Source organism: Brevibacterium sp. FME37, assembly GCF_014897485.1.
In the GTDB taxonomy this organism is placed as follows: Bacteria; Actinomycetota; Actinomycetes; order Actinomycetales; family Brevibacteriaceae; genus Brevibacterium.
Genome location: NZ_JABUYE010000015.1, coordinates 56,809 through 113,344 on the forward strand (window position 1 = coordinate 56,809; position 56,536 = coordinate 113,344).

General features: G+C 62.5%; 52 protein-coding genes (2 of these 52 running past the window's edge). 25 read left to right on the plus strand and 27 right to left on the minus strand.

All coding sequences use genetic code 11. The features are described from left to right. The 11 genes from INT29_RS15845 to INT29_RS15890 form a co-directional block, all read right to left on the minus strand. Positions 1-342: the 5' portion of a polyphosphate polymerase domain-containing protein gene (locus INT29_RS15845; protein ID WP_193072329.1), read on the minus strand. 519 nt of this gene lie to the left of the window's left edge; the window shows 342 of its 861 coding nt (coding positions 1-342); its start codon is at positions 340-342; its stop codon lies beyond the left edge, outside the window. Further along, entirely contained in the window at positions 342-983 is a 642-nt protein-coding gene (locus INT29_RS15850; RefSeq protein ID WP_193072330.1) for a DUF4956 domain-containing protein, read from the minus strand. The genes INT29_RS15845 and INT29_RS15850 overlap by 1 nt, the downstream gene beginning before the upstream one ends. A 106-nt stretch (positions 984-1,089) precedes the next feature. Then, positions 1,090-1,755 carry a response regulator transcription factor gene (locus INT29_RS15855; protein ID WP_101572747.1) on the minus strand — a complete coding sequence of 222 codons (666 nt, stop codon included), beginning with the start codon at positions 1,753-1,755 and terminating at the stop codon, positions 1,090-1,092. Then, positions 1,752-3,173: a sensor histidine kinase gene (locus INT29_RS20680; protein WP_193072331.1), complete on the minus strand. Its 1,422-nt coding sequence runs from the start codon at positions 3,171-3,173 to the stop codon at positions 1,752-1,754. The genes INT29_RS15855 and INT29_RS20680 overlap by 4 nt, the downstream gene beginning before the upstream one ends. Before the next feature lie 17 nt (positions 3,174-3,190). Further along, the gene (locus INT29_RS15865) at positions 3,191-3,595 is read right to left on the minus strand and encodes a hypothetical protein (RefSeq protein WP_193072332.1); all 405 of its coding nucleotides are present in this window, start codon (positions 3,593-3,595) and stop codon (positions 3,191-3,193) included. Continuing rightward, positions 3,568-3,693 carry a hypothetical protein gene (locus INT29_RS20475; protein ID WP_264298590.1) on the minus strand — a complete coding sequence of 42 codons (126 nt, stop codon included), beginning with the start codon at positions 3,691-3,693 and terminating at the stop codon, positions 3,568-3,570. The genes INT29_RS15865 and INT29_RS20475 overlap by 28 nt, the downstream gene beginning before the upstream one ends. Before the next feature lie 13 nt (positions 3,694-3,706). Then, complete coding sequence (gene crcB / locus INT29_RS15870; protein WP_193072333.1) at positions 3,707-4,084, minus strand: fluoride efflux transporter CrcB; 378 nt, start codon at positions 4,082-4,084, stop codon at positions 3,707-3,709. Then, the gene (locus tag INT29_RS15875) at positions 4,081-4,533 is read right to left on the minus strand and encodes a fluoride efflux transporter FluC (protein ID WP_193072334.1); all 453 of its coding nucleotides are present in this window, start codon (positions 4,531-4,533) and stop codon (positions 4,081-4,083) included. Before INT29_RS15875 ends, crcB begins: the two co-directional genes overlap by 4 nt. Beyond that, on the minus strand, positions 4,530-4,799 hold the full coding sequence (locus tag INT29_RS15880; protein ID WP_193072335.1) for a hypothetical protein: 270 nt from the start codon (positions 4,797-4,799) through the stop codon (positions 4,530-4,532). Before INT29_RS15880 ends, INT29_RS15875 begins: the two co-directional genes overlap by 4 nt. A gap of 202 nt (positions 4,800-5,001) precedes the next feature. Further along, positions 5,002-5,331: a nuclear transport factor 2 family protein gene (locus tag INT29_RS15885; protein ID WP_101572758.1), complete on the minus strand. Its 330-nt coding sequence runs from the start codon at positions 5,329-5,331 to the stop codon at positions 5,002-5,004. Between the two features lie 27 nt (positions 5,332-5,358). After that, positions 5,359-6,114: an SDR family oxidoreductase gene (locus INT29_RS15890; RefSeq protein ID WP_193072336.1), complete on the minus strand. Its 756-nt coding sequence runs from the start codon at positions 6,112-6,114 to the stop codon at positions 5,359-5,361. 63 nt (positions 6,115-6,177) lie between these two features. Between INT29_RS15890 and INT29_RS15895 the strand changes: the two genes are divergently transcribed. After that, positions 6,178-6,876 (plus strand): TetR/AcrR family transcriptional regulator, encoded by a 699-nt coding sequence (locus INT29_RS15895; protein ID WP_193072338.1) that lies wholly within the window; start codon positions 6,178-6,180, stop codon positions 6,874-6,876. 84 nt (positions 6,877-6,960) lie between these two features. Here INT29_RS15895 and INT29_RS15900 read toward each other — a convergent pair whose 3' ends face one another. From INT29_RS15900 to INT29_RS15910, 3 genes are all read right to left on the minus strand, one after another. Beyond that, entirely contained in the window at positions 6,961-8,235 is a 1,275-nt protein-coding gene (locus tag INT29_RS15900) for a PLP-dependent aminotransferase family protein (RefSeq protein WP_193072339.1), read from the minus strand. 136 nt (positions 8,236-8,371) lie between these two features. Beyond that, positions 8,372-8,977, minus strand: coding sequence for a copper resistance protein CopC (locus tag INT29_RS15905; protein ID WP_193072340.1), 606 nt, complete (start codon positions 8,975-8,977; stop codon positions 8,372-8,374). Between the two features lie 6 nt (positions 8,978-8,983). Continuing rightward, positions 8,984-9,697, minus strand: a complete 714-nt coding sequence (locus INT29_RS15910; RefSeq protein ID WP_101572767.1) for a YcnI family protein — start codon at positions 9,695-9,697, stop codon at positions 8,984-8,986. Between the two features lie 275 nt (positions 9,698-9,972). Between INT29_RS15910 and INT29_RS15915 the strand changes: the two genes are divergently transcribed. From INT29_RS15915 to INT29_RS15930, 4 genes are all read left to right on the plus strand, one after another. Then, complete coding sequence (locus INT29_RS15915; protein ID WP_193072342.1) at positions 9,973-11,259, plus strand: adenylosuccinate synthase; 1,287 nt, start codon at positions 9,973-9,975, stop codon at positions 11,257-11,259. Between the two features lie 232 nt (positions 11,260-11,491). Continuing rightward, on the plus strand, positions 11,492-12,559 hold the full coding sequence (locus INT29_RS15920) for a Bug family tripartite tricarboxylate transporter substrate binding protein (RefSeq protein ID WP_193072343.1): 1,068 nt from the start codon (positions 11,492-11,494) through the stop codon (positions 12,557-12,559). Next, positions 12,556-13,110 (plus strand): tripartite tricarboxylate transporter TctB family protein, encoded by a 555-nt coding sequence (locus INT29_RS15925; RefSeq protein WP_180958985.1) that lies wholly within the window; start codon positions 12,556-12,558, stop codon positions 13,108-13,110. The genes INT29_RS15920 and INT29_RS15925 overlap by 4 nt, the downstream gene beginning before the upstream one ends. Then, positions 13,107-14,618 carry a tripartite tricarboxylate transporter permease gene (locus INT29_RS15930; RefSeq protein ID WP_193072345.1) on the plus strand — a complete coding sequence of 504 codons (1,512 nt, stop codon included), beginning with the start codon at positions 13,107-13,109 and terminating at the stop codon, positions 14,616-14,618. Before INT29_RS15925 ends, INT29_RS15930 begins: the two co-directional genes overlap by 4 nt. A 74-nt stretch (positions 14,619-14,692) precedes the next feature. Here the strand turns inward: INT29_RS15930 and INT29_RS15935 are convergent, their stop codons facing one another. Further along, on the minus strand, positions 14,693-14,971 hold the full coding sequence (locus INT29_RS15935; protein WP_193072347.1) for a hypothetical protein: 279 nt from the start codon (positions 14,969-14,971) through the stop codon (positions 14,693-14,695). 93 nt (positions 14,972-15,064) lie between these two features. On the opposite strand from INT29_RS15935, the gene INT29_RS15940 reads away from it, so the two are divergent. After that, positions 15,065-15,973, plus strand: coding sequence for an urea carboxylase-associated family protein (locus INT29_RS15940; protein WP_319020925.1), 909 nt, complete (start codon positions 15,065-15,067; stop codon positions 15,971-15,973). 2 nt (positions 15,974-15,975) lie between these two features. Here INT29_RS15940 and INT29_RS15945 read toward each other — a convergent pair whose 3' ends face one another. Continuing rightward, entirely contained in the window at positions 15,976-17,256 is a 1,281-nt protein-coding gene (locus INT29_RS15945; protein ID WP_226831345.1) for an MFS transporter, read from the minus strand. Positions 17,257-17,304: 48 nt separating this feature from the next. Here INT29_RS15945 and INT29_RS15950 point away from each other — a divergent pair, with 48 nt between their 5' ends. Together INT29_RS15950 and INT29_RS15955 are read left to right on the plus strand one after the other, a co-directional pair. Further along, positions 17,305-17,616: an ArsR/SmtB family transcription factor gene (locus tag INT29_RS15950; RefSeq protein WP_193072349.1), complete on the plus strand. Its 312-nt coding sequence runs from the start codon at positions 17,305-17,307 to the stop codon at positions 17,614-17,616. 90 nt (positions 17,617-17,706) lie between these two features. After that, positions 17,707-18,639: an arylamine N-acetyltransferase family protein gene (locus INT29_RS15955; protein ID WP_193072350.1), complete on the plus strand. Its 933-nt coding sequence runs from the start codon at positions 17,707-17,709 to the stop codon at positions 18,637-18,639. 485 nt (positions 18,640-19,124) lie between these two features. Here the strand turns inward: INT29_RS15955 and INT29_RS15960 are convergent, their stop codons facing one another. Then, positions 19,125-19,910 carry an ArsR/SmtB family transcription factor gene (locus INT29_RS15960; RefSeq protein ID WP_193072351.1) on the minus strand — a complete coding sequence of 262 codons (786 nt, stop codon included), beginning with the start codon at positions 19,908-19,910 and terminating at the stop codon, positions 19,125-19,127. Between the two features lie 140 nt (positions 19,911-20,050). On the opposite strand from INT29_RS15960, the gene INT29_RS15965 reads away from it, so the two are divergent. Then, on the plus strand, positions 20,051-20,911 hold the full coding sequence (locus INT29_RS15965) for a helix-turn-helix domain-containing protein (protein WP_193072353.1): 861 nt from the start codon (positions 20,051-20,053) through the stop codon (positions 20,909-20,911). Positions 20,912-20,988: 77 nt separating this feature from the next. Beyond that, positions 20,989-21,420, plus strand: a complete 432-nt coding sequence (locus INT29_RS15970; protein WP_101572803.1) for a VOC family protein — start codon at positions 20,989-20,991, stop codon at positions 21,418-21,420. Between the two features lie 61 nt (positions 21,421-21,481). Here the strand turns inward: INT29_RS15970 and INT29_RS15975 are convergent, their stop codons facing one another. Further along, a complete protein-coding gene (locus INT29_RS15975; protein WP_101572804.1) occupies positions 21,482-22,237 on the minus strand; it encodes a helix-turn-helix domain-containing protein in 756 nt (251 codons plus the stop codon). 68 nt (positions 22,238-22,305) lie between these two features. On the opposite strand from INT29_RS15975, the gene INT29_RS15980 reads away from it, so the two are divergent. Both INT29_RS15980 and ftsW read left to right on the plus strand, forming a co-directional pair. Further along, positions 22,306-23,670, plus strand: a complete 1,365-nt coding sequence (locus INT29_RS15980; protein WP_193072354.1) for a CynX/NimT family MFS transporter — start codon at positions 22,306-22,308, stop codon at positions 23,668-23,670. Beyond that, positions 23,663-24,943 carry a putative lipid II flippase FtsW gene (gene ftsW, locus INT29_RS15985; RefSeq protein ID WP_193072355.1) on the plus strand — a complete coding sequence of 427 codons (1,281 nt, stop codon included), beginning with the start codon at positions 23,663-23,665 and terminating at the stop codon, positions 24,941-24,943. The genes INT29_RS15980 and ftsW overlap by 8 nt, the downstream gene beginning before the upstream one ends. Here the strand turns inward: ftsW and INT29_RS15990 are convergent. After that, a complete protein-coding gene (locus INT29_RS15990; protein ID WP_193072360.1) occupies positions 24,883-26,073 on the minus strand; it encodes a GAF domain-containing protein in 1,191 nt (396 codons plus the stop codon). The two genes, ftsW and INT29_RS15990, sit on opposite strands and share 61 nt — an antisense overlap. 114 nt (positions 26,074-26,187) lie before the next feature. Here INT29_RS15990 and INT29_RS15995 point away from each other — a divergent pair, with 114 nt between their 5' ends. After that, the gene (locus INT29_RS15995) at positions 26,188-28,008 is read left to right on the plus strand and encodes an NAD(P)/FAD-dependent oxidoreductase (protein WP_193072361.1); all 1,821 of its coding nucleotides are present in this window, start codon (positions 26,188-26,190) and stop codon (positions 28,006-28,008) included. Positions 28,009-28,256: 248 nt separating this feature from the next. Here INT29_RS15995 and INT29_RS20245 read toward each other — a convergent pair whose 3' ends face one another. Beyond that, positions 28,257-29,162, minus strand: coding sequence for a hypothetical protein (locus tag INT29_RS20245; RefSeq protein WP_226842096.1), 906 nt, complete (start codon positions 29,160-29,162; stop codon positions 28,257-28,259). Positions 29,163-29,526: 364 nt separating this feature from the next. Beyond that, positions 29,527-30,048 carry a TetR/AcrR family transcriptional regulator gene (locus INT29_RS16005; protein ID WP_101572814.1) on the minus strand — a complete coding sequence of 174 codons (522 nt, stop codon included), beginning with the start codon at positions 30,046-30,048 and terminating at the stop codon, positions 29,527-29,529. A 134-nt stretch (positions 30,049-30,182) separates the two neighbouring features. Here INT29_RS16005 and INT29_RS16010 point away from each other — a divergent pair, with 134 nt between their 5' ends. The 4 genes from INT29_RS16010 to INT29_RS16025 all read left to right on the plus strand — a co-directional run bounded on the left by INT29_RS16010 (position 30,183) and on the right by INT29_RS16025 (position 37,643). Further along, positions 30,183-30,836: a TetR/AcrR family transcriptional regulator gene (locus INT29_RS16010; protein WP_193072362.1), complete on the plus strand. Its 654-nt coding sequence runs from the start codon at positions 30,183-30,185 to the stop codon at positions 30,834-30,836. Positions 30,837-31,002: 166 nt separating this feature from the next. Beyond that, positions 31,003-32,745, plus strand: a complete 1,743-nt coding sequence (locus tag INT29_RS16015) for an AMP-binding protein (RefSeq protein WP_193072364.1) — start codon at positions 31,003-31,005, stop codon at positions 32,743-32,745. Next, positions 32,742-36,005 carry an acetyl-CoA carboxylase family protein gene (locus INT29_RS16020; RefSeq protein ID WP_193072365.1) on the plus strand — a complete coding sequence of 1,088 codons (3,264 nt, stop codon included), beginning with the start codon at positions 32,742-32,744 and terminating at the stop codon, positions 36,003-36,005. The genes INT29_RS16015 and INT29_RS16020 overlap by 4 nt, the downstream gene beginning before the upstream one ends. 84 nt (positions 36,006-36,089) lie before the next feature. Next, positions 36,090-37,643 carry an MFS transporter gene (locus INT29_RS16025; protein WP_193072366.1) on the plus strand — a complete coding sequence of 518 codons (1,554 nt, stop codon included), beginning with the start codon at positions 36,090-36,092 and terminating at the stop codon, positions 37,641-37,643. 125 nt (positions 37,644-37,768) lie between these two features. Here INT29_RS16025 and INT29_RS16030 read toward each other — a convergent pair whose 3' ends face one another. From INT29_RS16030 to INT29_RS16040, 3 genes are read right to left on the minus strand one after another with little or no spacing between them, the layout of a single operon-like run. After that, entirely contained in the window at positions 37,769-39,319 is a 1,551-nt protein-coding gene (locus tag INT29_RS16030; protein ID WP_101572834.1) for a tripartite tricarboxylate transporter permease, read from the minus strand. Position 39,320: 1 nt separating this feature from the next. Then, the gene (locus tag INT29_RS16035) at positions 39,321-39,998 is read right to left on the minus strand and encodes a tripartite tricarboxylate transporter TctB family protein (RefSeq protein ID WP_193072367.1); all 678 of its coding nucleotides are present in this window, start codon (positions 39,996-39,998) and stop codon (positions 39,321-39,323) included. After that, complete coding sequence (locus tag INT29_RS16040) at positions 39,995-41,041, minus strand: Bug family tripartite tricarboxylate transporter substrate binding protein (RefSeq protein ID WP_193072368.1); 1,047 nt, start codon at positions 41,039-41,041, stop codon at positions 39,995-39,997. Before INT29_RS16040 ends, INT29_RS16035 begins: the two co-directional genes overlap by 4 nt. A gap of 241 nt (positions 41,042-41,282) precedes the next feature. On the opposite strand from INT29_RS16040, the gene INT29_RS16045 reads away from it, so the two are divergent. The 4 genes from INT29_RS16045 (at position 41,283) to INT29_RS16060 (ending at position 46,907) form a co-directional block, all read left to right on the plus strand. Continuing rightward, on the plus strand, positions 41,283-43,607 hold the full coding sequence (locus tag INT29_RS16045; RefSeq protein ID WP_193072369.1) for a S9 family peptidase: 2,325 nt from the start codon (positions 41,283-41,285) through the stop codon (positions 43,605-43,607). 334 nt (positions 43,608-43,941) lie between these two features. Next, positions 43,942-44,928 carry an ABC transporter substrate-binding protein gene (locus INT29_RS16050; protein ID WP_193072371.1) on the plus strand — a complete coding sequence of 329 codons (987 nt, stop codon included), beginning with the start codon at positions 43,942-43,944 and terminating at the stop codon, positions 44,926-44,928. Between the two features lie 141 nt (positions 44,929-45,069). Continuing rightward, on the plus strand, positions 45,070-46,110 hold the full coding sequence (locus INT29_RS16055) for an ABC transporter permease (RefSeq protein ID WP_193072372.1): 1,041 nt from the start codon (positions 45,070-45,072) through the stop codon (positions 46,108-46,110). A gap of 5 nt (positions 46,111-46,115) precedes the next feature. After that, entirely contained in the window at positions 46,116-46,907 is a 792-nt protein-coding gene (locus INT29_RS16060) for an ABC transporter ATP-binding protein (RefSeq protein WP_101572842.1), read from the plus strand. Positions 46,908-46,984: 77 nt separating this feature from the next. Here INT29_RS16060 and INT29_RS16065 read toward each other — a convergent pair whose 3' ends face one another. Continuing rightward, the gene (locus INT29_RS16065) at positions 46,985-47,974 is read right to left on the minus strand and encodes an alpha/beta hydrolase (protein ID WP_319020926.1); all 990 of its coding nucleotides are present in this window, start codon (positions 47,972-47,974) and stop codon (positions 46,985-46,987) included. Positions 47,975-48,069: 95 nt separating this feature from the next. On the opposite strand from INT29_RS16065, the gene INT29_RS16070 reads away from it, so the two are divergent. Together INT29_RS16070 and INT29_RS16075 are read left to right on the plus strand one after the other, a co-directional pair. Further along, a complete protein-coding gene (locus INT29_RS16070; RefSeq protein WP_226842098.1) occupies positions 48,070-48,633 on the plus strand; it encodes a TetR/AcrR family transcriptional regulator in 564 nt (187 codons plus the stop codon). Positions 48,634-48,909: 276 nt separating this feature from the next. Continuing rightward, on the plus strand, positions 48,910-51,054 hold the full coding sequence (locus INT29_RS16075; RefSeq protein WP_101572846.1) for a BCCT family transporter: 2,145 nt from the start codon (positions 48,910-48,912) through the stop codon (positions 51,052-51,054). Here the strand turns inward: INT29_RS16075 and INT29_RS16080 are convergent. After that, positions 51,013-52,050, minus strand: a complete 1,038-nt coding sequence (locus INT29_RS16080; protein WP_257930177.1) for a formylglycine-generating enzyme family protein — start codon at positions 52,048-52,050, stop codon at positions 51,013-51,015. The genes INT29_RS16075 and INT29_RS16080 overlap by 42 nt on opposite strands. Before the next feature lie 140 nt (positions 52,051-52,190). On the opposite strand from INT29_RS16080, the gene betC reads away from it, so the two are divergent. Both betC and INT29_RS16090 read left to right on the plus strand, forming a co-directional pair. Further along, the gene (gene betC, locus INT29_RS16085) at positions 52,191-53,720 is read left to right on the plus strand and encodes a choline-sulfatase (protein WP_193072373.1); all 1,530 of its coding nucleotides are present in this window, start codon (positions 52,191-52,193) and stop codon (positions 53,718-53,720) included. Positions 53,721-54,007: 287 nt separating this feature from the next. Beyond that, positions 54,008-55,408 carry a TIGR01777 family oxidoreductase gene (locus INT29_RS16090; protein ID WP_193072374.1) on the plus strand — a complete coding sequence of 467 codons (1,401 nt, stop codon included), beginning with the start codon at positions 54,008-54,010 and terminating at the stop codon, positions 55,406-55,408. 25 nt (positions 55,409-55,433) lie between these two features. Here the strand turns inward: INT29_RS16090 and INT29_RS16095 are convergent, their stop codons facing one another. Further along, positions 55,434-56,536 carry the 3' portion of a cobalamin-independent methionine synthase II family protein gene (locus INT29_RS16095; RefSeq protein WP_101572851.1) on the minus strand. Its footprint extends 127 nt past the window's final position, so 1,103 of the gene's 1,230 nt are visible here — the last part of the coding sequence; its start codon lies beyond the right edge, outside the window — the gene reads right to left on this strand; the stop codon is at positions 55,434-55,436.

Here is a 56,536-nt window from a genome sequence, read left to right on the forward strand (position 1 = left end):
TCGGAAGAACCGGAAATCTGGGGAGTCGAAGTAGACGGTTCGGTACTCGAAGCATCTCTTCTGCCCGATCTCCAGCACGCTGAAGTCGTCCTCTGTGGCCTTGAGCAGTTCCACGAACAGGGCCCTCGGCAGGAAGTACTTCCGATCGACACGAGTCATGAGACGGGCCTGCGAATTGAGCTCGCCCAATGAGATGGAGTTCATGCGCAGCAGCTGCGCATCCAACTCGTTGGCCGCGGTGAGTTCGGCAGCCTGATCGAGTTCGTCCAGGTCAGCGAGGTCCAGGTGGGGCGAGGCCATCGCTGGGACCGCCTCGGCAATGGGGGTTCTGGTCATTGTCATTACAGGTCCACCGGATGCTCAGGCCGCGTGCCCAACGCGATGTGATTGTCAGCCAGGTGGTCTGTCTGAGATGTCTGAGGCGCTTGTGACCTGCGGTGGGGCTTAGTCTTGTATCGCACATCGACCAGCGTCGTGTCTCGCACCAGATCGATGTCGAGGACCTCTGCTCGTACGGTATCGGCGGCGAACATGTCGGCCAGGTGAGCGATGAGCTCGTCCTGATCGGTGATCGCGCGATCGAGTGTCAGCGTGTGACGGTGCGTCGAGGACGCGATCATGGGGCTGTCGAGCACAGCGATGGCGACCAGGACCAGCGCGGAGAGCGTCGGTGTCAGCCAGGCAGGATCGGGATGCAGTCCAGCCAGGAGACCCAAAGCCAGTGCGGTGAAGTAGTAGGCGATCTCCTGCTGGGTGATCTGATCCGAGCGCAGCCGGATGATCGAGAGGATGCCGAAGAGGCCCATGCCCAACCCGACACCCACCTCCACCGAGCCCAGCGCCAGCGTCACGGCAACGACTCCGATATTCAGTGCCACATAGGACAGCAGCAGATCACGGCGACGGTGCCTGCGGAAGTACAGGACGTAGGCCAGGATGACAATGGCGACCAGGTCAGTGCCCAGTGCGAGAACAAGCGACATTTTTTCCTCCTTGATGACGTTCACCATCAAGACTGTCGTCCCCATCTAAGGCGACGATGAGGTGAAGATGAGAGCTTTCACATCTCTGCGGCGCTCACCTCGATGATCAGTCGATGACTCGCAGACGATACCCCGCCCCGCGGACAGTCTCGATCGTGTCGTGGCCCAGCTTCTCCCGCAGATACCTGACATAGACGTCGACGACATTCGAGCCGGGGTCGAAATCGAGTCCCCACACTCTGCTCAGCAGCTGGGCTCGGCTGAGCACCTGGTCAGGGTGCTGGAGGAAGACCTCAAGCAGCGTGAACTCGCGTGAGCTGAGTTCAATGGCACGCTCCCCGACCAGTGCCCGGCGGGTGCGGATGTCGAGGGCCAGACTGCCAACCCTGAGCACACTCGGGTCCTGCGGGGTGGAGGGACGCAGCCGCAGTCGGACACGAGCCAGCAGCTCGTCGAAGGCGAAGGGCTTGCTCATATAGTCGTCGGCACCGCCGGACAGTCCTGCCACGGTGTCCTCGGTCGATTCGCGGGCGGTGAGGATGATGACCGGGAGATCGTGGCGTTCGCCTCTGATCAGGCGCAGCACGCTGAAGCCGTCCAGCCCAGGCAGGCCCAGGTCCAGGATGACGAGGTCGAATTGTCCGGTGCGCACGAGGTCGATCGCGGTGTAACCGTCGTCGGCGATCTCGGTTGCGTACCCTTCTGCCTTCAGCCCCTTGTTCACGAAGGACGCGATTCGGTCCTCGTCTTCGACGATGAGAATGCGGGTCACTGGTCCTCCATTTCCGGATGGTGCCATGGCAATTCGATGAGGAATGTCGCTCCCTCTCCTTCAACTGAGCTGACTGAGACGCTACCACCGTGAGCCCTGGCGATGCGGTCGACGATCGTCAGGCCAAGCCCCGTCCCGCGTCTGCCGGGTTTGGCCTTCTTGCTGCGGGCGAAGCGTTGGAAGATGCGTTCGCGGTCTTCTTCGGCCACACCGGATCCGGTGTCTCGGACCCACAGTTCGATGGTGTCGGCTGTGGTGCGGCCGCCGAAGGCGATGGTGTCACCGGTGTCGGTATGATCGACGCTGTTGGCGGCCAGTTGCAGCAGTGCCTGGGTCAGCCGCTGCTCGTCGACGATGCCGAACGCTTCAGGGGTGGCATCGATGACCCAGTTGCGCGTACCCAGGGCAGTTGCTTTGGAGAAGCTTTCGAAGACCAGATCGGTGATATCCGTCGGTGCGAGCATGAGGAAGTCAGGACCTTCGCTGCCGGCGAGCATGATGAGCTCGTCGACAAGTCGGGACATGCGTCGCAGCTCATCTCCGACGAGGTCGAGCGTGTACTCCCGGTCTTCGGGGTCATCGCCCATGACGTCGAGATGGCCGCGGACGACGGTGATCGGGGTGCGCAGTTCGTGCCCAGCATCATCAAGGAATTGCCGTTGGCCGGCGAACGCGGCTTCGAGCCGGTCGAGCATCCGGTTGAAGGTCACGCCGAGGTGGGCCACATCGTCATTGCCCGTGACCTCGATCCGCCGGCTGAGATCCTCTTCGCCGATCCGCGACGCAGTTTCGCTCAACTGCCTGATCGGGGACAGTACCCGTCCGGCGACCAGCCAGCCGAAGATTCCCGCCATGGCCAGAGCGATGACGGCGATGATCGTCATGGTCCAGATCGTCGCCCATGCCTCGTCGTATTCGGGGGTGAGGTATTCGACGATGACCAGCTGCCCCGTCTGCGAGCTGCCCTGCATCTGGATGGGAACGATCGCATAGGTCACCGGGCCGGCGGGAGTGGAACGTTCGTTGATTTCGGGAGTAGTCACCTTGGCAGCCTCAGCGACGAACTCGGCATCTTGGTCGAGCCGGAAGGGCGGATTGTCGACGCTGCGCTGGTCTTCTTTCCCATCCACGATGCTGAAGAACGTTTCTGTGTGTTCGGGCAGGTTGTTCTGCAGATGGCTGGTCATCAGTGCTTGAACGGAGTTGAAGCCTCCGCCGTCGCCAGAGCTCGGGCTGCTCGCGAAGTCGCGGAACTTCTCCACCTCGTGCTGCAATTCAGTGTGGGCCTGGACCTTGACACGGGAGAGCTCTGCCCGGGCAGTGGTGACGACGATGATCGACACGGCGATGGTGAGGATGAGCAGAATCCACCCGAGGATGCGCGTGCGGGCGGTCACGCCTCGGCGGATCTCAGACATTCACGTCCTCGCCCAGCTCAGTCATCGTCGTATCGGTCGTCGTCATCGTCGTCATCGTCATCGTCTGAGTCGTCGTGGTCGTCATCGTCATCGTCTGCGTCGTCGATATCGTCGTCGTCATCGTCATCGTAATCGTCATCGTCGCCAGCAGTCCTGGGCGGACCTGGTTTGATTCGGTCTGCGCCATGGGCGGTTCCGGTGGAATTACTCGAATCAGAGGGCTGTGGTGCCGGGCTCTGGGACGTGTCGAGGGTCGGCTCATCCGTAGGCGTGGGGGGCGATGGGGGTGCTGTCGGCGTCGGGACGACTACCGGCGGGCCGAGGTGAGTGTCGTCCTCGGCCAGCGTCTTGCCGGCGCCGAACCAGCCCAAAGCGCCGAGGAGGACGACCCCGATCACCAGAAGCCATCCGTAGCGTCCCATACGACAAGTATGGACGAAGCGGCGCCGAGGTTGGGCGCCGCAGCGATGAGAATGCTCTCATGATGTGCCGGTGAGTTGGGCTGGGGTGAGGTGGGCATACGGCTCCAGCAGCTACAGCTGTCCGCCGACCCACAGTCCCAGCCCTGCCGCAGTGGTCGCAAGGACCAGCGTCCCGAGACCACTGATGAGGCCGGCCGTCCACCTGCGCTCCTGAACGAGGAGTACAGTCTCGAAGCTGGCCGTCGAGAACGTCGTGTACCCGCCGAGGAATCCCGTGCCGATCACAAGCTGCCAGGCCTCGGGCAGGATGTGGGACGTGGCCAGTCCGGTGAGCAGGCCCAATGCGAGGGATCCGCTGACATTGATGATGATCGTCCCCCACGGGATCGCCCCATTCACACGTGACTTGATGAGGCCGTCGAGGAGCATCCGTGCCGCTGCGCCGATGCCGCCGGCCAGGGCCAAAGCGATGAAGAGGAACGGAGTCATTGCGCACCTCGGCGATCATGGGCTGCGCTCGCCGCTGCGATTCCCGCCCAGGTGGCAATCGCGCCGATGAGGAGGGTGGCCAGGCCATAGGCGATGCCGGTGCCGGGAGAGCCGCTGCCGATGAGCGTTGCAGCATCGGTGGCCAGCGCACTGTACGTGGTGAAACCGCCCATGAAGCCGGTGCCCACCATGATGCGCACTGTGCGTCGGCGTCCCTCGTCGGGACCTAGGCGGGCCAGCGCATCGAGAAGGAGACCGAGCAGGAACGCGCCGAGGATGTTGACGGCGAAGATCGCCACCGGAATCCCAGCCAGTGGTGGAAAAGCCAGTGACACCGTCTCGCGTGCGGCCGTGCCCAGGGTGCCGCCGACTACGGCGAGGCCGAGATAGGGGAGCCGGAGGTGCGCCGGTCGCCGGTGCGGCGCTCGCCAGGAATTCGGCCGGCTCATCGATCGCCTCCCTTGGAGCCTTCGGGATTCGACGGTGCTGGTTCGTGACTCGACGCGAGTGGGACGACGATCATCTGTGCGTCGACTTCCTCGGCGATGCGGGTCAGTTCCTGTGCAGGGCAGCCGGCGAGCCGCCGGGTCGTCCAATCCACGGTCGAACCGCGCAGGATCTCGGAGATCGCGGAGTGCAGGTCCGGGTCGAACTCAGGGGCCACCTCGGCGGGCTGGCCGGGGGCGACGCCGACGACGATGGGTGCACTGTGCATGGGATCTCCTACCTTTCGGGCATGCTGACGCCGGTTGAGGTAGGGACTGTTGTCGGAGAACCGAGGTTGGGTACGGCGAGCCCCACCGCCGCGACGCTGGTGTGCGTCCCCTTCATTCTGCCACAGGGGGCATGCGAAGGAACCGCCGGATGACAGGCATCCGGCGGTTCCTTGACACTGAATATGACGGAGAGGGGAGGTTTCAGCCCTCGCGGATGGTCATTCTGCTCAGCTTGTCGCCGGCGACGACGAAGGCGAACGACGACCGGCCATTTGCGTGTGTTGAGCGCCAGTCACCGATGACGGTGATCTCATCGCCGTCGGTACTGACCTCTTCGGGGGTGAGTGTGCCGGTCGCGCCGATGAATTCCTTGTCGCTCCAGGCCCTGATCGCCTCACGTCCGGTGAATTCGCGGCCCCAGTCATCGACCGTGCCATCGGTGGTGAATGCGTCCAAGAATCCCTGGTCATCGTGGGCATTGACGGTGTCGATGAAGCCGGCGACGGGTTCGGGAATCTGCAGATCTGACATGGTGTCTCCTTAAGTTCTGTGGTCGACTCAGCGGGTGGTGTATCCGCCGTTGGCGAAGATCGTCTGGCCGGTGATCCACCAGCCATCGGTGGCGAGGAAACGCACGATCGGTGCGATGTCCTCGATCCGCGTGAGCTGATTGCCCATGGCCTGCGATTTGTGGAACTCTACCCGCTCAGGTGTTTCCTGGCCGTAGAAGAAAGGGGTGTCCATGGGGCCGGGTGCGATCGCCGTGACCGATATTCCGCGCTCTGCGTACTCTTTTGCCGCCGCCCTGGTGAAGTGCTCGACCGGGCTCTTGCCTCCGGCGTAGGTCGAGTAGCCGTCGGTGAACGCCGCGAGCAGCGCCGTGACGATCGTGACGATCTTCCCGTTGTCGGCCAGGTGATTCCCGGCCTCCTTGATGAAGAAGTATGCGGCCTTGGAGTTGATGTCGAACATCGAGTCGTACTCGTCTTCCGTGGTGTCCGCGATGGGTTTGCGCAGCACCTTGCCGGTCGTGTTGATCGCAATGTCGATCGTCCCCAGCGCCGAGGTGGCATCGGCGAACAGCGTCTCGACGTTGGCGGGCTGGGTGAGGTCTCCGGTCAGGAGCACGCCCTTCGCCCCGCTGGCTTCGACCGCGGCGAGCGTCTCTTCGGCCTCGGAGCGGGAGGACTCGGAGTTGTAGTGGATGGCGATATCGGCACCTGCCTCGGCGGCCTGTCGGGCGATGAGCCCGCCCAGATTCTTGCCGCCGCCGGCGATGAGAAGTGTCTTGCCCTGAAGCGAATGGTTGGTCATGTCGTCTCCATCTATATCGGTGGTATATCGTGTTATATCGACAATACACGATAATATAGCGATATGACAGACATGGCCTCAATCGATACACGGACCCGGTTGCTCAATGCGGCTGCGGACCTTATTGCTGCGGCTCCCGGTGAGGATTTCTCGCTGCGTGCGGTCTGTGATGCGGTGGGCGTGAAGATGCCGACTCTGTATCACTTTTTCGGCAATAAGCAGGGGCTCATCGAGGCCGTCATCGAACGTGGCTTCGACATGTACCTGTCGGCCAAGTCCGCCTCTGAATCCAGCGGGGACCCGATTCAGGACCTGCGGATGGGTTGGGATGCGCATGTGTCCTTCGGGTTGGAGAACCCGGGCTTCTACACGCTCATGTACGGCAAGGTGCGGCCTGGGTATTCGCCGGAGGCGCAGTCGAAGCCCAGTGAGATCCTGCGTTCGCTGACACGGCAGGCCGAGGGGCAGGGGCGGTTGGTGGTCGGTTACGAGCAGGCAGCCGCCCACATCTTGGCGACGAACATCGGAGTCACCCTGCGCCTGATCATCCAGGGCAAGGACGACCCGGACCTTTCAGCAGGAGTGCGCGAAGGTGTGCTCGCGGCGATCACCGGAACAGCGCAGGCCGGCGACGATGAGAGGCGTTTGGGGCATTCGGTCATCGAGCGCGCGGCGGCGCACCCGGAGATTCTCGGCACGACCGAGACCGCGCTGCTCATCCAATGGATCAGCCGCCTCGGCGAGGGTGACGGGAAGCTCTAGAGCGCGAGTGCCGCGCTTAAGGGCACGAACGCGGCGCTCGAGTGATCGAACGCCGCGCTCGAGGGAAACCTCGTCAGCGCTGAGTCAGTGGCAGGCGTGGGAGCGAGCCGAGTTGTACTTGTCGACGGCTCGGCGCAGACGCTGCAGACCCTCCTCGATACGCTGCGGTTCCGCCGAGGCGAAGCACAGCCGCAGCGCGTTCGTGAAGTCACCGGTCTGGGAGAACGCCGTGCCGGGAATATAGGCCACGCCTTCCTCCAGAGCCACTGACATGAGGTCCTCGGTGTTGACGGTCTCGTCGTTGAACGTCACCCACAGGAAGAAGCCCCCGTCGGGATCCGTCGAGCGTACCTCCTGGCCGAAGAGCCGTTCGAGACCGGACGTCATGGTCTGCTTGCGCTCGCCGTAGGAGCGGCGCAGATGGGCGACGTGCGTTTCCGCGTTGCCGTCGTTGAGCCATTTCGCGACCATGTGCTGAGTCGGCAGGCTCGTGCACGAGTCCATGACCTGCTTGGCATTGATGATGAGGCCGCGCAGTTCCGGGTCGGCGTCGAGCCAGCCGACGCGCAACCCGGGGGCGACGAACTTGGAGAAGGTGCGCACGCCGAAGATCAGCGGATCGTTGGGACTGAGCTGGCTCAGTGAAGGGAGGTCCTCCCCGGAGAAGCGCAGCGTGCTGTACGGATTGTCTTCGAGGATGACCGAGTTGTGGCGGTGGGCGAATTCCAGGAGCTTCTCGCGCCGGGCCAGTGACATCGTCACTCCGGCTGGGTTCTGGAATGTCGGGACCGTATAGATCACAGACGGCGCCCGCCCGGCCCGCGCCACGATGTCTTCGAGCAGGTCCACCTGCATGCCCTCTTCGTCGACGGGCACCTCGGCGATCTCGGCCTCATAGCTCAGTGCTGTGGCCGAGCCGTTCGTGTACGTGGGAGCCTCGCAGAGGACGAGGTCTCCGGGGCTGACGAAGAGTTTGAACCCGAGGTCGATTCCCTGCATGCCGCCGGTGGTGATGACCAGACGGTCACGGTTGCCGAAATGCTCGGCAGGGATCTGACCGGTCTCCTGCAGGTAGTTCAGCAGCGCGTCGATGAGGACCGGTTCGCCCTCCGTTGCCCCATAGGTGAAGCTCTCGGGGGTGAACACGCTGTTCGCGATCCGGGCGAAATCCTCGGACGGCAGCATGTCTGGGGCAGGTGCGCCCATGCCGAATTTGACGATGTCGTGATCGTAGGTGGCAAGCATCGCCACGGAGGAATCGATGACGGAGCCGACGAGGTGCTCAGCCCGGCTGGCGAAGGGAAGTGAGGCACTCGCAGATGCGGTTGACGATGGTGTTGACGAACTCGTGATGGACATGAGCAGGCCTTCCACGGGCGCCTGTGCCCTGAAGTCGACTCTGTCTCCGACGAGGTTCAGGAGCAACGTGCCCGAACGACGGAACTAGTGGTGGCCTCAGCATAAGTCCACGAAGCGCCGGGGAACAAGGACGGTGTCAGTCGTGTCTGCGCGATCGCTTCGTACGGACGACGACGAACACGATGAACGCGGCGATCACGATGACGACGGCGGACGAAACCGTGATGAGGCCGATGGAGCCCGACCCGTCGTCATCGCTGGCAGACGAGCTGTCGGAACCCGCTGAACGCTTGGGGCCGGTGGCTGCCGAGGTGTCTGTGCGCTGAGGCGCCGATTCGGTCTCATTCGCCTCGTCGCCTGTTCCCTTGACCGTGAAGAAGAATGTGCCGCTGACGGGATGGCCGTCCTCGGACACGATTCGCCAGTCGACGGTGTAGTCACCGGGGGTCAGCTCCGATTCGAGGCTCTGCGTGATCGTGTGGAACTGAGTTTCGGGTTCGCCCGTGGCGACGTTCTCACCATCGTGCTCGACTCGGATCTGATTGCCGACCTTTTGTGGAGATCCGCTGAAGACCATTTCGACGGCGTCGGGCGCGGCACCGACGGTGTCCCCGTCGCCCGGCGTCGCTTCGACGAGCTGATCGTGGGCGAAGGCCGGCACCGCTGACACACCGAGTGCCAGGGCGAGTGCCAGAGCCGCCGCGGCGAGGATGAGGTGAGTCAGTCGTGAGATCTGGTTCATCGTCGGTCAGGACCTGCGCCGCGTGCGCAGCAGTGCGATACCGCCTGCGACGAGCCCCAAGGCACCGAGGACGACTCCGATGATTCCGAGCGCCAGGGGTGCTGCGGAACTTTCGCTGGCTGCCTGCTCGCCCGAACCCGAGGGATCCTGGGCCGATTCGGAACTGTCGGGGGCTGCGCCTGCGGAGGGGTCAGCCTCGGCGGCGGTGACAGTGAAGGACGGGGCGGGGGAGTCCAGGTCCTCCTCTGACTGGCCCTCCTTGGGCACCTGATCCCATTTCGTCTTAGCGCCCTTGCATTCCTGTGTGGTCGGGAATACCAGGGTCTTCCCCTCGGTCTCGGGAGGGAGGAAGAGGGAGAGTTCGAAGGAGTCCCGCTGATCCGCCGACAGCGGCGTCTTCGCGGTGTAGTCGATCTCCTTGACGTCTTTGGTCTTGTCGCCGTCTTCGTGGACGGACGTGATCTTCCAATTCGGATTCACGCTCGGTGTGATTCCGGAGAGCTCGTCTGGCAGACCGATCCGGACCTTTTCGGTGGGTTTGCCCTCACATCCGTGGGGGACGCTGACGGTCATCACAGTGTAGGAGCCTGCGGCAGTCGAGTCCGGTTCGACGGTGACATGGGCCGAGGCTGCTCCGGGGCCCGTGAACACGAGGCCGAGGGAGAGGGCGACCGCGCCCACGCCGGGAATCGTCAGTGATCGCATACGTGCACGGGGCATTGCGGTTCCTTGCTGGAAGGGTGCCGTCGGTGACGCCGACGGATTTCTACGTTACGTAGAAATGGTACTCCTGGGCTTCGACGGAAGCCAGCTCTCATGGGGCTGCACCGGTGGGCGCAAGGATTCGGGTCGAGCGCGTTGTGGATGTTGAAACCTTCGGCGTCTGGATTCACATCTGCGCCGAGGTGGGGTGCGACGCCTGCCGTGTCACAGTGACCCAGTAGACTAATGCGGTAATGACATCCCCTCCCTTCACTTCGAGGTGAACAACTCTCATGCCAGCAATCGTTGTCGTCGGCGCCCAATGGGGTGACGAAGGTAAAGGCAAAACGACCGATATCCTCGGGACCAGCGTCGACTACGTGGTCAAGCCCAATGGCGGGAACAACGCAGGTCACACGGTTGTCGTCGGCGGTGAGAAGTACGAACTCAAACTGTTGCCGGCAGGCATCCTCTCACCCAACGTCACCCCGGTCATCGGCAACGGCGTCGTCGTCAACCTCGAAGCACTGTTCGAGGAGATCGAGGCTCTGGAATCCCGCGGAGCAGACACGTCGAAGCTGCGGATCTCGGCCAACGCCCACCTCGTCGCGCCCTACCACCAGACCCTGGACAAGGTGACCGAACGGTTCCTGGGCAAACGTGCCATCGGCACCACCGGACGCGGCATCGGGCCCGCCTATATGGACAAGATCGGACGCCTCGGAATCCGCGTCCAGGACATCTTCGATGAGTCGATCCTGCGCCAGAAGATCGAAGGTTCGCTGCGGCAGAAGAACGAACTCCTCGTCAAGGTCTACAACCGTCGGGCCGTCGACGTCGAGGAGATCGTCGAATACTTCGAGCCTTTCATCGAACGCCTGCGCCCTTACGTTGCAGAGACCGAGCAGCTGCTCAACGATGCTCTCGACCGTGGCGAAGTCATCGTCATGGAGGGTGGCCAAGCGACCATGCTCGACGTTGACCACGGCACCTACCCGTTCGTGACCTCGTCGAACCCGACTGCCGGCGGATCCTGCGTCGGCTCGGGGATCGGCCCCACCCGCATCAACCGAGTCGTCGGAATCGTCAAGGCCTACACCACACGTGTGGGTGCCGGACCATTCCCCACGGAACTCTTCGACGACATGGGGGAGTACCTGCAGAAGGCCGGCGGTGAGTTCGGAGTCAACACCGGACGTCCGCGCCGCTGCGGTTGGTACGACGCTGTCATCGCCCGTTACGCTGCACGCGTCAACGGTTTCACCGACTACGTGCTGACGAAGCTCGACGTGCTCACCGGCATCGAGAGAATCCCCGTGTGCGTGGCCTACGAAGTCGACGGAGTCCGCCAGGATGAGATGCCGATGTCGCAGACCGAGTTCCACCACGCCAAGCCCATCTTCGAATACTTCGACGGCTGGACTGAGGACATCACCGGAGCCAGGACCTTCGATGACTTGCCGGAGAACGCCCAGAAGTACGTGCTCGCACTCGAGGAGCGCTCGGGCTGCCGGATGTCGGTCATCGGCGTCGGTCCCGACCGCGAACAGTCGATCGTCAGGCATGACCTGCTGGACTGAGGCTCCTTCACGAGGCTGAAGCTCTGTGAGACTTAAGAGTGGGAAACGCATCGCGAAGTAGACGTTTGAGCGCCTGAGACAGGTGAACAGTAAAGGGCGGGACCGACAGATCATGTCGGTCCTGCCCTTCGCTGTGCTCAGTGTTGTAGTCCGGATGGGGTGTGCCGATATGCGGGATCTCGAGGCTCCGTTCTCAGCTCGTGTGTCTCATTCTCGCAGGGATCGTTGAGGTATGAAGTCATCAGCGGGTAACGTGCGGACCATGCTCCACTTCGGAATCCCACTGGCGCGATCATCCTCGCTGAAGCGGGCTGTCAGACGCATCGGCGCAGCGTCCATCGGACTCTCGCTGATAGCCGTGACGACGGCGTGCATGCCCGATATCCACAGAAACGAAGGCTTTCCGCCTCCTCGTGTCACCGCTATTGCAGCTGGGTCTCCAGGCGGCGGCCTCGACCTGACTACACGTATCACCAACGACGGATTCGAAGCAGCGGATATCGACACTTTCATGTCGATCGAAAACATGGGCGGTGGGGGAGGGAACCCAGCTCGCGCCGCGGTTCTGCAGCGGGAGAACGACGGCACTTCCGTCGTTTTCGAATCTAACCGCATCTTCCTCTCGAACATCACCGGAACCACCACAATGTCGCTGGAGGACTTCACCCCCATCGCTCAGCTGACCACCGACTACGAAGTGTGGATCGTGAAGGCCGGGTCGGAATACGACTCGGCAAAGAAGGTTCTCAACGACGTCAAGGGGGACCCGAGTTCGGTCAACTTCGGAATCGGAACGGTCCCCAGTGATGATCAGCTCAATGTCCTCCGCCCCGCCAGCGAATTCGGAGTCGACGAACTCTCCAAACTCAATCTCGTTGCATTCTCTGATGGTGGGGACCTCAACAACGAGCTGTTGGGCGGACGGATCGACGTGGCTTCGACCGGAATGTCGGAAGCCATGGAACTTGTCGACAGTGGAGACATCGAGATCATTGCGGTGTCGGCACCGGAACCAGTGGACCTGGCACCAGGGGTGCCGACATGGCACGACCTCGGAATGGACATCACCATCAACCACTGGCGAGGTGTCTTCGGTCCGGCAGACATGCCCGAAGACGCAGTCGACTGGTGGCGTAAGGCGTTGCAGGAGGCAGTGGAGACCGACGATTTCGTCAAACAATCCGACGCCTTGGGAATCAACCCCGACTACCTCGCGGGTGACGAATGGCTCGAGACGGTGATTCAACCCGAGAAGAAGGAATCGACAGAGGTGCTGAAGAAAGTGGGGCTGGTGAAATGAGTGCGAACACCGAACCCACCGCAACCGATGCGGTCGATGAACCGTACTTGGAAGCCGGAAGTCGCACCACCTCGGCGGGAATTTCGACCATTGTTCTTGGCTTTCTCGCGGTCTTCTTCTTCATCAACGCGCTTCTGCTTCCAAGCTCTGCCGGTGAGGACGGCATCGGTCCGAAATCATTTCCCGTTGTTGTCGGCATCGTTCTACTGTGCACAACGATCCTTGGCATCGTCGCCATCCTGCGCGGCGGCGTTGAAGTCAGACCTGTCGGTGGGGGCGAAATTCTTCGTGTCGGCTGGTGCATCGTCCTCTTCGGTCTGTACGCGGCATCGGTCTTTCTCATCGGTTTCGTCGAAGCCTCGGTGATCTTCTCGATGCTCGTGTCGATGACGGTGTTCGGTGTCCGGCTCAGCCTGGCCCGAGCCTGCGGCCTCTTCGCCATCAACATCGTCATAGCGATGGTGCTGTTCCTCATCTTCGATGTCTGGCTCAACGTCCTCCTGCCAGTCGGCTGGCTTGAATACTGGGTCTTTGGAGGTCTGCAGCTATGAACACTGTCAATGAACTGCTCTCGGCCCTCGGCGGAATCGCCACCTCGCCGAGCTTGCTGCTGATCATCCTCGGAGGAGTCATCCTCGGGACAGTCGCTGGCCTGTTGCCCGGCATCGGCCCGTCGACTGCGATTGCGCTGCTGCTGCCGGTCGCGATTACGGTTCCGGCCGAAATCTCCTTGCCGCTTATGGTGTCTTTGTACCTTGGGGCCGAATACGGCGGGAGGATCTCCGCGATCCTGCTGAATATTCCCGGGGATCCGGGTGCCATCATGACTACCCTCGACGGGCATCCGATGGCGTTGAAGGGCAAGGCCGCAACCGCGCTGTCGATCTCAGCCATCGCCTCATTCGTCGGAAGTGTGCTGGCCTTCCTCGGTCTCGCATTCATTGCCGGACCGATGTCGGAGTTGGGACTGGCATTCGGTCCGGGAGCGTACTTCGCCGTCGTCGTGATGGCGCTCGTCCTCAGTGCAACCCTGGTCGGATCGGCACCGATGCTGGGGCTGACCGCTGTGGCCATCGGCGTCGCTGTTTCAACCGTCGGCATCGAACTTCAATCCGGCCTTCCCCGGTTCACCTTCGGCAGCTTCACGTTGTTGGAAGGCATTGACCCGATTGTCGCGATCATCGGTGTATTCGGTGTCGGAGAGATCCTCGCCAGCACCACGATGGGCAAAGACTCCCAAGTCATGTCGAAGCTGTCAGGGAGGTTCCTGCCCACCGGTCGTGAACTCAGACAGGGAACACTTCCGAGTCTGCGCGGATCCGTCATCGGCTTCATCGCAGGTGTCCTGCCTGGCGCGGGCACGACAATCGCAGCCTTCTTCTCCTATGGTCTGGAAAAGCGCCTTGCTCCGGAATCGGCCGGAATGGGCAAAGGTGCGGTTCGAGGGCTGGTTGCTCCTGAGTCCGCGAACAATGCCGCTGTCTCCGGTTCGATGGTGCCCCTGCTGACATTGGGCATTCCCGGCTCGGGCACCACCGCAGTGCTGCTCGCCTATCTGATGATGTACGGCCTCAATCCAGGACCCGGATTCTTCGACGCCAATCCGGAACTCGCATGGACGATCATCGGTGCGCTGCTGGTCAGCGCGATCATGGGTGTCGTCATCAATATCGGCGCATCTCCTCTGCTCGCGAAGATCCTCTCAATCCCGATGCCCTTCATGGCTCCGGTCATCCTCATGCTCGCGCTCATCTCCTGCTACAGCATTCACAATTCTGTGACTGACGTATATATCGCTTTGGCGTTTGGAGTACTCGGATATGTCATGCGGCTGGTTGGAATGGCGCCTGCGCTGCTGGTGATCGGACTGGTCCTGGGCGAGATGCTCGAGCGCAACTTGCAACAGGCGCTGGGCCTGACAGGCGGCAATTTCTGGGCCGTGATCTCCGACCCGCTTGCCATGGTCTTCATCATCATTGCCCTGCTCGCCCTCGTCTCGGTGCTGCCGTGGCGACGGATGTTCGGAAAGAAGAAGACCGATGCGAAGACGAAAGTCTGAATCGAACCCAGAAGAGCTGAAATACGGCGGGGCCGATAGATCTTGTTGCTCTGCCCGTGCAGCTGCCGCCGCAGCTAGCCGCGCAGTTCGCGGATCGCCTCGATACCTCCGTCATACGCGGCAGAGATGTCTTCGAGAGCGATCCGATCCGGCAGATCGCCGGCGGACTGATGTCTGAGCATGAACTCCACAGCGGCCCGAGCGGTGGCTTCGTCATTGCGCAGCACACCATCCGAGACGTCTTCGGCATCGGAGAGGATGAGCACGATCTCCTCTGTTCCGGCACCCGTATGAATGCTGGCGAGGAACTCTCCGGTGTCCTGTAGTTCGATGTCGATGCTCTCTTCAACCATTTCGGTCTCCTACGGTGCGGCGCGAACGGCGGCTCTCTTTTCAGCATAGACCTCGTCGACAACCACTTGGGCCGCAGGCGGCAACGTGGCATCGTGGCAGACAGGCCACCGGACATCGCGGTTGGAGCAACGCCGGACACAGCAGCAGGGGAGACGATCATGGCAGAGAACGCACGTCTGACCGAAGCGGCCTACCAGGGCCCCGCGCTCGACGTCGACGAAGACTTCCACGGACGAATCGGGCAGGACACGGACAACCGGGAGATCGTCGACGAATTCACGATTCCGATCCGTTCCGGTCAGGCATGGGATGTGCCAGCGGGTCACGTCTGTCGAATCTCCACAATCGAGGGACCGCAGGTCGGCGACCTCAATCTGTGGAACCGCCACGATCCCCGGGAGAGATTCTGGGCATCGCGCACCCGCCAACTTCAGGCCGCACACCTGTCGACCTTCGACCGTCTGTGGTCGACCCTGCCCTTCCTGCGACCGATGGCCACAATCGTCAACGACACTCTGGCCGACTACGGCACCGACCCCGAAGGCGGCCGACTTCATGACACTCTCGGCACTCGTTGCGATCCCTACGTCTCGACGATGCTCAGTGGAGTCGACTTCGACTATCACTGCCACTCGAACTTGGTCCGGGCCATCCTCCCGTTCGGGCTTACCGAGTTCGACGTCCACGATGTCCTCAACGTCTTTCAATGCACGGGACTGAATGACAACGACGAATACTTCATGAAGACTTGTCCCGCCAGACCTGGCGACCACTTCGAATTCTTCGCGGAACAGGACCTTCTGGCAGCCCTCTCCACCTGCCCCGGCGGAGACCTGTCCAAGCCGATGTTCGGCGAAGGCAATGACGACCCGGTCGAGAACTGCCACCCACTTCAGGTCACGGTCTATGCGCTGCCAGAGAACCTCCTCGGCGACTGGAGAGAACCGAGCTCACCGAACTACCGTGGTGGACACGGTCTCAAGCCTCAGACCTGGTCTTAGCCTTAAGCGACCTGGTTCTCGGCAGCGTACGGGCGCCCGCCACTGAACCAGCGGAGGAGTGCGGCACAGATGGCGAGAAACGCCACGAAGCCGCCGTACCAGCAGGCAGTGGCGAAGAGTCCGATGGCGGGGACGAGGACACCGGCGATGACGACCGGAAGTCCGAATGCCAGATAGCAGACGACGAAGACGGCGGCCATCACCTCAGCGTTGGCTTCCGGCTTCACGACTGCCTGGATGGTTTTCAGGGCACCTGGGAAAGCGGTGCCGAACCCGGTGCCGGTGATGACGACCGCGAGGCAGTACAGCTGAGGCGAATTGAGGGAGAGCGCCACCAGGGTCAGGGTGCTGCCGACGGCGAGTGAGATCGTGCCGAAGAGGGTGACGGTGCGCGCGGATCGGTCGCGCATGAAGAATCCCGCCAGCCCACCGGCGCCGGCGAGCATCGTGACGATCAGTCCGCTGACCAGATGGGAACTCGAATGGAACTCGGCGGTGATGATGTTGGCACCGAGGGACAGGTACAACCCTCCCGTGGCCCAGCCTGCGATGAAGGCCGGCACCGCGAACAGGAACGCCTTGCGGACTTCCCGCGGCAGTGCAGCGCGCGGCAGAAGAGATGCCCATGCGCCACTTCGACGAGTCGAGGTCTCCGGCAGGACCCAGATGATGCCGGCAAGAAGCAGATAGGTTCCCACGAGCGTCCCGAAGACCACCGTCGAACCGCCGCCATCGATGAACACAGCGAGAGTCGCTCCCGCGAACAACCCTCCGATGGCCAGTCCCACCATCGCGGAGATGGCGTTCCAGGAGGAAGCCGAGCCGGGCTTGTGCGGCAACTCCAGATCGACGACCGTCGCTGACAATGTCGACAGCAGAACCCCGCTGGCCATTCCTTGGACGACGCGAGACAAGATCAGCGCCACTGCACTATCGGCATGCCAGAACAGGACCATGCTGAGGGCGAGCACCACGAAGGCCGCGCAGATCACGGGTCGGCGTCCGACGTGGTCAGACAGTGCGCCGGCAGTGAGCAGAGTCGCCAGCAAGGCTACGGCGTAAGCGGCGAAGACCACCGTGATCATCACAGGGGCAAAACCGAACTCTGCCTGGATTACAGGGTAGAACGGAGACGGTGCGCTGGCACCGGCCATCATCGCCGAGGTGGCGATCAGGACTAGGCGCAGACGCCAGCGCTCACGCGACCACCAGGCAGAGGTGGGTGCCGGCTGAGCTGCGGAAGCAGGAGCTTCTTCCGTAATGTTCGAAACTTTTGGAACCATTATTGGAGAGTATACGAGATGCTCAGACAGTTCAACTATTATCGAACTATGGTTGCCAATGAAAAACTGCCACACCCGGATCGCGAGGACATCGAGCTGACCTCAGTACTCTTCGCTCTCAGCGACGACGCCAGGCTGGCTCTGGTTCAGCAGCTGCGGTCGGGGCCGATGGATATGGCCGACTGTTCGGCACTGGGACCGGGCGTGCCGAAGTCGACTCGCTCGCATCAGGTGAAGGTGCTGCGTGAGGCCGGTGTCATCATCAGTGAGCTCCATGGTCGGAATCGACGACTGACGCTGCGCCGTGAAGACATCGACGCGCGCTTTCCCGGGCTGCTGGAGTCCGTGCTGCAGGGGTGACGGCAGCTTTCTCGCTGCTGCTTCCACCTCGACACCGCATCCATCCCGACAATCTATCCACCCCGATTCTGGATCCCAGGAGATCAAATCATGACGCAGCTCTCGCTCCTCAACCGGTACGCAGAGCGGCTCGGTCTGCGCGATTCTGCTCCAGAACTGTGCCGTCGAGCCAAGGGGACAACCACACAGCTGATCGACCTTCTCGATGAGCTCCTGCAGGCGCACACGCAGGCGATCTGCTTTGAGAACCTCGAGGTCATTGCGAACCTTGCTCGGGGCGAGCTGAAAGCGGTTTCGCTCGATTTCGAGTCGGTGGCTGACAAGCTGCTCGATTCCAAACGTGGTGGATACTGCCACGAACACGCCACCCTCACCCGCGCGGTTCTGACCGAACTGGGAATCTCGGCGCATCCGATCATGGCTCGCGTCCACCTCGGCGAGGGCCGGGTCGCACCTGGCGCGCTGACACATCAGGCGACGATCGTTCGGGTCGATGCTCGCAGCTTCCTCGTGGATCCTGGGTTCGGCGGCGGAACACCGGAAGTTGCACTCGAACTGTCGACGTCCGCCCCGGCGCGGATGACGCCGCGTGGTGAACATCGCCTCGTGCCGGCGGAAGTGGCGCTTGATCCTGATATGCAGGCAGAGGCCGAGTGGGCTCTGCAGTCTCGGACGAGTCGCGACCAGGAGTTCCGCACCGTCTATGCCTTCGCCGATGTGCCCCGGCCGCAGGCCGATCTTGAACTGGCGAACTGGTTCACTTCAACGAAGCCGGGGACTCCTTTCACCGGGCCGCCTGTCCTCGCACGTTCGCTGCCCGACGGCATCAAGCTGACCTTGGACGGACGCCGATTGCGACGAGTTTCCTACAGCCCGGACGGTGATCGCACCGAACACGCGATCGCAGACGCCGCAGAATTCGCCGAGGTCCTCACTGCCGAATTCGGACTTGGGGTGGACAGGGAATTCTCCGATGTGGCCTGGAATGCAGCCATGTCCACGACGGACGACGGACTGTCCTGAAGCGAGACTGGGCTGTGGCGCTTCGGCGAGGCGTCACCCAGCCTTTTGGGCGCCGACCTCGGCAGCCACCTCGGCGGCCACCTCGGCAGCTGAACTCGGAGTGACACGCGAGCTGAGGCCGGAGCCCGACGTGGGTGAAGTCGACTCGAGTGCCGTGACTCAGCTCGACAAATTCGAAGATGACGTCGGTGCCGACCCACTCGTCGAGTTCCAGGCGATGCTCAGAGGGGGTGACCTGCCAGGACAGTCTCCTTCCCGCGAGAGACTCGCTGACTCGAAATTTCGAGTAGTGGATTCCCGGGACCTCATAGATGAAGGACTCGGCCACGTGACGGGCAGATCCCGAGATCATGGTGTTCCACCAGATGTTCGGCTGTGCCGCGAATGAAAATGCTTCGGACGGTGTGCATGGAGCAGTGAACGTAGAAGTGAAATTGTCATTTTCCATTGTGCTTCCGTTTCGAATGAGAGTTGCAGCATGTCGTTCAAGAGGTTGTGTAGGGGAGCGCCTCGCCGCTCTCCAGGTAGGACTTGAGGCTGGCGAGAATGGCCGGCCAGCCCTGGGAGATGCCATCGAGCATGCCTTTGTCTGGCAGGTTCGTGTGGGTCACGGTGAGCTTGACGACCTCACCAGTCTGTTCGATGTCATAAGTGACGACCGACCCCTTGGTCTCCAGCGGCTGTGCGGCGGGCTGAAATGTGAAGACCAGTCTCTCCGGTGGGCGGCTCTCGAGTATTCGACCCCAGATGTCGTAGTCGCCCACGGGGTCACCGTTTTTGCGGTGGGTCCATTCGGAGCCGGCCTGCCAGTCTGAGACATTCGCGATTCCACTCCAGTAGATCGGCGTGATGTCGGCGTTGGTGAGCGCATCCCAGACATCCTCGCGGGAGGCTCGGATATAGGTCACGTAGACGTAATCGGGAAATTCGTTGGTGGTGGTCATTGCTGTCTCCTCGGCTTGTTTTTTGACGGCGTCGATGGCGTCAAAGTGCTGCTGGTCGAAATCACGGGTCCAGCGCCGCTCGATTTCGTGGATAGGAAGCGGATTGAGATAGTGGCGCCGCTCCCGTCCCTTACGGATGACGACGATCAGATTGGCATCGACGAGTTGGTCGATGTGCTGGGTCAACGACTGTCGAGCCATTGAAACTCCTTCGCAGAGGTCGCGCAGCGACTGTCCGTTCTCACGTCGAAGCTCATCGAGAAGTCGTCGTCTGGTGGGATCAGAGAGGGCCTTGAACGCCTTATCGAGATCATCTGCGTCGGACACATCTCTAATATGCAGGTAGATACCTGCATAAGTCAATAGGTGGAGGGTACCCGCTGCGTAAGTGCGGTCTGCGCGGGCCTGCCTGCTGCGAACCCTGCTGCGAACAGGGGAGTGTCAGACCGCGGGTCTACACTGCTGACATGTCCACGGCGGCCAGTGACGATCTGACCCGCAGCCCGCATCCGCGACTGCGGCCCTTCGTCGGGGACTATGCCGGCTACGACATCTCTGGGGTACCGGCGGGAACCCATCTCGGGCTACCTTCGGGAGCACTGACGTTCATCGTCGCGATCAACCAGCCGCTGCAGCAGTATTTCCCGGAGGCGGACACGGTCGAATCGTTCGACGTGCTATTGGCTGGCCTGCACCTATGGCCGACTCTGATCGCGCACAACGGTGCCATGTCCGGCATCCAGATCAACTTCACCCCGTTCGCACCTCGTGCCTTCTTCGCATCCCCGGCCGTCGAATTCGCCCACCATTCGGTTGAGCTCGGAGACATCGCCCAGCCTATCGCCGCCGAACTTCACGAGCGGGTGAACACCGCACCGACCTGGTCCCAGCGTTTCGATGCCATCGATGACGTTCTCCTCCGTGCAATCCGCGATGATCTCGGGCCCCGCGCCGAGGTGGTCGAATCCTGGAGGCAGATCGCGCGCAGCCACGGCGGTCTGCCGGTCTCACTCGTGGCCGATGAAGTCGGATGGAGCCGGCGGCATCTCAACGGGCAGTTCCGCGCGGAGTTCGGCATCGGCCCCAAAGAGGCGGCTCGAGTCATCCGCTTCGACCGGGCGCGGAAGATCATTTCGGCGGGAAAGTCGCCCCTCGCCGAGGTGGCGGCGGTCTGCGGCTACACCGATCAGTCACACCTCAACCGCGACTTCAGGCTGCTGACCGGCACCAGCCCGACAGGATGGCTCGACAGCGACCCGATCGCGCGCCGTTCGGAGCCTAATGGCGCGGTGTCATTCAACGGCACTGCGAGCCAGACTTCCCGCTAGTTCTCATTTGTCCAAGACTCAAAGGTGTCCATCGTCCGATGATGGTGGGGACACCAACTACGAGGAAAGGAACTGACATGTCGAACGGCACTAACGGAGCAGGCACCAACGGAGCCAATGTCTGGCCGACATTCCGCTACCGGGATGCCAAGGCCGCGATCGCGTTCCTCAAGGACGCCTTCGGATTCGAAGTCGCCGCCGAATACACGAATGCCGACGATCCGCAGCGCGTCGACCATGCCGAGCTGCGGTGGCCCGAAGGTGGGGGAGTCATGCTCGGCTCCGCTCGTGATGACGGAGGCGCAATGACGAAGACCGGAGTCGCCTCCGGCTCGGTCTACATCGCCACCGATCAGGTCGCGGAACTCTACCACCGAGCGATCGCAGCCGGTGCCACAGAGGTGATGGGGCTGACCGAACAGGACTACGGCTCCAAGGACTTCAGTGTTCAGGACCCCGAAGGTGTGCTGTGGAACTTCGGGACGTATCGGGGTGCGGGCGCAGACTAGGAACGGCCGCCTCGGCAGAGTAGAGGGACTGCCCCGGTCTGGGGCACATCGACATTCTGGGTCACATTGACGTCATCGAATGCTGGTATCTCCCCGGACTCATCCCCACCAAGGAGGTGAAGGCAGTGATGAACGAATTCGGGTTCGCCCAGCCGCACTCGGCTGCTGTGTCATAGACGCTTCTTCCCTCGGCGAGGAGGAGGAGGGCGCGATGAACTCTCAGCTCCGCCCTCCATTGCCGAAAAGTCATTCCAGTCTCCTGCTGGAACAACCGAGACAGGGTGCGCTCGCTCGCACCGACCTGGCGGCCCAGCTGGGCCAGCGTAGCGACATTCGACAGATCCTCCTCGACCAATTGGGTCACAGCCAGGAGACGATCATCATGTGGCTCCGGCAGGTACAACGGCTGTTCACCGGTGAGACTCAACTCGTCGATGGCGACGAGCCGAAGCCGGTCCGTGCTCTCCCTCGAGCGTTGTCTGGATCCGGTCAGCGCAAGCAGCGATTCCCGAGCGAGGGGTGTCGTGGCCAGGACTGCTGGGTACGGGCCCAAAGGCTCCGCCATTCCATCCGGGAGGAAGACGATCCGCATATCGGTCGCCCCGTGGGCCCGATGCTGGTGTTCGAACCCTGACGGAACCCAGACGACCCGGTTCGATGGGGCAATCCATGAACCGTCTCGCGTCACAAGGGAGAGGACTCCCGTAGCCGGATACACCAGATGCCCGAGATCGTGGGTGTGAGCGGGAGTACGTTCATCATGGCCGAGCTGGTGGATCAACTCGGGACTCATCGCTTTGTGGCTGAATTTGTCCATTGCCAGTCAGTTTATCGGTTGCACGCCGTCGCGGGGCCGGTTTGAATGGGGAGTATGGAAAAAGCATCATGAAGAGACGTGACCCGAACTTCACTGTGGAGCTCACGCTGGAGACGGATGGCAGCGCCACCGTCGATCCACCTCGGCGAGAGAGGGCAGCGGACGGACACCGACGACGCAGCCTGCTGCTTCTCGGGGCAGGTCTGATCCTCATCGGACTCAATCTGCGCATCGGAGTCGCATCGGTGGGACCGGTGCTCGGCGATATCCTCGATGACTTGCAGCTGAGCGCCACGACCGCAAGCCTGCTGACCACTATCCCTGTGTTCGCATTCGGCGCGTTCGCGTTTCTCACACCGGGCCTCACGCGGCGATTCGGAATGCACCGGGTCCTCGGAATCATCATGATCGTTCTCGCTGCCGGCATCGCCCTGCGACTTCAGCCGAGCCTGGTGGCACTTCTGGGCGGCACGATCCTCGTCGGCGCGGCCATCGCCATCGGCAACGTCCTGCTGCCCACGGCGATCAAGAGCGACTTCTCTCATCGGGCGGGACTGATGATGGGGCTGTACTCCACCGCGCTGTTCCTCGGCGCAGCTCTGGCGTCCGGCCTGACCGTGCCGATGCTGCCACTCTTCGACGGATCCTGGCGGTGGGCGATGGGTATCTGGGCGGTGCCAGCCGTGCTGGCCGCGATTCTGTTCCTCCCGCAGATGCGACGCGCTCGGGACTCGGCCGGACCCGAGGCAACCGACTCGGGTCGGGACGGCTCTGCGACGTCCGCCTCAGGTGAACCACCGTTTCGGGCGATGCTCAGAGACCCGATCGCGTGGTCGGTCACCGGCTTCATGGGGTTGCAGTCGCTGAGTTACTACGCGGCTCTGACCTGGGTGCCGGCCATCTTCCAAGAAGCAGGAATGCCTGCCGATCGAGCAGGATGGATGCTCTCGTTCTCTGCCTTCCCGGCAATCATCACTTGCTTGGTCACGCCGACAATCGCCAAACGGCTCAAGCCGCGATGGGTGGCCGTCTTCGCCGCCGCTGTCCTCATCGGTGCCGCGTTCCTTGGCCTGCTGCTCGCGCCGCAAGCCGGTGCCTATGCGTGGATGACGCTGCTGGGGTTGGGGCAGGGGGCAGCGATCAGTCTGTCGTTGTCCTATATCGTGTGGCGCTCCCCGGATGCCCATCACACCGGGCACGTATCAACGATGGCCCAGGGATTCGGCTACCTCGTCGCCGGGCTCGGCCCGCTCGGATTGGGGTGGCTGCACACCGTCACCGGGTCATGGACCGTACCGCTCATCGTCCTCATCGTGCTGCTCCTGCTCCAAACGATCATCGGCGGCCTCGCCAGTCGAGACCGGCACGTCGGAGGCCGATATCAGGGCAGGACAGTCATCGTCATGCAGGAGCCGGCACATACGCATGGATAGCTACCGGGGCGGCAGGACGCATGGGACATTGCGTGCCCGACTTCCTCGAATCGGCCAGAAGCTGCTGCGGGTGCCTGCCGTCCCGCGGATCGACAGCGGATCTCTGGTCATCCTCGGCGCCTCGCTGTGTCTGGTCGGTCTTGGTCTGCTGATGGTGCTGTCGGCGACATCGATCACCTCCTTCGACGGAACCAGCGGATCCTCGTTCTCCATCTTCGCCAGGCAGGCATTCTTCGCAGCCATCGGCATCATCATGCTGACCGTCACTGCGCTGATTCCGGCGCAGATATGGAGTCGGCTGGCCGGTCCGATGATCATCGCCGGGTTGGTGCTCCTATCCCTTCCGCTGATTCCGGGGCTGGGCATCACCGTCAACGGAAGCACCAACTGGGTGCATGTCGGCGGACTCCAGCTTCAGCCCTCGGAAGTCTTCAAACCAGTGCTGGCTCTGTGGCTCGGGGTCGCGCTCGCTCGCAGATCACAGCGGCTTCATCGCCCCAAAGATCTGTTCTTCGCCGTTGTCCCCGTCTCGGCGTTCGCGTTCGGTTTCATCCTCCTCGGCGGAGATCTGGGCACGACCTTGGTTCTCATGCTGATGACGTTGGCCGCACTGTTCATCGCAGGTGTCCCAAAGCGGTATTTCGCGGCAACACTGGGTGTGATCGCCGTGGGTGTGACCATCCTCGTGGCTACAAGCCCGTACAGAATGGCACGTGTGCGTGCGATGTTCGCGGACACGGATGCTTTGAGCGACGTCGAGACCCTCGGCCAGCACTGGCAGTCCAATCATGGGCTGTTCGCGTTGGCCTCGGGAGGGTGGACCGGAACAGGGCTGGGAGCCAGCCGCGAAAAATGGTTCTGGTTGGCAGAAGCGCACAACGACTACATCTTCGCCATCATCGGCGAGGAGCTGGGACTTCTGGGCACACTGACGGTGGTGTGCCTCTTCGGCCTGTTAGGCGTGGGGCTGATCAGAACCTCGTTGAAGAGCCGGGAGCTGAAGACGAAGGTGCTGTGCCTGACCGTCTTCGTGTGGATATTGGGCCAGGCATTCATCAACATGGGGGTTGTGACGACGCTTCTGCCCGTCATCGGCGTGCCGCTGCCCTTGATCTCATACGGCGGTTCCTCCCTCGTATCCACGTTGATCGGAATCGGACTGGTGATCTCCTTCGCCCGTGCCGATAGGGCGGGTCGAGATCGTGACCGGGATCAGGATGACGCTGAAGCGGCCTCGTCGAATCGCGCGGACACGCCCTCGGCCCACCGGTAGGGCTGAGTCGCGAGGAGTGCACCGATCGAACGCCGCAGCCGGGACACCTCGGCGCGCACCGTGACCTGATGGTCGGCATCACCGTAGAGCTTGAGGCTGAGATCGCCGGCCCTGATGCCAGCTGGCCCCGCCGAGGTGATCGCTGAGAGGATCTGAGCGCGCCGGGGCGTGAGGGGCACGACGAATGGGTCAGTGCTCGATTCGATCTCCAGCATCGCAGACCGAGCTGTCTGCCGCAGCACCACCGACACCTGCTGAGCGTTGATGTCGGCACTCGGCCGCAGCAGCCAACCACCGGTCACCCTCTCCGGGATGCACAGACCGGCACCGGGGATGAGGATCGTGCGATCAGACGCCGGCACCTCTATCCGCTCTTGGCTCTGCACTCCCTGTCGGTAGGCGACCCAGCCCTCATCATCGACGACCAGCGCCGGCCCCCGACTGCCGTTGAGGACAGTGGACATGCGAGTTCGCAGACTGCTCAGCTGCTCCTGCCGGATGAGGGAAAGCCGGGCCTCGGCCAGGCGAACAGCGGTTGTCACCAAGGACTGCACCGCCGGGTGGAGAGTCAGCGCCGGCCCGCTGATGTCGACGACGCCGAGGAGCCGGCCATCACTGGGATCATGGACGGGAACGGCGCTGCAGTACCAGGGGTGCTGCGAGGTCTCGAAGTGTTCGGCGGAGAACAGCTGAACTGGGGCCTCTTCGGTCAACGCGGTGCCGATGGCATTGGTGCCCACCACGGGTTCGGACCAGTGGGCACCCTCGACGAAGCCGAGACTGTCCGCCTGACGCTGGGCGGCACTGGCACCGTCGCGCCACAGGATCACACCCTCGGCGTCGGTGACGACCAGGATGAAGGTCGCGGCATCGGGAATCCGCAGAAGAATGGTTTTGAGCTCATCAACGATGAGGCGCAGCTTCGAATCGCGTCTGCGGGACTCCACATCCGCCTCGGCGGACAGAACTCGACGATTGCCGCCCGAGGGATCCAACCCCAAGCGCAGCATCCTCTGCCACGAGCGTGCAACGAGCGCTCGCGGCTGCTCCGGCGGCGAACCGCCGGTGATCACGGCATCGTGAATGCGGGACAGATCCCGAGCAAGATGCGCCAGGTCGAGCTGAGGCATGCTTCCGAGTATAGGGGTGATGTGGCTCACTGCATATGCAACTCGATGCAACCCTTTCTTCGGTGCCGGCGGCGGCATAGCTTGGAGTCACACAGCTCAACGAAGAGGAGTGACATGACAACGACAATCGACCGCCAGCAGCTCACAGCCGATGACATTGCAACGCAGTGGCTGGGCGATTTCGAATCCGCGATGCGCAGCAGGGACGTCGAAGCCGCAGTGAGTCTGTTCGCCACCACGAGTTACTGGAGGGACCTCGTCGCCTTCTCCTGGAACCTGTCCACCGTCGAGAACCGTGACGGCATCAGGGACCTTCTGACGGAGGTCATCGACCGCGTCGCCGCATCGGACTTCGAACTCGGAGAACCGGCCACCACAGCCGATGGAGTCACCGAAGCCTGGTTCACCTATGCCACCGCAGTCGGCAGGGGCAAGGGCATGGTTCGTCTGGTCGACGAAGACGGAACCAAAGCGTGGACGCTGCTCACTACTTTGCAGGAGCTCAAAGACCACGAGGAGCCGCAGGGACCTCGCCGGCCCAAAGGAGCCGAACACGGAGTCGACCCCGAGCGGAAGAGCTGGTCGGAGAAGCTCGCCGAGGAGGATGCCGCCTGGGGTGACACCGCCCAGCCGTACACGCTCGTCGTCGGTGGGGGACAGGGCGGCATCGCACTCGGCGCTCGCCTGCGCCAGCTGGGTGTTCCGGCACTCGTCATCGATCGGTGGGAACGGCCCGGAGACCAGTGGCGCTCGCGATACAAGTCGCTGTGCCTGCACGACCCTGTCTGGTACGACCACCTGCCCTATCTCAAGTTCCCTGAGAATTGGCCGGTGTTCGCTCCCAAGGACAAGATCGCTGACTGGTTGGAGTTCTACACCAAGGTGATGGAGATTCCGTACTGGTCATCGACGACAGCCACCTCGGCGAAATATGACGAAGCCTCTGGTCAGTGGACGGTCAACGTCGAACGCAACGGTGAGAAGATCACTCTCAACCCGACGCACCTGGTCATGGCCACGGGGATGTCGGGTAAGCCCAACGTTCCCTCGTTCCCAGGATCCGATGTCTTCCAGGGCGAACAGCAGCACTCCTCGCAGCACCCCGGGCCCGATGCCTATGCCGGTAAGAAGGTCGTCGTCATCGGCAGCAACAACTCCGCTTTCGACATCTGTGGGGCACTGTATGAGAACGATGCAGACGTGACGATGGTCCAGCGCTCGAGTACTCACATCGTCAAGAGCGACTCACTCATGGACATCGGCCTCGGCGACCTCTACTCGGAGAAGGCGCTCGCCAACGGAGTGACCACTGAGAAGGCCGACCTCACATTCGCCTCCCTGCCGTATCGGATCATGCCCGAGTTCCAGATCCCGCTCTATGAGCAGATGAAAGAACGCGACAAGGACTTCTACCAGCGGATGACGGATGCAGGGTTCGACCTCGACTTCGGTGACGATGAGTCCGGAATGTTCTTGAAGTACCTGCGCCGGGGCTCCGGCTACTACATCGACGTCGGCTCAGCTGAGCTCATCGCCGATGGCAAGGTGAAATTGGCCAAAGGCAATGTCGACCATCTGACTGCTGACTCTGTGGTGCTGGAAGACGGTACCGAGTTGCCGGCCGACCTCGTCGTCTATGCGACCGGATACGGGTCGATGAATGGTTGGGTTGCTGATCTCATCGACCAGGAGACAGCAGACAAAGTCGGCAAATGCTGGGGCCTGGGCTCGGACACGACGAAGGATCCGGGCCCGTGGGAAGGCGAACAGCGCAATATGTGGAAGCCCACCCAGCAGGAGAACCTATGGTTCATGGGCGGGAACCTGCACCAGTCGCGGCACTACTCGCTGTACTTGGCACTCCAGCTCAAGGCACGCTATGAGGGACTTGAGACGCCGGTGTACGGGCTGCAGGAAGTGCACCACCTGGCGTGATTGGTGAGGGCGGGGCCGGGCCTGAGTGGGCTGGGGCTGCGTAGGCTGCGCCTGGGCGGGCCGGGTCGCCGTTTGCTGAACCGAGTTGTGCGCACTTAGGCGAGTTGCGCAGTCGCGCCGCGCAGTCGAGTCACGCGTATTACGCCGAATTTCGTGCACTAGGCCGAGTTGCGGACGATCCGTGTTGAAATCTGCTCCGGATTCCAGCACAGATCGTCCGCAACTCAGCTGTCAGGAGGTCTGGCCGGTCAGGACAGCCCAAGGTGGTGGCGAATCTGCGCCTCGAGCTGCTGATAATTCACTTTGCTTGTCACATGGATGACGGTCCAACCTTCGGTGCGCAGTGCTTCATCGCGTCGAATGTCGCTCTGCCACTGCTGTTTCGATCGCAGGTGGTGTTCGCCCTCGTACTCAAGGGCCAGCAGATCGTCGGGATAGCCGAGGTCCGGTTCGACTGTGCGTTTGAGCAGCGGGCTGTAGATCTTCGGATGGACGACGGGTTCAGGGAGGCCGACGGCAAGCGTCCACAGTCGTAGGTCGGTTTCCGGTGGGGAGTCGACGGTGAGGCGGACAAAGTCGAGTGCCTCGATGAGGTGAGCACGTCGACGGACGAAAGGCCGATTGCAGACGTGCTCCTGGAGTTCGTCGAGGCTGATCTGCGGTGGGCCGTGCCAATTGCCGACTGCGGCGTCGCCGAGTTTCACAAGGTCCCGCTGGCCGAGATCTTTGCCGAGGCCGATGAACGCATCTTCGGGAGCAACAACCTCAAGGCCACACCACTGCCGTGTCGACATCTTGGTCATCCTATGCAGTCTGATCTGAGAGATCCTGATCCGTGAATGCCTGTTGCTCACAGAGACGTGAAGTTGAGACGTCCGCCAATTAGACGGCAGCGGCCATCCGTACAGCCGGGCGGCCAACGCGTGACTGGCCGCGATTCCCGGGTAGAGGAGCTGGGCGGCGCGGAGCCGCAGCGCGTCCCATTTCCAGAAGTCGTCCGCCCAGGTCGGAGTGGGGCATCGGTCGAAGGCCTCGAGGTCCGATCTCACTCCGGGGAGTACCTGCTCATAGCGCTTCGAGTGATAAAGGGAATGTCGTGTGATTCCCCGTGCGGTGTAGTCCTGGGTGCGGAACAGCTGTGGAAAATCTCGCATCACCCACCTGTCTCCATTGAACATGGATGACATCATCACTCACTTCGCGGCGAGAAGAAATGGCTTGAAATCAGCCTGTGGACAGAACTTTTTCGTCCACAGGAATCTACGCACGAGTGGGTGGGGTGGAGGAGCGGGGTTGCCACACGCTGGAGAGCGGGGTGCGCCTGCAAGTTGCGGACGATCTGTGCTGAAAACCGAGTCGGAAATCAACACGGATCGTCCGCAACTCGGTAGGGATAGCTAGACGGCAGAGCGTGGCTCGGAAGTGAAAGCTTGAGGGCAGCGAGCTCCACGTCAGAATCAGCGCAGTTCGCTCACCTCATGGGCGTACTCAGCAGGTGCTCTGATACCTGAAGCCCGATCACAGACCCAGTCGTGCCAGCACGTTCTTCACGTGGGCCAGAGCCTCGTCCTGGGAGAGGCTGAAATTCTGGTTGAAGTACATGCCGTCGCCGATGAGCTGTACGGTCATCGCCAGATCGGGATCGCCGAGATGTTCATTGAGTGCATCGAACCAGGCTTCTCGGGTCCTCCGGAGCGTGTCCTTCGCCTGTTCATTCTCCTGCGCCAGGCAGCTTGCCGCGATGAGACTGCGGTCCAGCGGTGTGCCGGTCTCGGCTGAGGTCTCAAGATAGTACATGTGCAGGCGATCGCCAGCATTCTTCATCTCCGCAACATCTTCTTCGACAAGCCGGTCGAGACGCTCGAGACTGCCCTTGATCAGCTCCGCCTTCGACCCGTAGTGATAAAGCAGGCCTCCCTTGGAGACACCAGCTTTCGCTGCGACCGCGTCGAGTGTTGCCCCCGAGATACCGTGTTTTTCTAGCAGGAGATCGAAGGCGTCGAGGAGCTTCTCTTTGGTGTCGGTGGAGTTGCGTGCCATAGCGTTGAGCCTAGTCGATGTAGAGGACGCTCGGTTTCTGTAGTCGCAGCAACGCTGCGCACTTATAGGATTGGGACTCAGCTGAGGCAATGAGCCATGGGCGAAGTGAGAGTGAAAGCGCGGGGGAGGTGTTGATGGAACAGCGGCCGATTCGAGAAATGGATTGGACGAAGGCACGCGACATCCGGCGAGACCTCGAATCGGAGACCAAGGACAGACTCCTGGCCGCAGCTCGGGCCGTCTTCTCCTCTCAGGGATTCGATTCAGCGACGGTCGGCGACATCACTGCCGCGGCAGACGTCTCGCGACCTTCCTTCTACGTCTACTTCGCCACCAAGTCAGAGGTGTTCCGCGTCGTTGCAGCCAAGCTGCGGGACGAAATCCTCGAAGCGCACCACTACCCGAAGCCGATGGCGGATGACCCCGTGCTCGTGGCGAGGGCCTCAATCGAAGCATTCATCACCATCTACGTCGACAATCTTGAACTCCTCGACGTCATTGAGAAGCGAGCACAGACAGATCCGCAGGTCGCAGAGATCAACGCGGTCATCGTCGGCAAGCCCTTCCGTCGCATCTTGCGCCAGATCACCGACGTTCGGGATTCCGGACTCGCGAACCCGCCAGTCGATGCGGAATATGCGGCTCACCTCATGGACGCGGTCATCGTCGATGCCGCCTCGGCGACCAGGAAGGACCGGCACCGGATGGATTACTACATCGACCAGGCCACCCGGGTCTACTTCGCCATCATCGGGTTCACCGGAGATCTCACCGCTCTTGACGCTTGATTCCTCGACCGAATCTGCGGTGTCCATTCCTTAGATCCCAATGCACCAGCAATCTCGCCAAGTGGTCCGAGCCGATCCAGCGCTTGCATAGGGAGATTCCTTCGATTAGAACTGTGATTGACAGAGTCGTCAATCGGTCAGCGGTGATCGGTGAGAAGGAGTTTCCATGAACGGCAGCAACGGTGACACTCGAACCTCTTCGTGGGAGGAATCGGCAGCTGAACTCGCAACGCTGCGAGCGCTGTGGCCCGAGGGAGTTCCGCACACGGTCCCTGAAGCCGCAGCCGGACCTGGACTGGCTGAGTCGGTGATCCACTGGGCAGGCGAACGCCCCGACTCTGCGGCTATGAGTTTCTACGGCTGGAAGTCGACCTGGGCTCAGCTCAAAGACGATGTCGCGGCAACGGCCGGCTGGCTGGCCGGACGCGGCGTCAGCGAGGGGACTCGAGTCGGCGTGTACATGGGCAACTGCCCGCAGTTCGTCCATTCCTTCCTCGCCATCGCCTGGCTCGGCGCCATCTACGTCCCGGTCAACCCTATGTATCGAACCGAAGAGCTCAGACACCAGCTGGCCGACTCCGGTACAACCCACATCATTGCTCACCCGCACTCGCGCAGCCTTGTGGAGGGCGCAGTCTCGCAACTTCCTGAGACCATCGACATCACCTGGACCGACCCTGCGGCAGTCTTCGCCTTCTCCTCGGCACCGAAACCCAGCGCCGACTGTCCTCATACAGTCCCCGCACCCGAGGACGCAGGCGATTGGGGCCGGGTCCTCGCCTCGACGCCGGTCGACCCAGTACCGGCAGACCCCGACCGGCTCGCCTCACTCAATTACACGGGTGGGACGACGGGGCTGCCCAAGGGGTGCGAACACTCCCTCGGGCATCTGTCATACACGGCGGTGTCGGCAATGGCCGGAATGGCGACGACCCCAGGCGACGGGCGGGTCGTGTCACTCGGATTCCTGCCGATGTTCTGGGTTGCCGGCGAGAACTTCGGTCTCCTCCTTCCTATCTACGGCGGCGGTGAAGTCGTCATCATGGCCCGTTGGCATCCGCAGGCGGCCCTGCGCAGCATCGCCGAACGCGGCGTCACCCGTGTGGTCTCACCTGCCGACGGCTACGTCGAACTCGTCGACCTCCTCGACACCGAGGAATTCGCCGACGCAGATCTGTCCTCGTTGGAGACCTGCCAGGCTGTGTCCTTCGTTCGCAAACTCGACGTCGAACTGCGCGAAGAATGGAAATCGCGAACAGGAATCGTTCTGCGCGAAGCGTCCTACGGCATGACCGAAACGCACACCTCGGACACCTTTACCCTCGGACTCCAAGACGACGATCGCGATCTGCGCGCCGAGCCCGTGTACTGCGGATTCCCGGTACCCGGCACCGACATCGTCGTCGTCGATCTCGACCTCAACCCGGTGCCCGTAGGAGAGACGGGAGAGATCCTCGTCCGCTCGCCCTCGGTGACGACCGGGTATTGGAAGAATCCCCGCGCGACCGAGGACTCGCTCATCGACGGTTGGCTTCGCACCGGCGACACCGGACGCTTCGACGACCAGGGTGCCCTGACGTACCTCGCCCGCACCAAGGAGATGATCAAAGTCAACGGAATGAGCGTCTTCCCCGCCGAGGTGGAGGGTCTTCTTCGCGCCCACCCCTCCATTGAAACGGTGGCTGTCGCCCCGCGTGAGGACGCCGATCACGGCCAAGTGCCCGTCGCCTTCGTGGTCCTGGCTGAAGGCGTCGCTGCGGACAGCGAATCGCTGACCGCCTGGGCGAAGGAGAACATGGCCGTGTACAAAGTGCCCGAGTTCGTCTTCGTCGGCGGCATGCCCATGACTGCGACAGGCAAGATCCGCAAGACCGTGCTCATCGACGAACTGTTGGAGGGAAACCGTTGAGCGCTGCGAATTCCGCCGAGGCTGTCGGCCTTCTCGTCGCCAACCGCGGAGAGATCGCCTGCCGGATCATCCGCTCGGCCAAGATCCTGGGGTACCGTGCTGTGGCCGTGCAATCAGCGAACGAGGAGACTCTGGGCACTGCGGCCGGACTGCACGTCGCACTCGCCGACGAGGTTGTCACACTCCCCGGCTTCGGTGCATCCGCGTACCTCGACCCCGAGGCCATCGTCGCAGCGGCAACGTCGGCAGGCTGCAAACTGGTTCACCCCGGGTACGGATTCCTCTCGGAGTCCCCGCGGCTCGCTGGTGCCTGCGCCGAGGCGGGACTGACCTGGGTCGGTCCGGAGGCCGAGGCTTTGGAACTGTTCGGAGACAAGCAGGCAACTCGCGTCCGCGCCGAAGGGTTGGGAATTCCGACGCCTCCGGCCACTGGACTGCTGGCGCTCGAGGACGCAGGCGTCGAATCGGACCACGGTGAGGCGCTGCGAGCCACTCGCGCACTTCTCGACGCGCACCGCTCCGGAATCGCGATCAAGGCGCTGGCAGGAGGAGGGGGCCGCGGGATCCGAATCGTCGCCGATCCGGATGAGCTCACTGGTGCCCTGCGGGCATGTGTGTCCGAGGCTGCAGCCGGTTTCGATGATGCCCGGATCTTCGCCGAGGCTCTGATCACTGGCGCTCGCCATATCGAAGTCCAGGTGATCGGCACTCCCGACGGCACCGTGGTTCTTGGAGACCGTGACTGCTCGATCCAGCGCCGGCGGCAGAAGCTCATCGAGATCGCCCCGGCTCCAGGGCTCGAAGACGGCCTGCGGCAGAGCCTGCACAATGACGCCGCACGACTCGTCGCTTCAGCTGACTACAGGTCCCTGGCGACCGTCGAATTTCTTGTTGCCGGGCACGAGTACTGGCTCCTCGAGGTCAACCCGCGGATTCAGGTCGAGCACACCGTCACGGAGGCAGTGACCGGACTGGATCTGGTAGCGGCGCAGCTCGATGTCGCCGCCGGGCGGACGCCTGCGGGCTTGGAAAATGTGGAGCCACGGGGTGCGGCTATCGAACTGCGCATTTCTGCTGAAACGGTCCTCAGCTCAGGAGAGCCAGCTCCCAGTACCGGCAGAATCAGCTCTTTGACGTGGCCGACGGGGCCTGGGGTGCGCATTGACACCTGGGCTGTCACTGGTGTCGCCATGGCCGGAGGATTCGACCCTCTGCTCGGTAAGATCACCGTGCACAGACACGACCTCTCCGCGGCCGTCGACGCAGCAAGGCGTGCCCTCGCCGAATTCCACACCACGGGGATCGAGACGAATGCAGGGATGCTGCAAGCGATCACCGAAGTCCTGGAACTTGGGAACTCGACAACATCGGCGTACGACGAGCATGCCGAGGAAATCGGGATTCGAGGACGAGAGAAGCATGCGGCCAATCCGGTCGACGGCTCAGCCGCAGACTCAGCCGACGGCGGTGCTGCGTCGGATCAGTGCGACGCAGACTCTGTCGACCACAGTGAGCCTGAGCTGAGAGCAGGGGAGTCACTGCTGCGATCGACGATGAGCGGTGCTGTCGTGGCCGTCAGCGAGAACCGCAGCGAATACGTCCTCATCGAGGCGATGAAGATGCACCACCCGGTCACCGGTCCCAACGCTGCAGGTGTCCGTCACCTCGTCGCGGTCGGTGACCAGGTGGCGACAGGACAGCCGCTTGCCGTTCTCGTCGACGCCGAGACGGGTCGGTTCGAAGACGTTGACCGATTTGAGCCCCATCCAGGGGTCGCCGAGGTCCAGAACAGGCATGCCGCTGTCGGAGACGAGGCGCGCGAAGACCAGCTGGCCAAGATCCGCAAGCGAGATCGTCGAACAGCACGCGAGAACATCGACGACCTCGTCGATTCCGGCAGCTTCGTCGAATACGGTCCACTTGTCATCGCGGCACAGACTCGCAGACGCAGCGTCGAGGACCTCATTGCCAAGACCTCGGGCGACGGCCTCATCGGGGGACCGGCGACTATTGACGGACGTGAAGTCGTCGTCATCAGCTACGACTATTCGGTTCTGGCCGGCACACAGGGCACACGCAACCATGCGAAGACCGATCGACTGATCCAACTCGCTGAGACCAAACGGGTGCCGATCATCCTCTTCGCCGAAGGCGGAGGCGGTCGGCCCGGCGACACTGACCGGGGGCCGAGCTCAGGCCTACAGGTTCCCACCTTCGCTTCCCTGGCCAGGCTGCGCGGCAGGGTGCCGTTGATCTCAATCGTCTCCGGCAGGACCTTCGCTGGAAATGCGGCACTTGCGGGAGTCTGCGACCTCATCATCGCCACGCCCGATGCGAACATCGGTATGGGCGGGCCGGCGATGATCGAAGGCGGAGGACTCGGTCGCTATAAGCCGGAGGACATCGGCCCGGTCGACATTCATACCGCCAACGGCGTCATCGACGTTCTTGCCGACGACGAATCTGCTGCAGTGGCGATCGCCCGGGAGGCCCTCGGGATACTGAGTGGTACGGGCAGCGAAGCACTCGAGGACCCCCTCAGCGAGGGGAAAGAGGAGCGAGCACGCACGGTTGCGCCGGCCGACAGGCTGCGGACCTTCGCCATCCGAGATGTCATCGACACGATTGCCGACGATGGAACATTCATCGAAGTGCGGCGGGACTATGCGCCGGGTGCGGTGACCGGATTCGTGCGAGTCGGAGGGCAGCCGCTGGCGCTCATCGCCAATGACAACCACCACCTCGGCGGGGCGATCGACGTTGATGCGGCGCGCTCGCTCTCCCAGCATCTGAAATTGGCCCAGGATCACGGGGTCCCGGTCCTCTCGCTCATCGACACCCCTGGTTTCATGGTCGGTCCCGAGGCAGAGCGCGAACCGGGTGTGCGCGCATTCGGTGACCTCTTCGTTGCGGGCGCGGCGCTGACGGTGCCGGTCGGCTCAGTCGTCATCCGCAAGGGATACGGCTTGGGTGCGATGGCTATGGCCGCGGGGGGATTCGACGCGACCTCCTTCACCATCGCCTGGCCCAGCGGCGAGATCGGACCGATGGGACTCGAAGGGGCCGTGCGACTCGGCTATGCAAAGGAACTCGCCGCGATTGAGGATGAAGCAGAGCGGAAGCAGCGAGAAGAGGAGCTGATTGCGGCTGAATACGAGCAGGGCAACGCAATGAGTGCGGCCATGATCTTCGACATCGATGACGTCATCGATCCGGCCCGAACGCGCGATTGGGTGCTGACTCTGGTGCGAGGGCGGTAGGGGAGCGGAGCACAACCTGCGGCGCGCAGAAAAATATACGCGCCACCTTGTTCACTGTACCGTCTAGACGGTACAGTAGATTCCATGTTCACCACACAGACACCACAACTGCGCGCTGGTCGGCGCGAATGGGCTGGCCTGGCTGTGCTGATGATCCCTGTTCTGCTCATCTCGATCGACAACACCGTCTTGGGATTCGCGATACCGGCCATCAGCACCGGCCTCCATCCCACCGGCACCCAGCTCCTCTGGATCGTCGACATCTATGCGCTCATGCTCGCGGGACTCCTCGTGGCCATGGGCAGCATCGGTGACCGGGTCGGTCGCCGCAAACTGCTCGTCGTCGGCGCCATCGGCTTCGGCCTGGCCTCGCTGCTGGCTGCGTTCTCCACTTCGCCGGAGATGCTCATGGCCGCCCGTGCGCTGCTGGGCAACTTCGGCGCCACCCTCATGCCCTCGACGCTCTCGCTCATCCGCAACATCTTCCTCAACGCCAAGGACCGCCGGGTCGCCATCGCCACCTGGTCCGCCATGTTCTCAGGCGGCGCCGCCCTCGGGCCCATCGTCGGCGGAATTCTGCTCGAGCACTTCCACTGGAGCGCGATCTTCTTCATCAACCTTCCTCTGATTGCGATCTTCATTCCCGCCGCCATCGTGCTGTTGCCGGAGTCGCGTGACCCGAACCCGGGCCGGATCGACCCCTTGTCGATCGTGCTGTCCATGCTCACGCTCACCCCGCTCGTCTTCGCCATCAAACACGTTATGGCCGAGGGCGTGGACCTCCTCTTCTGGGCCAGCCTCATGGTGACCGCGCTTGCGGGAACCGGATTCGTTCTTCGCCAGCTCTATTCCTCGCGTCCGCTGCTCGACGTCCGGCTCTTCACCGACAAGGTCTTCAGCTCAGCAGTGGCGTCCAACCTGCTCAGCGTCATGGGCCTGGCCGGATTCCTCTATTTCGGCACCCAGCTGCTCCAGCTGGTTCTCGGCATGTCCCCGGTCGAGGCGGCGCTCGTCCTCATCCCCGGCCTCGTCACCTCGATCGTCGCCGGCTACGCGGCGGTGCCGATCATGGCGCGAGTCCAGCCGCGCGTGGTTGTTCCCTGTGCCCTCGTGTTCAATGCAGTCGGGCTCGGGATCGTGGCCTTCTCACCCGAACATTCGGTCGCGGGCATGGTCATCTCGTTCCTCATCCTCGGCATCGGCATCGGCACGGCCGAGGTCATCACGAACGACCTCATCCTCGCGGCTGTTCCTGCGCACAAGGCGGGTGCCGCCTCGGCGATCTCCGAGACGGCCTACGAATTCGGATCGGTCATGGGAACCGCCGTCCTCGGCGGACTCTCGACTATGGTTTTCGGCTCCCACCTGCAGGCCACGCTGGGTGCCAAGGCGAGCGGTCCGGAGTTCGACACCCTTGGTTCCTCACTTGAGCATGCGAGTGCCAAAGGTGGGCAGATCGGTGATCAACTCGCCGAGGCTGCTGTTGCGTCCTTCGACCTCGGCGTCCAATGGGCGGCAGGTGCAGCGGTCGTCCTCGTCCTCATCGCTGCGGTCCTCACCACGTTCGGCCTCAAGGGCGCGGGCCGGCTCCTTCCTGGGCCAGTTGAAGAGCCCCGCATCACTGAGCCTATTTCCTGAGGACGGATGGACAGGACAGATTGAGCGCGAGCCAGACCTCCTGGGACGCCCGAGGCCCCGCGGACGATTCGATCGAATCATCCACGGGGCCTTTCGTCTTCATGCATCAGGTTCCACTGCTCAGATCATGAGCTGACCGACTCGCTGTCACGCGATGTCGCCGCGGCTGTCTTCTTCTGCCGCTGACGTGCCAACACTCGACCGATGCCGGTGTAGAGCAGTGCGCCGATGAGGACGACATAGAGGACGATCGTGATCGGCGAGGACGCGAGGGTCGAGACATCGTTGCCCGAAGCCAGCAGGGCATCGCGCAGACTGGATTCTGCCAGTGGGCCCAGCACCATGCCGATCATCAGCGGAGCCAGCGGCACTCCGTAGCGTTTGAGCACGAAGCTGATGATGCCGATTCCCAGCAGGACCATGAGCTCGAACTGCGACGCCGAGGTGGCATAGATGCCCAGCCCGCAGAAGACTGCGATGCCACCGTAGAGGTAGGGATCCGGGATCTTGAGCAGCTTGGCCCACAGCGGAGCGAAGGGCAGGTTGATGATGAGGAGGACGACCATGGCGATGAAGAAGCTCGCCAGCAGACCCCACACAAGGTCAGGGGATCGGTCGAAGAGCAGCGGCCCTGGCTGCAGACCGTACTGACGGAACGCCGCCAACATGATCGCGGCTGTCGCTGAGATCGGCAGGCCCAAGGCCAGCAGGGCACCCATGGCGATGCCGGTCGTGGCGGAACCTGCCGACTCGGGTCCGGCCAGGCCGCGGATGGCACCCTTGTCACCGAACTTCGGATGTTCGCGTCTGGAGTCGAGTTTGCGCTCGAGACCATAGGACATGAACGTCGGCACATCTGCGCCGCCGACTGGAATCACACCGAAGGGCAGGCCGATCGCAGTCCCCCGCAGCCAGGCCGGCAGTGCCTCGCCGAATTCCTTGCGGGAGAGGAAGGGGCGACCCGAGGAGTTGATCGTATTGTCGTTCACCTTGCGACGGATCCGGGAGGCGATGAAGAAGACCTCGCCCAGAGCCAGGATCGCGACGGTCACCGTGACCAGCGAAACCCCGTCGAAGAGTTCGGGGACACCGAAGGTGAAGCGTTCCGTTCCGGAGACCGAATCGATGCCGATGACCGAGAAGCCGATGCCGAGCACCAGAGCCATGAGGCCCTTGAGTACGGAGTCAGCGACGACCGAAGAGGTCGCAACGAACGCGAAGAGTGCGAGTGCGAAGAACTCTGCAGGACCGAAGTTCGACGAGAAGTCTGCCAATGCAGGTGCGACGAACACAACGAGACAGCAGGAGATGAAACCGCCGATGAAGGCACCGATCGCGGCCGTCGCCAGAGCCTGCGGGGCTCGCCCGTTGCGCGCCATCTTGTGGCCTTCGAACGTCGAAGCGATCGCCGATGCCTGGCCGGGAGTGTTCATGAGAATGGCCATGGTGGAGTCACCGAAGAGACCACCGAAGTAGACGCCGGCGAACATGATGAATGCACCGGTCGGGTCGAGAGCGAAGGTCATCGGCAGCAGCAGTGCCACTGCCATCGATGACCCCAGACCCGGCAGTACGCCGACGGCGGTGCCGAGGAAGCAGCCGACGAGAACCCACAGCAGGTTCATCGGCGTCAGCGCGTGTGTGAAGCCTTCGAAGAGGGACATGAGAGCGTCCATATCAGAAGCCACCTCCCAGGATTCCCGAAGGAAGATTGAGCCCCAGCAGCACCGCGAACGCGATGTAGACCAGGGACGAGAAAGTCAGTGCCATGGTGAGGTCGAACAGAGGACGTTTCGACCCCATCGACCGGGCCACGCACCAGAACAGAAGAGCAGCGGCAAGGATCCACCCGGCGAACTCCAAGATGAGGGCGAACGCGGCGAAGCCGCCGGCACCCCAGGCCAGGGACACGAAGTCGCTGTGGGTGCGATGTGCGGAGTCTTCCGCCCGAGCTGCAGCAAGTGCCTTACGGTCCTGGGCCGGTTCATCCTCTTCATGCGGGTCAAGGCGTGAGGCAGATACCGCCGAGGTGACAGGCGTCGAGAATGCCTTCTCCTCCTCCACCTCCGCGGGGAGACCATCGTCGACATCGACGGGTTCGGGATTGCGGATATAGGCGATCGTCAGCAGAACAGTGAGGATGTAGCCGACGATCATGATGATCATGGGGAAGAACTGCGGCCCCGGCTGATCGGCATCCTCGGCGACGTCCATCGTGATGATGCCGATGAGCAGGTAGGTCGAGAACCCGGCCATGATGAGGGGGACCAGGAGACCTGATCGCCCCTGCCACCAGGTCCCGGCGCCGAGGTGGCCCGTCCTGGTTCTCTTCTCCGTTGACGTATTGATGCTCACAGTCCCAACTCCTTCAGCAGCTTCTCGATCCGAGAAGTGTCCTCCTTGATGAACTCTGCGAACTCATCACCTGTCAGCCACACGTCCGTCCATTTGTTGCGGTCGAGGGCGTCGGCCCATTCCGCGCTGTCACGAGTCTGCTTGAGGATGTCGACAAGCTGCGAGCTCTGATCCTCGCTGATGTCGGGGGCGCCGAGGAAGCCGCGCCAGTTGGTCAGAGTCACCTTGTAACCCTGTTCCGTCATCGTGGGAACCTCGTCGTAGCCGTCGATGCGTTTCGGTGAGGCCACACCGAGAGCCTTGACGCGGCCGGCTTCGATCTGGTCCGAGACCTCGTTGAAACCACAGGACGCGAAGTCTGTTGTGCCCGAGAGCAGCGTCTGGATCGCCTCACCGCCGCCGGACTTCGGAATATAGGTGATGCCAGAGGCCGGAATATCGGAGAGCAGAGCCAGCTGAGCGATCGTGAGGTGATCGACGGAACCGGCAGAACCGCCTGTCCAGACGAACCCTTCCGGGTCCTTCTTCCAGGCGCCGACGACGTCATCGATCGTGTTGTACGGAGAATCGGCGGCGGCGATGAGTACGTCATAATCCTCCGCGACCCGGGCGAGCAGAGTCGTGTCGGAGAACCCGACGGGCGACTTGTTGAGCGCAATGCCGCCGACCATCGCGGTACCGGTGGCCAGGAGGGTGTCGGCCTGACCGCCCATAGTGGAGAACTTGCCGAGCCCGATGGTGCCACCGGCGCCGGGAATGTTGACGACCTGGGAGTTGTTGGCCAGGTTGTTCACCCGCATAGCCTGCTGGGTCTCGCGGGCGAACCCATCCCAACCGCCACCGGCACCGGCAGGTGCGATGATCGTGAGGTTCGAGGAGAGATCTCCCTTGGCCGATGCTGCTTTGACCGAGTAAGCGGTGGCCGTCCCGATGGCAGCCACTGCGATGGCACCGTAGGCGATCCGACCGAACATGCGCCGAGTCGGATGAGGCGGCTCGGACCGTGGATCTGCGCCAGGATCTGAGGCGGAATGGTTCGTCATTGACCAAACTTTCATATCGGTTGTGAACTGCATGTGAGGCTCGTCATAGCTTAGGTTGATTCACGTCACAATTACTCGGTTGTGCGCACTGATCGCGTTCTGCTCATTCTGCTCACCTGGACGCGCGGGAACTGCGGGAGTGAAGTTCGCGATGTGAGGTGTCATGGGCGCACCCGTTCCCATCTATGCGCCATCGCCATCTGCGCGCCATCATCGACGTCGAGGTAGTTAGGCTGGGACCATGAACGACACTGCCCCCAGCGCCCCCGTGGCCAAGAAGATCCCCCATGAGCGCACCCACCACGGCCACACCTTCGTCGATGACTACGAGTGGATGCGTGAGAAGGAATCCCCGGAGGTCATCGCCCACCTCGAGGCCGAGAACGCGTGGACGAACACCCAGACATCCGGACTCGAACCACTGCGCGAATCGATCTTCACCGAGATCAAAACCCGCATCAAGGAAACCGACATGTCGGTACCGACCAGGCGCGGCGACTACTGGTACTTCTCCCGCACCAAAGCAGGGCTCGACTACGGGATCAGCGTTCGCGCCCCCATCGCGAACGCCGATGACTGGACTCCGCCCGAGGTCGGCGAGGAGACGCTTCCCGGCGAAGAGGTCATCTTCGACTCGAACATCGCAGCCGAGGGGCAGGAGTTCTTCTCGCTGGGCACCTTCTCTCTCACCGATGACGGTCGGTATCTGCTCTTCGGCGTCGACAACTCCGGAGACGAACGCTACACACTGAGACTGCGCGACCTGAGCACAGGCGAAGATCTGCCCGACACCGTCGAAGGCACCTTCGCCGGTGCCTCCATCGACCCCGCCGGCCGCTACGTCTTCTACACCACTGTCGACGAGGCATGGCGACCGGAGAAGGTCTGGCGCCACGTCGTCGGCACCGACAGCAGCGACGATGTCTGCATCTTCCACGAGCCCGACGAGCGCTTCTTCGTCGGCTCGGGATTTGCCCGTTCAGGCAAATACATGTTCGTCGTCACCGGGTCGAAGACCACCACAGGATTCTGGTCGCTCGAAGCCGATGACCTCGAAACCACTCCGCAGGTGGTCTGGCCCCGCGTCGACGGAGTCGAATACTCCGTGGAGCATGCGATCATCGCCGGTGAGGACCGCTTCCTCATCACCCACAATCAGGACCGCGATGACTTCGATATCATCGATGTGCCCGTCTCCGATCCGGCCGGTACTGCACGCGAACCCGTCGACGCCATCGACGAACCCGGCGGCATCGCCGACCCATCCACCCTCGGTCGTCCCTTGCTGGATGACGTCGACGGGCTGCGCATCGAAGATGTCGACGCCTTCGCCGACTTCATCGTCGTCAGTTACCGTCGCGGCGGATTCGCCCGGGTCGGCATCATCGAGCTGAACACGAGCGAGCAGGCCGTGCGAAGTGGAGCGTCGACTCCCAGCGACACTGTTTCGCCCTTTGGTCGACTGCAGGAACTGCCGTTCTCTCGCGAAACCGGCACCCTGGGATTCGCCGGCAACCCAGAGTTCACACAGACGAGCATCCGACTGCTCTTCACCTCCATGTCCACACCCGCTGTGATCTATCAGCACAGCGTGACAGAAGGCACTGACACGGTCCTCAAACGCCAGCCCGTTCTCGGCTCGGTCGACCTTGAGAACTACCGCGAATCCCTTGTCTGGGCCAGTGCCGAGGACGGAACTCAGATTCCGATCTCCCTGGTCTATCGCACCGATCTGGTGCCGCTTGCCACCGGAACCACCACCTCGGCGACGAACAGCACCACCACCTCGGCGACGAACAGCACCACCACCTCGGCGACGGACACTGCAGCAGCTCCAGCCGAGCCTGCCCCCTTGGTGCTCTACGGGTACGGCTCCTACGAGATGAGCATGGATCCCTACTTCTCCGTCTCGCGGCTCTCCCTGCTCGACCGCGGAGTCGTCTTCGCCATCGCACACGTGCGAGGCGGCGGTGAGATGGGCAGGCACTGGTACGACCAGGGCAAGACCTCGGCGAAGAAGAACACCTTCACCGATTTCATTGCGGCTGGACGCCACCTCGTGGCCGAAGGGTGGACGAGTCCGGAGAAGCTTGTTGCAACCGGGGGATCGGCCGGAGGGCTGCTGATGGGAGCGGTGACGAACATGGCTCCGGAGCTCTTCGCCGGGGTCAGTGCACATGTGCCCTTCGTCGATGCGCTGACCTCCATCCTCATGCCCGAACTTCCCCTCACCGTCATCGAATGGGAGGAGTGGGGAGACCCGCTCCACGACCAGGACGTCTACGAATACATGCGCTCCTATTCTCCGTACGAGAACGTCGCAGAGGTGGCCCATCCGAAGATTTTGGCTGTGACCTCCCTCAATGACACCCGGGTCCTCTACGTCGAACCTGCCAAATGGGTCGCTCGACTCCGTGAGGTCGGTGCCGATGTGCTGCTCAAAACCGAAATGGTCGCCGGACACGGCGGTGCATCCGGACGGTACGACTCTTGGAAGGAAACGGCTTTCGACTTCGCATGGATCCTCGACGTGCTGGGTCGATCGGATGTCACCATCGAAGCCTGATGCTGAGGTGTGGCGTCCCCGCGGGGACGCCACACCGGGACGCTTGGGTGATGCATGCGCGGCAGCAGGGGACGTTTGTCGCGACAGATAACAATACTGGGACGATTGTCTCCAAAACCTTCTTTTGGTCGGTCGTGTCAGCGGCGCCCAATAGAGTGGTTGTCATCACAGTCGCACCCTTGCTCGTCTGCGGAATCAGAATGATCTGAGCCGCAGCCAGTATGTGGTTCGTCTGCAGTTCTACGAGGCCCACCGATGGGTCCGACCGGGAACAAGTGACAGGGTTCGTGCCGGTTCTGCGCAGTTGCACCGGTTTTTTTCAAAGGGGAGAAGAATGCGTCTCAGGCGTCTGGCCACAGCAATTGTGGCGGTGAGTTCGGTTATTGCGGTATCAGCATGTTCGGGCGGAGACGGCGCCAGCGGTGACGGTGAAGGCGGGGATTCCTACTCGATCGGCATCTCCCAGCTGGTTCAGCACCCGGCGCTCGACGCCGCCAGTGTAGGATTCAAGAAGTCATTCGAGGATGCCGATGTCACCGTCAAATGGGACGAACAGAACGCGCAGGGCGAGCAGGCCAACGCGACCTCTATCGCGCAGACATTCGCCAACGAGGACCTCGACCTCGTCCTCGCAGTGGCCACTCCGGCAGCACAGGCTGCCGCGCAGGCAATCACCAACGTTCCGGTGCTCTTCACCGCCGTCACCGACGCCAAAGAGGCCGGGCTTGTGAAGTCCGACGATGCGCCGGGTGCCAACGTCACCGGCACCTCCGACCTCAACCCGGTCGCCGACCAGCTCAAACTGGTCAAGGAACTGAAGCCCGATGCAAAAACTGTCGGCATCGTCTACAGCTCCGGGGAGGTCAACTCGGAAGTCCAGGTCGACCTCGCGAAGAAGGCCGCGAAGGACATTGGGGTCAAGATCAAGGAAGCCACGATCGCCAACTCCAGTGAACTGGCGCAGGCAGTGGACTCCCTCGGTAAGGTCGACGCGTACTACGTCCCGACCGACAACAACGTCGTCTCGGCCGTCACGACCATGGTCCAGGCAGCGGAGAAGAACAAGGCCCTCCTCGTCGGTTCGGAAGCCGGCCAGGTGGAACAGGGTGCGGCGATCACCCGCGGCATCGACTACACGAAGCTGGGCGAACAGACCGGCGAAATGGCGCTGAAGATCCTCCAAGACGGCAAGAAGCCGGCCGACATGCCAGTAGAGACCAGCTCCAACCTCGAGCTCGTGGTCAACCCGAAGGCCGCCAAGGCTCAGGGCGTTGAAATCCCGAAGAAGCTCATCGACGAAGCCGACAAAGTCATCGACTGATCGATTAAGCATCATCGACTGAGCGACCCACGTCGTCGACAGCTCGACCCCCGTCGTCGGCCGAGACTCGTGACCTATCAGGTCCCGTGATCGGCCGGCGGCACCAACCCACGCATCAAATCACCACCTGATCGGAAACACATGTTCGGAGCACTGGAACTCGGGCTCATCTACGGAGCGATGGCGCTCGGGGTCTACCTGACCTTCAAGGTCCTCAACTTCCCCGACCTCACCGTCGATGGCAGCTTCACCACAGGTGGCGCCACCGCCGCATCCTTGATCATCGCCGGGGTCAACCCTTTCCTGGCGACGTTGGCGGCCATCGGTGCGGGACTCATCGCCGGCTACATCACAGGACTTCTCCACACCAAGGGCGGCATCGACGGTCTGCTCGCCGGAATCCTGACGATGATCGGGCTGTGGTCGATCAACCTGCGCATCATGGGCAAGGCGAACCTCCCGCTCCTGCGAGAAGAGACCGTGTTCACCCCGTTGCGGGAGAACATGTGGCTGGGCACCTGGGTCTCCATCGCCATTCTTCTCGTCTTCACCTTGATTCTGAAGTTCGCCATCGACTGGTTCCTCACCACCGATCTGGGCCTGGCGATCCAGGCCAATGGCAATAACCGACAGATGATCCGCAGCCTCGGTGTCAACACCGACAACACGACAATGCTTACCCTGGCTCTGTCCAATGGCTTCGTCGCACTCTGCGGTGCCCTCATCGCCCAGTATCAGGGATTCTCCGATATCAGCATGGGCATCGGTCTCATCCTCGTCGGCCTCGCCTCGGTCATCCTGGGCCAGGCAGTCTTCGGCAGCCGCAACATCTTCATGGCCAGCCTCGGTGCCCTCATGGGTTCGGTCATCTACCGTCTCATCATCTTCCTGGCACTGCGTGCCGGCCTGGACACCAACGACATGAAGCTGACTACTGCACTGCTCGTCGTCATCGCACTGCTGCTGCCCAGATGGGGTTTCCTCAAGCGGATACCTTCACTGAGGTCACGCGGAAATCGAGCTTCGTCAGCTGCTATGACAGCAGATGAGCCAGCCAACGAAGCGGGAGCCCAGGTTCCGGCCGGCACGATCGATGTCCCCGAAGGCACCACAGACGTCCCGGCGGGGACGTCTGCACAGGCAACCGGAACAACTGTCGCGTCAGACCCGAAGGAGGACTGAGACACATGCTGAAGATCGATACCATCTCGAAGACCTTCTTCCCGGGCACCGTCAACGAACGCAAGGCCCTGCAGAATCTGTCGCTCGAGCTCGAAGAGTCTGACTTCGTCACCGTCATCGGCTCCAATGGAGCCGGAAAGTCAACCCTGCTCAATACGATCTCGGGCCGACTTCCCATCGATTCCGGATCGATCACGATCGACGGCGCCGAGGTGTCCCGGATGCCCGAATACAAACGGGCCAAGTATCTGGGCCGGGTGTTCCAGGACCCGATGGCAGGCACCGCGCCGGACCTCACGATCGAACAGAACCTGTCTCTGGCGCTCAAGCGCGGTAAGAGGCGTGGGCTGGGACGAGGGACCACCTCGGCGAGGCGGGACCTGTTCAGTGATGAACTGGCCACTTTGGAACTCGGCCTGGAGAACCGGTTGAAGACCAAAGTCGGTCTGCTCTCCGGTGGACAGCGCCAGGCGCTGAGCCTGCTCATGGCCGGATTCACTCAGCCTCGAATCCTGCTTCTCGACGAACACACAGCAGCTCTTGACCCACAGCGAGCGGCGCTCGTGACGGACCTGACGCAGAAGATCGTGTCCAATGACGGGCTGACCACACTCATGGTCACGCACAACATGGAGCAGGCGATCGCTCTGGGCAACAGGCTCATCATGATGCACGAAGGTGAGATCATCTATCAGGCTTCAGCCGAAGAGAAGAAGTCGCTGACGGTGAAGACTCTGCTCGGCGAATTCTCTAAGCTCAAGGGCGCGACCCTGGGAGACCGGGCACTGCTGAACTGACCCGGGCAAGGCACGGTTCGACCGACCCGCGTGCAATTCGGCCATGCCTGCCAGTCGGCGATATCGCCTGGCACCGGTCACGGTCGAGCGATGAAGTCCCCGATGTCACCGGTGATCTCGTCTGGATATTCGCCGGTGATGGCGTGAGAGGCATCCTCATAGACATGGACCGCTTCGGTGCCTAAGGCTCGCCGTGCCGTCGCAGAGGCGGTCTTCGGGTCATGCATGACCGAGCGTCCCGCGATGATTGCGAGGACGGGCATCGACAGGTCGGAGAGCTGCTGCTCCGTGATCCGAGTCGGTGCGGGCTTCTTCATTGTGTAATGGTGCATCCCGGCCTCGATCATGTCTGCCACCGGCATATCCTCGACCTCGATGCCACCAGCTGTGTATGAGTTGAATGCATCACGCGCGGATTTGGGAAGCCACGGGACGGAGGCCGGGATCGAGCGCAGGATCGTTTCCATCGGCAGGTTGTCGAAGGTATAGACAGGATCGATGAGGGTCAGTGTCTTCACATGCTGCGGGCGGCGGATGGCGAGATTGGCCGCCGTCCAACCACCCAGGGAGAGCCCGATCAGGTTCACGGAATTCTCTGGAATCGCCGTGATCGTCTCGGCGAGCCATTCGGCCTCGTCTTCGGCGTCGGCAATCGGTGAGGCCTGGATGCTGCGACCTGGTTCGCCGAGGAGATCGAGTGTGTAGACATCACCCAGTGCGAGCAGGGACGGCATGTTGTCCGCCCAAACCGGTGTCGATGAGGCGGTTCCCGGCAGCAGCAGCATCGGTGAGGCTTCGCCGGTCCCTGCGAACCGATAGACCCGAACAACGCCGAAGCTGGAGCGAACGTCCATCGTGTCCGCCGGCTCCGGCATGCCCTCGAACGCCAGATCGTACGCGGTGAAGAACTCGGCCTCCCCATCGGCGCTGTCCCAATGCCCGACAGGCGATGGGGACCGGAGGAAGTATCCGCAAAGAGCCGCGATCGACATGGCTGCGACCACCGGCAGGAGCACCCGAGGACGCAACATCCGCAGTCGGGTGCGTTGCCCAATGCGAGCGTCCACCAGCCCTCCTCTACCGATCGGTCAGTAATTTGATCATAAGGTAAAGTCAGGGTATTGCACAAGACCCAGCGGAGGCGAAGACGGGCGAGCCAGCGTTGACTTTCACCCGGCGTGCTCGGCGCGCGCAGATCATCGACGTCACCATCGAGCTCCTCGCCGAACACGGATACTCAGGAGTGTCACTGTCGCAGATCGCTGATCGCGCAGGCGTGACCAAACCGACCGTCCTCTACCACTTCACCGACAAATCCAATCTGGTCAGCGGTGTATACCGGTATGTGCTCGGCGCGGTGGTCGAATCGGTCGGTGATGCGATTGAGTCCGCCGAGGTGGGTGATCGTCCCGGTGTATATGTGCGCTCCATGGTGAATCACTTCCTCAGGCATCCCAGTCACGCCCGTGTGACCATCGAAGCGCGCATCCACGGGAACGAGCGAACGGAGAGTTCGGCACGGTGGCAGCCGGTGGCAGATCTCCTTCGCGCGGCACGAAAGGCGCTCGGAGCTGCAGAGTCAGCCGAGTTGCGCACCGCTGCACTCATCATCGGTGGAGCCATTGATGCTGTGGTCGCCGAAGCAGCAGAAGACCCGCAGTTCGATGCTGTCGCTGCGAGCGAAGAGATCGTGGAGCTGATCGAGACGCGCTACCTCGCTGGCTGAGCCTGGCCGCGTCAACACCGGGTAGGAGCAGGAATCCTTTGAGAAGCTCACAGGAAGCTGTTAAGGTCCGAAGCTATGGAAAAAACGGGTACTTTCAGGGCAGACCTCTGTGCCCGGACCCTTTCTGCGACACGAACAGCACCCCATCCCACCGCCGGCTTCGCCAATGATTCCTGGGAAGGCGCAGCGATCGGGTGGTGCGGTTCAGAGCCGTAGGCCACGCTGGCAACTTTCGAACATCCGTTTCCTCGACGATTGAGAAAGGGCCATCGCAATATGTCCGATGACTCCACACCAGATACATCCCGATCCGCCGAAGCTGACCCTGATGTGAAGGCGGCCAACGCGGAAGCCGAAGCAGCGAACGTGCCGAGGCTCGACACTGATGATTCCGGCCCCCTGCGCCCCGAGCGGAAAGCCTCGCGTGAGAAGCTCAAGGCCGATGCCAAACGAATGAGCAGAGAGACCGGAAAGGGCCTGGGCAAGCTGGACTACAGCCGCCCCCGCCGCCGGGCCGATGAAGAGCCGGAGAGTAACACCCAGTACCCGCACAACACCCACCCGATCCTGGTCCCGGGCATCGCGATCGACGAACAGCGCCGCCGCTACTCCCTCGACAAGATCATCTTCGCCGTCGCCGGCACGCTCACCGTCGCCTTCGTGATCTGGGGCATCACCGATTCCTCCAATGTCGCCTCGGTGGCTAAGGCCGCTTACGACTGGTCAACGATGAATGTGGGCTGGTTCTTCAACGTCGTCGCCATCGTCGTACTCGTCGCACTCCTCATCCTCGCGTTCTCGTCTTATGGCAAGATCCCGCTGGGCAAGGACGACGAGAAGGCTGAGTTCAGCACCTTCTCCTGGGTGGCGATGCTCTTCGCCGCAGGAATCGGCATCGGCGTGCTGTTCTTCGGCCCGTCCGAACCGCTGACCTACTTCATCAGTCCACCACCGCTGACGAACGACCCGGAAACCACTGAGGCCCTGCACGGAGCTATGGCCCAGACCTACTTCCACTGGGGCTTCCATGCCTGGGCGATGTACGCCCTGGTCGGTGGCGCGATCGCCTACGCCGCCTACCGGCGCGGACGTTCGCTGCTGCTGTCCTCGATCTTCCAGACCCTGTTCGGCAAACGCCAGACCGAGGGCTTCGCCGGCAAGGTCGTCGACATCTTCGCAATCGTCGCAACCCTGTTCGGAACCGCGGCGGCTCTGGGCATCGCGGCAATGCAGATCGGCACGGGTGTGAGCATCGTCAGCGGGGCCGGACCGATGACGAACAATATGCTCGTCGTCATCATCTGTGTTCTCACCGTCGGCTTCATCATCTCTGCGGTCTCCGGTGTCTCAAAGGGCATCCGTTACCTCTCGAGCATCAACATCATTCTCACCGTCGGCATCGTGGCGCTCGTGCTGTTCCTGGGACCGACACTGTTCCTGCTCAACCTGCTGCCTTCGGCGATGATGGAATACCTCGGGTCCCTCTTCGACATGATGGGCAAGTCCCTGTCCTGGGGCGGCGAAACATACGAGTTCCAGTCCGTGTGGACCGTCTACTACTGGGCCTGGTGGATCTCCTGGTCTCCGTTCGTCGGTACGTTCATCGCCCGTATCTCACGGGGACGCAGCATCCGCCAGTTCATCCTCGGCACGATCTTCATCCCTTCGACCCTGCTTTTTGTTGCCTACGGCATAATGGGCGGAACGTCGATCTGGATGTACCGAGAGGGGGCATCTGGTTTCACCGACAGCATGGAAGCGCCCGAGGTGTTCTTCACCCTCATCGGCAACCTACCCTATGTCGAGTGGTTGCCGGCGGTCGCGATCGTCGTCCTCGCGATCTTCTTCATCACCTCTGCTGACTCAGCGTCGGTGGTCATGGGCATGCTCGCCAGCCGCGGTGATCAGGAACCCAAGAAGTGGGTTGTCGTGTTCTGGGGTCTCGTGATGTCGGGCATTGCCGTCGTCATGCTTCTCCTCGGCGACGCCAGCGCGCTGGAAGGGCTGCAACAGCTCGTGATCGTCACTGCGGTGCCGTTCGCCGTCATCATGCTCTTCATCATCTTCGCCTGGTTCAAGGAACTGCGCACCGATCCGCTCGCACTGCGACGCAAGTACGCCCAGAACGCGGTCGACAACGCCGTGGTCGCTGGTGCTGATCGCTACGGCGATGACTTCGCATTCCAGGTCGTGCAGACCGAGCCGGGCGACGGTGCAAACGGGGGCATCGACTCCGAACACGAGGATTACACCGGGTGGTACCAGCGCACGGATGAGTACGGCGAGCCTGTCGGGTTCGACTATGAGACCGGCAAGTGGGCCGACGGCTGGACCTCCGAGGAAGCTGGGAACGACGACTCGGAGACCACCGCGGAGAGTTCAGAGGCTGAGAGCCAGACGGAATCCCGTGTGACCGAGTGAGGTGTCCGGTGTCGCGGCCGAGCGTGCCGAGGTCCGGTACCTGCGGCAATACGAGTCATGGCACATATAGGACCCGCCACGTAGCACCGGTCGCTGGTCGTGCGCACTGAAGTGACTGCTCGTCCACTCCCACACGTTTCCGGTCGTGTTGTGCAGACCGAAGCCGTTGGGTGCAAACGCGTCGGCGGGAACGGTGCCGACCGGCGCTGTCGGTCGGCTGGGGAAGACCCCGGCGAAGGTGTTCATGCGGGCCACACCGCCGGGTTCGCGTACCGAACCCCAGGGGTAGGGCTGTTGCTCGAGGCCGCCGCGGGAAGCGAACTCCCATTCGACTTCGGTCGGCAGCCGGGCACCCACCCACTGCGCATACGCCTCGGCGTCGGTATGGGAAACATGGGTGACCGGATGCCTGGCCCACTCTTCGAGGTTCGAACCTTCGAGGGTCGAACCGGGAACAGCAGCCACACCGGTCGGCCCGGGTCCGCCGGGGTGGAACCAGGTGGCCCCTGTGACCTGACGCCACCAGGGGGTAGCCTGCACAGAGGGAGAGGTCTCGGCCAGACCTTCGGCCACCAGGCCGGTGAAGACCAAGGAGTCACCATGAGTTTCGGCATCAGTGCGATGACCCGTCGCGTGGACGAACGCGGCGAATTCCGCGACCGTGACGGTCGTCGCGCCGATCGCGAAGCCCTCGATGCCAAGCTCGCGGACCGGGCCTTCACCATCGTCGGGGTAGGCCAAGGGGTCCTCGCTTCCCATGAGGAACGAGCCTCCGCTCAGACCGATCATCGCCAGATCCTGCGGGGCCAGAGCCGCGAGCTCGGCCAGCAGCTGCCGATCGGGAGCGGACGCGGTGGGCGATTCCCTGCCCGACATTCGCACCTCGGTGGGGGATTCTTCTTCCTCAACACCCACCTCGGCGGACCGAGGACTGCCCTGGCTCGCTCCGACGGGCGAGCTCCGTGCCGGGCCGCAGCATGAGGCCAATGTCGCCACCTTCAATCCATATTTGAGAATCAGTTTCGCAAGAATCTGTTCGATCTGACACACCTGCGCAGGTCTTCAACGCAGCTGACTTCGCAGATCATGCTTTCACAAGCAGACCATACGTTTTTGAGAAAGGACGTGACCAGCATATGCAACCGCCGAATATCGTAGTGATCCAGGCCGACCAGATGGCCGCTCAGGCACTGGGAGCCTACGGAGACACCGCCGCACTCACCCCGAACATCGATTCCCTGGCCGATGACGGGGCGGTCTTCGATCGCGCCTATTGCAACACCCCGCTGTGCTCACCGTCGAGGGCATCGATGATGACCGGTCGGATGCCCTCCGACATCGACTGCCTCGACAACGGCGACGACTTCGCCGCCTCGGTGCCGACGTTCGCTCACCGTCTGCGCAAGCTCGGCTACCACACCGCGCTCATCGGACGGATGCACTTCATCGGCCCCGATCAGCACCATGGTTTCGAAGAGCGCCTGACCACCGACGTCTACCCGGCCGACCTCGACATGGTCCCCGACTGGCAGCGCCCTCTGGACCAGAAGCTTCAGTGGTATCACGAGGCTGACCCGGTGTTCACCGCCGGTGCTGCCAAGGCGAACGTCCAGCAGGACTTCGACGACGAGGTGATCTTCAGGACGCTGCGTCACCTCAACGGACGAGTGCGCGCCAATCAGGCCGCCGGTGAGAACCAGCCGTTCCTCATGGTCACCTCGTTCATCCATCCGCACGACCCGTACGAGCCGCCGCGGGAGAACTGGGACAGATTCGCCGAGGTGGACATCCCGGACCCAGCCCACCCCGAGGTGCCCGACATCGCCGAGGACCCGCACAGCCACCGTCTGCGCACGATGAGCGGACTCGACAAGCGAGAACCGGGCCCCGAGGACATCCGTCGGGCCCGCCGCGCCTACTATGCGTCGGTGAGCTACATCGATGATCACATCGGCAAGATCCGCCAGCGTCTGCGCGAGCTCGACCTTGAGGACAACACCGTCATCATCGTCACCAGCGACCACGGAGACATGTTGGGGGAGAAGGGGCTGTGGTACAAAATGTCCCCGTACGAGCAGTCCTCCCGTGTCCCGATCATCATCAACGGCCCCGCCGAGGCGGTCACGCCGGGTCGGTATGCCAACCCCGTCAGCCTCGTTGACCTGATGCCGACTCTGCTCGAGCTGGCAGGAACGTCGGACCCGGATGCGACGGGCACCTCTCTGTTCGAGTCGGCTCGGCAGGAAGCGGCAGGCGAGACGGAGCCGGCCGATCGCGATGTCATCATCGAGTACTTCGCCGAGGGCACGTATCGACCGCAGGTGACGCTCATCCGTGGACAGTACAAGCTGACGATCTGCCCGGGAGATCCGGAGCTGCTGTTCGACCTCGAAACGGATCCGGACGAGCTGGTCAACAAGGCCGGCGACGCCTCCTATGCGGAGCTCGTGGCCACGATGCGAGCCGAGCTGGACTCACGCTACGACCTCGAACATCTTGAACAGCATGTGCTCGGCAGCCAGTCGAGCCGGCAGCTCGTCGCCGATGCGCTCAAGATCGGCACGGTCCGGCACTGGGACTACGATCCGGAACCCGAGAACGGCTATGTCCGCGGCGACTTCTGGACCGCGTTCAGGTTCGGAAAGATCCCCGACACCACAGCCTGAGGCGAGGCGCAAGCGCCCCGCGGGGCCGAGCCCCACGCTCCAGCCGTGACGTTTCATCGAGCGCAGATCGCAGCGTCGAGAGCAGATCGCAGCGTCGAGAGCAGACTGTATACCCTCTGCCCTCGACGCTGCGGTCGTCTTTCGGTGAGATCGAGACGAGATCGAGACGAGGGAGTAGCGGATCCCCGGCAGGGCCCACCTCGGCGGGGATAATTCACTCAGCATTGGGCGAGTTGCAGGTCACACTCTCAGACTCTGGTGGCATCATCTGGAGTAGGAGGGATGTCATGACCAATTTTGAGTGGACATCTGAAGTCCCGCTCGCCGCCGAGACCACGTATCTCTGGCACGCACAGCCCGGAGCACTGACCAGGCTGTCCCCGCATTGGGCACAGGAGATCATCCAGGAGAGTTACCCTCCCATCGCACCCGGTGCGATTGCCCAGGTCAAGACCAGCGTGCCCGGCACCTACGGCCTTGTCCGGCGACCATTCAGCTCGGTTCATTCCGAAGGTCCCTCCCGGTTCTCGTTCGTCGATGAACTCAAGAAGGGTCCACTGAGTCAGTGGAAGCACACTCACGAATTCTCCTCGGTCGCAGGGGGAACCAAAATCGATGACCATATCGAGTTCTCGATGGCTCCGACCGGCTTCGACGCGATCGACCGTGGCCTCACCCATAACTTGGAAGCAACCTTCGAAGCCAGGCATAAGCGCATGCTCATGGATATCGAGTTCCTCGAGCGCATGCATGCACCTCTGTTGACGCGTAAGAAGGGCAAACGCATCCTCATCGTCGGCGGCAGCGGACTCGTCGGCCAACAGGTCGCGGCACTGTTCTCCACGGCGGGCCATTTCGTGCGCCTGCTGGTGCGGCGCACCCCGAAGTTCGAGTATGAGTCCCATTGGAACCCCGAATTGGGAATCATCAACCCTCGCGACCTGGCATGGGCGGATGCGGTCGTCCACCTCGGTGGGCGATCGATTGCCACCCGGTTCACGAAGAAGGCCAAGGAGGAGATCCGCTCCTCACGCATCAATTCGACGACGCTGCTGGCAGAGACGATGCGCGCCCTGCCCGAGGCGAAACGACCCGAAGTATTCGTCTGCGCGTCCGCGGTGGGAATCTATGGTTCTCGGGCGGAAGCGCCGGTGGATGAGACCGCACCGGCTGGGGACGGATTCCTTGCCGAAGTGTGTCAGGAGTGGGAAGCTGCAGCCGCCAGAGTCGAGGAGCTGGGCATCCGGCGGGTCTCCATCCGCTCGGGCATCGCATTGACCTCGTTGAGCGGGTTCCTCAAACTCCAAACACCGTTGTATCTCGCGGGGGCCGGAGGCCGTTTGGGCAGTGGCGAGCAGGGCCTGGCCTGGGTTTCCCTCGATGATCTGGCCAGATCATATGTGCATGCTGTGCTCACCGACTATGTCCGCGGCCCCGTCAATGCGGTGGCCCCCGAAATGGTGACGCAGGGAGAATTCGCCGACGCGCTCGCTGCCCACCTGCATCGGCCGGCCCGCCTACCGACGCCCGGTTTCGTCACCGAGCTGGTCCTCGGTGCCGACGGAGCAAAGGAATTGGCCCTAGCCGACCAGAAGGTGCTCCCGGAAAGGCTGGAGGAGACCGGATACCAGTTCGCCCACCCCACGCTGGCCGCCTGCCTTGAGGAGGAACTCGGCAGCGGAGCGTGAAATGGGCGAACGGAGTCAGCTGAGCTCAGAACCTCTTTGAGGCGATCTCGGCACCAGCAGTCAATGACTGCAGCTTAGCGACGGCGATCTCGGGGTGGACGCGTCCACCCAGGCCGCAGTCGGTCGAGGCCACGACATTGTCGGGACCGACGAGCTTCGCGAAACGCTCGATGCGATCGGCGACGAGCTCGGGATGCTCGACGACATTCGTGGAGTGCGAGACGATGCCGGGGATGATGCACTTGCCCTCGGGCAGCTTCGTATCCTCCCAGATCCGCCATTCGTGTTCGTGGCGGACGTTGGCTGCCTCGAAGGTGATGCCACCAGCATTGAGCGTGAGCACCTGGTCGACGATCTCCTTGAACGGCAGGTCCGTCACGTGCGGCCCGTGCCACGAACCCCAGCAGGTGTGGACGCGAACCTGCGCCGGGTCGATGCCGCGCAGAGCATGGTTGAGTGCGTCGATGCGGACCTGGATGAACGACCGGTAGTCGGCGAAGGAGGGTTCCGGGTTGATCTGGTCGAAATTCTCGGCCAGTGAAGGGTCGTCGATCTGGACGGTCAGACCCGCCTCGGTGATGGCGAGGTATTCCTCACGCAGCACATCGGCCCAGGCCCAGATGAACTCCTCGTCAGTCTTGTAGAACTCGTTGGCGATGCGAGATGCCGAACCCGGGGACAGCGCGTTGATGTACCCGTCGCGTTCACCGTACCCAGCAGCCGCGAGACCGGCCTTGAGGTTGGCGATGTCGCTGGCGACCTGATCATGGCCGACGTAGCTGATGGCGCTCGTGGCCTTGGGGAACTGCGGCTGGTCACCGGTGTCCGTGCCGGCGTTGGCATCACCGTAGACGCCGGGGAAGAGATTGCGGTCGCGGCGGTCGCCGAAGCTGGTCAGAACCGTGTTGCCCGGTTCCGAGCGGACAGCCGGAGCATCCCACTTGTCGACGTCATCGAGTTCGAGCCCGCCGGTGCGGGCGAAGGAGTAATGCCACCAGGCACCGTAATCGAAGTCAGCGGACATTGTGTGGCCGTATTCGCCGTCGTTGGGGATCGAGATGCCCAGATCTTTCTGGCGCTTGACGAGGTCGGCGACGCTGGCGGAGAGGAGCTCGTTGAACTCCTGAG

What these genes read in the sequence shown, in the direction of transcription:
- INT29_RS16010 (WP_193072362.1), top strand. Translation starts at nt 30,183, where the DNA reads ATGGAACAGCGGCCGATTCGAGAAATGGATTGGACGAAGGCACGCGAC.
- INT29_RS16060 (WP_101572842.1), top strand. Translation starts at nt 46,116, where the DNA reads ATGCTGAAGATCGATACCATCTCGAAGACCTTCTTCCCGGGCACCGTC.
- INT29_RS16050 (WP_193072371.1), top strand. Translation starts at nt 43,942, where the DNA reads ATGCGTCTCAGGCGTCTGGCCACAGCAATTGTGGCGGTGAGTTCGGTT.
- INT29_RS15895 (WP_193072338.1), top strand. Translation starts at nt 6,178, where the DNA reads ATGACAGACATGGCCTCAATCGATACACGGACCCGGTTGCTCAATGCG.
- INT29_RS16030 (WP_101572834.1), bottom strand. Translation starts at nt 39,319, where the DNA reads ATGGACGCTCTCATGTCCCTCTTCGAAGGCTTCACACACGCGCTGACG.
- INT29_RS15950 (WP_193072349.1), top strand. Translation starts at nt 17,305, where the DNA reads ATGGTTGCCAATGAAAAACTGCCACACCCGGATCGCGAGGACATCGAG.
- INT29_RS15930 (WP_193072345.1), top strand. Translation starts at nt 13,107, where the DNA reads ATGAACACTGTCAATGAACTGCTCTCGGCCCTCGGCGGAATCGCCACC.
- ftsW (WP_193072355.1), top strand. Translation starts at nt 23,663, where the DNA reads ATGGATAGCTACCGGGGCGGCAGGACGCATGGGACATTGCGTGCCCGA.
- INT29_RS16055 (WP_193072372.1), top strand. Translation starts at nt 45,070, where the DNA reads ATGTTCGGAGCACTGGAACTCGGGCTCATCTACGGAGCGATGGCGCTC.
- INT29_RS15975 (WP_101572804.1), bottom strand. Translation starts at nt 22,237, where the DNA reads ATGGACAAATTCAGCCACAAAGCGATGAGTCCCGAGTTGATCCACCAG.
- INT29_RS15955 (WP_193072350.1), top strand. Translation starts at nt 17,707, where the DNA reads ATGACGCAGCTCTCGCTCCTCAACCGGTACGCAGAGCGGCTCGGTCTG.
- INT29_RS15980 (WP_193072354.1), top strand. Translation starts at nt 22,306, where the DNA reads ATGAAGAGACGTGACCCGAACTTCACTGTGGAGCTCACGCTGGAGACG.
- crcB (WP_193072333.1), bottom strand. Translation starts at nt 4,084, where the DNA reads ATGACTCCGTTCCTCTTCATCGCTTTGGCCCTGGCCGGCGGCATCGGC.
- INT29_RS16040 (WP_193072368.1), bottom strand. Translation starts at nt 41,041, where the DNA reads ATGACGAACCATTCCGCCTCAGATCCTGGCGCAGATCCACGGTCCGAG.
- INT29_RS15970 (WP_101572803.1), top strand. Translation starts at nt 20,989, where the DNA reads ATGTCGAACGGCACTAACGGAGCAGGCACCAACGGAGCCAATGTCTGG.
- INT29_RS15965 (WP_193072353.1), top strand. Translation starts at nt 20,051, where the DNA reads ATGTCCACGGCGGCCAGTGACGATCTGACCCGCAGCCCGCATCCGCGA.
- INT29_RS15885 (WP_101572758.1), bottom strand. Translation starts at nt 5,331, where the DNA reads ATGTCAGATCTGCAGATTCCCGAACCCGTCGCCGGCTTCATCGACACC.
- INT29_RS15945 (WP_226831345.1), bottom strand. Translation starts at nt 17,256, where the DNA reads ATGGTTCCAAAAGTTTCGAACATTACGGAAGAAGCTCCTGCTTCCGCA.
- INT29_RS15875 (WP_193072334.1), bottom strand. Translation starts at nt 4,533, where the DNA reads ATGAGCCGGCCGAATTCCTGGCGAGCGCCGCACCGGCGACCGGCGCAC.
- INT29_RS15880 (WP_193072335.1), bottom strand. Translation starts at nt 4,799, where the DNA reads ATGCACAGTGCACCCATCGTCGTCGGCGTCGCCCCCGGCCAGCCCGCC.
- INT29_RS15990 (WP_193072360.1), bottom strand. Translation starts at nt 26,073, where the DNA reads ATGCCTCAGCTCGACCTGGCGCATCTTGCTCGGGATCTGTCCCGCATT.
- INT29_RS15915 (WP_193072342.1), top strand. Translation starts at nt 9,973, where the DNA reads ATGCCAGCAATCGTTGTCGTCGGCGCCCAATGGGGTGACGAAGGTAAA.
- betC (WP_193072373.1), top strand. Translation starts at nt 52,191, where the DNA reads ATGCAACCGCCGAATATCGTAGTGATCCAGGCCGACCAGATGGCCGCT.
- INT29_RS20245 (WP_226842096.1), bottom strand. Translation starts at nt 29,162, where the DNA reads ATGCGAGATTTTCCACAGCTGTTCCGCACCCAGGACTACACCGCACGG.
- INT29_RS15850 (WP_193072330.1), bottom strand. Translation starts at nt 983, where the DNA reads ATGTCGCTTGTTCTCGCACTGGGCACTGACCTGGTCGCCATTGTCATC.
- INT29_RS16045 (WP_193072369.1), top strand. Translation starts at nt 41,283, where the DNA reads ATGAACGACACTGCCCCCAGCGCCCCCGTGGCCAAGAAGATCCCCCAT.
- INT29_RS15920 (WP_193072343.1), top strand. Translation starts at nt 11,492, where the DNA reads ATGAAGTCATCAGCGGGTAACGTGCGGACCATGCTCCACTTCGGAATC.
- INT29_RS16075 (WP_101572846.1), top strand. Translation starts at nt 48,910, where the DNA reads ATGTCCGATGACTCCACACCAGATACATCCCGATCCGCCGAAGCTGAC.
- INT29_RS15995 (WP_193072361.1), top strand. Translation starts at nt 26,188, where the DNA reads ATGACAACGACAATCGACCGCCAGCAGCTCACAGCCGATGACATTGCA.
- INT29_RS20475 (WP_264298590.1), bottom strand. Translation starts at nt 3,693, where the DNA reads ATGCCCACCTCACCCCAGCCCAACTCACCGGCACATCATGAGAGCATT.
- INT29_RS16090 (WP_193072374.1), top strand. Translation starts at nt 54,008, where the DNA reads ATGACCAATTTTGAGTGGACATCTGAAGTCCCGCTCGCCGCCGAGACC.
- INT29_RS15865 (WP_193072332.1), bottom strand. Translation starts at nt 3,595, where the DNA reads ATGGGACGCTACGGATGGCTTCTGGTGATCGGGGTCGTCCTCCTCGGC.
- INT29_RS20680 (WP_193072331.1), bottom strand. Translation starts at nt 3,173, where the DNA reads ATGTCTGAGATCCGCCGAGGCGTGACCGCCCGCACGCGCATCCTCGGG.
- INT29_RS15935 (WP_193072347.1), bottom strand. Translation starts at nt 14,971, where the DNA reads ATGGTTGAAGAGAGCATCGACATCGAACTACAGGACACCGGAGAGTTC.
- INT29_RS15910 (WP_101572767.1), bottom strand. Translation starts at nt 9,697, where the DNA reads ATGCCCCGTGCACGTATGCGATCACTGACGATTCCCGGCGTGGGCGCG.
- INT29_RS15905 (WP_193072340.1), bottom strand. Translation starts at nt 8,977, where the DNA reads ATGAACCAGATCTCACGACTGACTCACCTCATCCTCGCCGCGGCGGCT.
- INT29_RS15890 (WP_193072336.1), bottom strand. Translation starts at nt 6,114, where the DNA reads ATGACCAACCATTCGCTTCAGGGCAAGACACTTCTCATCGCCGGCGGC.
- INT29_RS16025 (WP_193072366.1), top strand. Translation starts at nt 36,090, where the DNA reads ATGTTCACCACACAGACACCACAACTGCGCGCTGGTCGGCGCGAATGG.
- INT29_RS15925 (WP_180958985.1), top strand. Translation starts at nt 12,556, where the DNA reads ATGAGTGCGAACACCGAACCCACCGCAACCGATGCGGTCGATGAACCG.
- INT29_RS15900 (WP_193072339.1), bottom strand. Translation starts at nt 8,235, where the DNA reads ATGTCCATCACGAGTTCGTCAACACCATCGTCAACCGCATCTGCGAGT.
- INT29_RS16005 (WP_101572814.1), bottom strand. Translation starts at nt 30,048, where the DNA reads ATGGCACGCAACTCCACCGACACCAAAGAGAAGCTCCTCGACGCCTTC.
- INT29_RS16015 (WP_193072364.1), top strand. Translation starts at nt 31,003, where the DNA reads ATGAACGGCAGCAACGGTGACACTCGAACCTCTTCGTGGGAGGAATCG.